Origin of the sequence: Arenibacter sp. F20364, from assembly GCF_023015905.1 — a bacterium.
Taxonomy (GTDB): Bacteria; Bacteroidota; Bacteroidia; order Flavobacteriales; family Flavobacteriaceae; genus Arenibacter.
Genome location: NZ_JALKBD010000009.1, coordinates 1 through 57,671 on the forward strand (window position 1 = coordinate 1; position 57,671 = coordinate 57,671).

The 57,671-nt window shown below is 39.3% G+C and carries 59 protein-coding genes and 1 riboswitch (1 of these 60 running past the window's edge); of the genes, 24 read left to right on the forward strand and 35 right to left on the reverse strand.

Going from position 1 to position 57,671, the window contains the following annotated elements; all coding sequences use genetic code 11:
- Window positions 1-150: 150 nt before the first annotated feature.
- Window positions 151-837, reverse strand: a complete 687-nt coding sequence (locus tag MWU84_RS08930; protein ID WP_246900773.1) for a DUF4294 domain-containing protein — start codon at window positions 835-837, stop codon at window positions 151-153.
- Window positions 838-941: 104 nt separating this feature from the next.
- On the opposite strand from MWU84_RS08930, the gene MWU84_RS08935 reads away from it, so the two are divergent.
- Both MWU84_RS08935 and MWU84_RS08940 read left to right on the forward strand, forming a co-directional pair.
- A complete protein-coding gene (locus MWU84_RS08935; RefSeq protein WP_246900776.1) occupies window positions 942-2,030 on the forward strand; it encodes a M42 family metallopeptidase in 1,089 nt (362 codons plus the stop codon).
- 198 nt (window positions 2,031-2,228) lie between these two features.
- The gene (locus tag MWU84_RS08940) at window positions 2,229-2,777 is read left to right on the forward strand and encodes an NUDIX domain-containing protein (protein WP_246900778.1); all 549 of its coding nucleotides are present in this window, start codon (window positions 2,229-2,231) and stop codon (window positions 2,775-2,777) included.
- Here MWU84_RS08940 and hisS read toward each other — a convergent pair.
- The 6 genes from hisS to rpsF all read right to left on the reverse strand — a co-directional run bounded on the left by hisS (window position 2,772) and on the right by rpsF (window position 9,194).
- Entirely contained in the window at window positions 2,772-4,148 is a 1,377-nt protein-coding gene (hisS, locus tag MWU84_RS08945) for a histidine--tRNA ligase (protein WP_246900780.1), read from the reverse strand. The two genes, MWU84_RS08940 and hisS, sit on opposite strands and share 6 nt — an antisense overlap.
- 64 nt (window positions 4,149-4,212) lie before the next feature.
- Complete coding sequence (locus MWU84_RS08950) at window positions 4,213-4,683, reverse strand: DUF6495 family protein (protein WP_246900783.1); 471 nt, start codon at window positions 4,681-4,683, stop codon at window positions 4,213-4,215.
- Window positions 4,684-4,814: 131 nt separating this feature from the next.
- Window positions 4,815-7,982 carry a carboxypeptidase regulatory-like domain-containing protein gene (locus tag MWU84_RS08955; protein ID WP_246900785.1) on the reverse strand — a complete coding sequence of 1,056 codons (3,168 nt, stop codon included), beginning with the start codon at window positions 7,980-7,982 and terminating at the stop codon, window positions 4,815-4,817.
- 102 nt (window positions 7,983-8,084) lie between these two features.
- Window positions 8,085-8,540 (reverse strand): 50S ribosomal protein L9, encoded by a 456-nt coding sequence (gene rplI, locus MWU84_RS08960; RefSeq protein WP_093980228.1) that lies wholly within the window; start codon window positions 8,538-8,540, stop codon window positions 8,085-8,087.
- 13 nt (window positions 8,541-8,553) lie between these two features.
- The gene (gene rpsR / locus MWU84_RS08965; protein ID WP_176225701.1) at window positions 8,554-8,853 is read right to left on the reverse strand and encodes a 30S ribosomal protein S18; all 300 of its coding nucleotides are present in this window, start codon (window positions 8,851-8,853) and stop codon (window positions 8,554-8,556) included.
- Between the two features lie 2 nt (window positions 8,854-8,855).
- A complete protein-coding gene (gene rpsF, locus MWU84_RS08970; RefSeq protein ID WP_246900787.1) occupies window positions 8,856-9,194 on the reverse strand; it encodes a 30S ribosomal protein S6 in 339 nt (112 codons plus the stop codon).
- A gap of 234 nt (window positions 9,195-9,428) precedes the next feature.
- On the opposite strand from rpsF, the gene MWU84_RS08975 reads away from it, so the two are divergent.
- The gene (locus MWU84_RS08975) at window positions 9,429-10,121 is read left to right on the forward strand and encodes a LytTR family DNA-binding domain-containing protein (protein WP_246900789.1); all 693 of its coding nucleotides are present in this window, start codon (window positions 9,429-9,431) and stop codon (window positions 10,119-10,121) included.
- Here the strand turns inward: MWU84_RS08975 and priA are convergent, their stop codons facing one another.
- Genes priA through nadC form a run of 4 tightly spaced genes read right to left on the reverse strand, consistent with a single transcriptional unit; the run spans window position 10,122 to window position 14,860 of the window.
- Complete coding sequence (gene priA / locus MWU84_RS08980) at window positions 10,122-12,578, reverse strand: primosomal protein N' (RefSeq protein ID WP_246900791.1); 2,457 nt, start codon at window positions 12,576-12,578, stop codon at window positions 10,122-10,124.
- 13 nt (window positions 12,579-12,591) lie between these two features.
- Complete coding sequence (locus MWU84_RS08985; protein WP_348647859.1) at window positions 12,592-13,041, reverse strand: DUF2147 domain-containing protein; 450 nt, start codon at window positions 13,039-13,041, stop codon at window positions 12,592-12,594.
- Complete coding sequence (locus tag MWU84_RS08990; RefSeq protein WP_246900793.1) at window positions 13,016-14,002, reverse strand: YihY/virulence factor BrkB family protein; 987 nt, start codon at window positions 14,000-14,002, stop codon at window positions 13,016-13,018. The genes MWU84_RS08985 and MWU84_RS08990 overlap by 26 nt, the downstream gene beginning before the upstream one ends.
- Window positions 14,003-14,860, reverse strand: a complete 858-nt coding sequence (gene nadC / locus MWU84_RS08995; RefSeq protein ID WP_246900795.1) for a carboxylating nicotinate-nucleotide diphosphorylase — start codon at window positions 14,858-14,860, stop codon at window positions 14,003-14,005.
- A gap of 211 nt (window positions 14,861-15,071) precedes the next feature.
- On the opposite strand from nadC, the gene rlmH reads away from it, so the two are divergent.
- Complete coding sequence (rlmH, locus tag MWU84_RS09000; RefSeq protein WP_246900797.1) at window positions 15,072-15,545, forward strand: 23S rRNA (pseudouridine(1915)-N(3))-methyltransferase RlmH; 474 nt, start codon at window positions 15,072-15,074, stop codon at window positions 15,543-15,545.
- 121 nt (window positions 15,546-15,666) lie between these two features.
- Here rlmH and serA read toward each other — a convergent pair whose 3' ends face one another.
- The 4 genes from serA to MWU84_RS09020 form a co-directional block, all read right to left on the reverse strand.
- Window positions 15,667-17,559 carry a phosphoglycerate dehydrogenase gene (gene serA / locus MWU84_RS09005; RefSeq protein WP_246900800.1) on the reverse strand — a complete coding sequence of 631 codons (1,893 nt, stop codon included), beginning with the start codon at window positions 17,557-17,559 and terminating at the stop codon, window positions 15,667-15,669.
- 264 nt (window positions 17,560-17,823) lie between these two features.
- Window positions 17,824-18,525, reverse strand: a complete 702-nt coding sequence (locus MWU84_RS09010; RefSeq protein WP_246900803.1) for a DUF3307 domain-containing protein — start codon at window positions 18,523-18,525, stop codon at window positions 17,824-17,826.
- Window positions 18,522-19,133 (reverse strand): SatD family protein, encoded by a 612-nt coding sequence (locus MWU84_RS09015; RefSeq protein WP_246900805.1) that lies wholly within the window; start codon window positions 19,131-19,133, stop codon window positions 18,522-18,524. Before MWU84_RS09015 ends, MWU84_RS09010 begins: the two co-directional genes overlap by 4 nt.
- A gap of 86 nt (window positions 19,134-19,219) precedes the next feature.
- Window positions 19,220-19,672 carry an isoprenylcysteine carboxylmethyltransferase family protein gene (locus MWU84_RS09020; RefSeq protein WP_246900807.1) on the reverse strand — a complete coding sequence of 151 codons (453 nt, stop codon included), beginning with the start codon at window positions 19,670-19,672 and terminating at the stop codon, window positions 19,220-19,222.
- A gap of 108 nt (window positions 19,673-19,780) precedes the next feature.
- On the opposite strand from MWU84_RS09020, the gene MWU84_RS09025 reads away from it, so the two are divergent.
- From MWU84_RS09025 to MWU84_RS09050, 6 genes are all read left to right on the forward strand, one after another.
- Window positions 19,781-20,371, forward strand: a complete 591-nt coding sequence (locus MWU84_RS09025; RefSeq protein WP_246900809.1) for a non-canonical purine NTP diphosphatase — start codon at window positions 19,781-19,783, stop codon at window positions 20,369-20,371.
- Window positions 20,358-21,008 (forward strand): DUF4337 domain-containing protein, encoded by a 651-nt coding sequence (locus MWU84_RS09030; protein ID WP_246900811.1) that lies wholly within the window; start codon window positions 20,358-20,360, stop codon window positions 21,006-21,008. Before MWU84_RS09025 ends, MWU84_RS09030 begins: the two co-directional genes overlap by 14 nt.
- Window positions 21,009-21,169: 161 nt before the next feature.
- Window positions 21,170-22,963, forward strand: coding sequence for a DEAD/DEAH box helicase (locus tag MWU84_RS09035; protein WP_246900814.1), 1,794 nt, complete (start codon window positions 21,170-21,172; stop codon window positions 22,961-22,963).
- A gap of 77 nt (window positions 22,964-23,040) precedes the next feature.
- On the forward strand, window positions 23,041-23,820 hold the full coding sequence (locus MWU84_RS09040) for a carboxypeptidase-like regulatory domain-containing protein (RefSeq protein WP_246900816.1): 780 nt from the start codon (window positions 23,041-23,043) through the stop codon (window positions 23,818-23,820).
- Between the two features lie 140 nt (window positions 23,821-23,960).
- Window positions 23,961-25,655, forward strand: coding sequence for an alpha-amylase family glycosyl hydrolase (locus MWU84_RS09045; RefSeq protein WP_246900819.1), 1,695 nt, complete (start codon window positions 23,961-23,963; stop codon window positions 25,653-25,655).
- Window positions 25,656-25,794: 139 nt separating this feature from the next.
- Window positions 25,795-26,610 carry a metallophosphoesterase gene (locus tag MWU84_RS09050; protein WP_246900822.1) on the forward strand — a complete coding sequence of 272 codons (816 nt, stop codon included), beginning with the start codon at window positions 25,795-25,797 and terminating at the stop codon, window positions 26,608-26,610.
- A 3-nt stretch (window positions 26,611-26,613) separates the two neighbouring features.
- On the opposite strand, the gene MWU84_RS09055 is transcribed toward MWU84_RS09050, so the two are convergent.
- From MWU84_RS09055 to MWU84_RS09065, 3 genes are read right to left on the reverse strand one after another with little or no spacing between them, the layout of a single operon-like run.
- Window positions 26,614-26,991 (reverse strand): VOC family protein, encoded by a 378-nt coding sequence (locus MWU84_RS09055; protein ID WP_246900824.1) that lies wholly within the window; start codon window positions 26,989-26,991, stop codon window positions 26,614-26,616.
- A 7-nt stretch (window positions 26,992-26,998) separates the two neighbouring features.
- Window positions 26,999-27,526, reverse strand: coding sequence for an SRPBCC family protein (locus tag MWU84_RS09060; protein ID WP_246900827.1), 528 nt, complete (start codon window positions 27,524-27,526; stop codon window positions 26,999-27,001).
- A gap of 46 nt (window positions 27,527-27,572) precedes the next feature.
- Window positions 27,573-28,229 (reverse strand): RNA methyltransferase, encoded by a 657-nt coding sequence (locus MWU84_RS09065; RefSeq protein ID WP_246900830.1) that lies wholly within the window; start codon window positions 28,227-28,229, stop codon window positions 27,573-27,575.
- 61 nt (window positions 28,230-28,290) lie between these two features.
- On the opposite strand from MWU84_RS09065, the gene MWU84_RS09070 reads away from it, so the two are divergent.
- The 3 genes from MWU84_RS09070 to purB all read left to right on the forward strand — a co-directional run bounded on the left by MWU84_RS09070 (window position 28,291) and on the right by purB (window position 31,147).
- The gene (locus MWU84_RS09070) at window positions 28,291-28,983 is read left to right on the forward strand and encodes an NAD-dependent deacylase (protein ID WP_246900833.1); all 693 of its coding nucleotides are present in this window, start codon (window positions 28,291-28,293) and stop codon (window positions 28,981-28,983) included.
- 220 nt (window positions 28,984-29,203) lie between these two features.
- Entirely contained in the window at window positions 29,204-29,698 is a 495-nt protein-coding gene (locus tag MWU84_RS09075; protein ID WP_281502535.1) for an adenylosuccinate lyase, read from the forward strand.
- A gap of 105 nt (window positions 29,699-29,803) precedes the next feature.
- Entirely contained in the window at window positions 29,804-31,147 is a 1,344-nt protein-coding gene (gene purB, locus MWU84_RS09080; RefSeq protein ID WP_246900838.1) for an adenylosuccinate lyase, read from the forward strand.
- 107 nt (window positions 31,148-31,254) lie between these two features.
- Here purB and MWU84_RS09085 read toward each other — a convergent pair whose 3' ends face one another.
- From MWU84_RS09085 to MWU84_RS09105, 5 genes are all read right to left on the reverse strand, one after another.
- Window positions 31,255-32,070 (reverse strand): mechanosensitive ion channel domain-containing protein, encoded by an 816-nt coding sequence (locus MWU84_RS09085; RefSeq protein ID WP_246900841.1) that lies wholly within the window; start codon window positions 32,068-32,070, stop codon window positions 31,255-31,257.
- A 216-nt stretch (window positions 32,071-32,286) separates the two neighbouring features.
- A complete protein-coding gene (locus tag MWU84_RS09090; protein ID WP_246900843.1) occupies window positions 32,287-32,832 on the reverse strand; it encodes a DUF4252 domain-containing protein in 546 nt (181 codons plus the stop codon).
- 70 nt (window positions 32,833-32,902) lie between these two features.
- Window positions 32,903-33,448: a DUF4252 domain-containing protein gene (locus MWU84_RS09095; RefSeq protein ID WP_246900845.1), complete on the reverse strand. Its 546-nt coding sequence runs from the start codon at window positions 33,446-33,448 to the stop codon at window positions 32,903-32,905.
- Window positions 33,449-33,458: 10 nt separating this feature from the next.
- On the reverse strand, window positions 33,459-33,881 hold the full coding sequence (locus MWU84_RS09100; RefSeq protein ID WP_246900848.1) for a hypothetical protein: 423 nt from the start codon (window positions 33,879-33,881) through the stop codon (window positions 33,459-33,461).
- Window positions 33,868-34,377, reverse strand: coding sequence for an RNA polymerase sigma factor (locus tag MWU84_RS09105; protein ID WP_246900850.1), 510 nt, complete (start codon window positions 34,375-34,377; stop codon window positions 33,868-33,870). The genes MWU84_RS09100 and MWU84_RS09105 overlap by 14 nt, the downstream gene beginning before the upstream one ends.
- A 241-nt stretch (window positions 34,378-34,618) precedes the next feature.
- Here MWU84_RS09105 and MWU84_RS09110 point away from each other — a divergent pair, with 241 nt between their 5' ends.
- Together MWU84_RS09110 and MWU84_RS09115 are read left to right on the forward strand one after the other, a co-directional pair.
- Window positions 34,619-36,106, forward strand: a complete 1,488-nt coding sequence (locus tag MWU84_RS09110; protein ID WP_246900852.1) for a S41 family peptidase — start codon at window positions 34,619-34,621, stop codon at window positions 36,104-36,106.
- Window positions 36,107-36,199: 93 nt separating this feature from the next.
- The gene (locus MWU84_RS09115) at window positions 36,200-37,672 is read left to right on the forward strand and encodes a S41 family peptidase (RefSeq protein WP_246900853.1); all 1,473 of its coding nucleotides are present in this window, start codon (window positions 36,200-36,202) and stop codon (window positions 37,670-37,672) included.
- Between the two features lie 244 nt (window positions 37,673-37,916).
- Here the strand turns inward: MWU84_RS09115 and MWU84_RS09120 are convergent, their stop codons facing one another.
- Entirely contained in the window at window positions 37,917-38,975 is a 1,059-nt protein-coding gene (locus MWU84_RS09120) for a DUF5074 domain-containing protein (protein ID WP_246900854.1), read from the reverse strand.
- A 14-nt stretch (window positions 38,976-38,989) separates the two neighbouring features.
- On the reverse strand, window positions 38,990-40,834 hold the full coding sequence (locus MWU84_RS09125) for a TonB-dependent receptor (protein ID WP_246900855.1): 1,845 nt from the start codon (window positions 40,832-40,834) through the stop codon (window positions 38,990-38,992).
- Between the two features lie 32 nt (window positions 40,835-40,866).
- Window positions 40,867-41,109, reverse strand: a riboswitch (cobalamin riboswitch).
- A gap of 280 nt (window positions 41,110-41,389) precedes the next feature.
- Between MWU84_RS09125 and MWU84_RS09130 the strand changes: the two genes are divergently transcribed.
- From MWU84_RS09130 to MWU84_RS09155, 6 genes are all read left to right on the forward strand, one after another.
- Entirely contained in the window at window positions 41,390-42,535 is a 1,146-nt protein-coding gene (locus tag MWU84_RS09130) for an ABC transporter substrate-binding protein (RefSeq protein WP_348647860.1), read from the forward strand.
- Window positions 42,536-43,567 carry an iron ABC transporter permease gene (locus MWU84_RS09135; protein WP_246900857.1) on the forward strand — a complete coding sequence of 344 codons (1,032 nt, stop codon included), beginning with the start codon at window positions 42,536-42,538 and terminating at the stop codon, window positions 43,565-43,567.
- Between the two features lie 214 nt (window positions 43,568-43,781).
- Entirely contained in the window at window positions 43,782-44,483 is a 702-nt protein-coding gene (locus MWU84_RS09140; RefSeq protein WP_348647862.1) for an ABC transporter ATP-binding protein, read from the forward strand.
- 64 nt (window positions 44,484-44,547) lie between these two features.
- Window positions 44,548-45,897, forward strand: a complete 1,350-nt coding sequence (gene rmuC / locus MWU84_RS09145; protein ID WP_246900860.1) for a DNA recombination protein RmuC — start codon at window positions 44,548-44,550, stop codon at window positions 45,895-45,897.
- Between the two features lie 17 nt (window positions 45,898-45,914).
- Window positions 45,915-46,271: a 6-phosphogluconate dehydrogenase gene (locus MWU84_RS09150; protein ID WP_246900862.1), complete on the forward strand. Its 357-nt coding sequence runs from the start codon at window positions 45,915-45,917 to the stop codon at window positions 46,269-46,271.
- A gap of 5 nt (window positions 46,272-46,276) precedes the next feature.
- Entirely contained in the window at window positions 46,277-46,828 is a 552-nt protein-coding gene (locus MWU84_RS09155) for an acyl-CoA thioesterase (protein WP_246900864.1), read from the forward strand.
- Here the strand turns inward: MWU84_RS09155 and pgl are convergent.
- Together pgl and zwf are read right to left on the reverse strand one after the other, a co-directional pair.
- On the reverse strand, window positions 46,825-47,535 hold the full coding sequence (pgl, locus tag MWU84_RS09160; protein WP_246900866.1) for a 6-phosphogluconolactonase: 711 nt from the start codon (window positions 47,533-47,535) through the stop codon (window positions 46,825-46,827). The two genes, MWU84_RS09155 and pgl, sit on opposite strands and share 4 nt — an antisense overlap.
- Window positions 47,536-47,560: 25 nt before the next feature.
- Window positions 47,561-49,093 carry a glucose-6-phosphate dehydrogenase gene (gene zwf / locus MWU84_RS09165; RefSeq protein ID WP_246900869.1) on the reverse strand — a complete coding sequence of 511 codons (1,533 nt, stop codon included), beginning with the start codon at window positions 49,091-49,093 and terminating at the stop codon, window positions 47,561-47,563.
- 196 nt (window positions 49,094-49,289) lie between these two features.
- Between zwf and gndA the strand changes: the two genes are divergently transcribed.
- Complete coding sequence (gndA, locus tag MWU84_RS09170) at window positions 49,290-50,696, forward strand: NADP-dependent phosphogluconate dehydrogenase (protein ID WP_246900871.1); 1,407 nt, start codon at window positions 49,290-49,292, stop codon at window positions 50,694-50,696.
- A gap of 85 nt (window positions 50,697-50,781) precedes the next feature.
- Window positions 50,782-51,063, forward strand: coding sequence for a hypothetical protein (locus MWU84_RS09175; protein ID WP_246900873.1), 282 nt, complete (start codon window positions 50,782-50,784; stop codon window positions 51,061-51,063).
- Between the two features lie 119 nt (window positions 51,064-51,182).
- Here MWU84_RS09175 and MWU84_RS09180 read toward each other — a convergent pair whose 3' ends face one another.
- The 3 genes from MWU84_RS09180 to MWU84_RS09190 form a co-directional block, all read right to left on the reverse strand.
- Complete coding sequence (locus MWU84_RS09180; RefSeq protein ID WP_246900875.1) at window positions 51,183-52,460, reverse strand: CDC27 family protein; 1,278 nt, start codon at window positions 52,458-52,460, stop codon at window positions 51,183-51,185.
- Between the two features lie 223 nt (window positions 52,461-52,683).
- Window positions 52,684-53,451: a DUF4331 family protein gene (locus MWU84_RS09185; RefSeq protein WP_246900877.1), complete on the reverse strand. Its 768-nt coding sequence runs from the start codon at window positions 53,449-53,451 to the stop codon at window positions 52,684-52,686.
- Between the two features lie 25 nt (window positions 53,452-53,476).
- Window positions 53,477-54,157: a DUF4331 family protein gene (locus MWU84_RS09190; protein ID WP_246900879.1), complete on the reverse strand. Its 681-nt coding sequence runs from the start codon at window positions 54,155-54,157 to the stop codon at window positions 53,477-53,479.
- A 178-nt stretch (window positions 54,158-54,335) separates the two neighbouring features.
- Between MWU84_RS09190 and MWU84_RS09195 the strand changes: the two genes are divergently transcribed.
- Window positions 54,336-55,523, forward strand: a complete 1,188-nt coding sequence (locus MWU84_RS09195) for an LETM1-related biofilm-associated protein (protein ID WP_246900881.1) — start codon at window positions 54,336-54,338, stop codon at window positions 55,521-55,523.
- 92 nt (window positions 55,524-55,615) lie between these two features.
- Here MWU84_RS09195 and MWU84_RS09200 read toward each other — a convergent pair whose 3' ends face one another.
- From MWU84_RS09200 to MWU84_RS09220, 5 genes are all read right to left on the reverse strand, one after another.
- Window positions 55,616-56,371 (reverse strand): LytTR family DNA-binding domain-containing protein, encoded by a 756-nt coding sequence (locus tag MWU84_RS09200; RefSeq protein WP_246900883.1) that lies wholly within the window; start codon window positions 56,369-56,371, stop codon window positions 55,616-55,618.
- Between the two features lie 48 nt (window positions 56,372-56,419).
- Complete coding sequence (locus MWU84_RS09205; protein ID WP_246900884.1) at window positions 56,420-56,743, reverse strand: 2TM domain-containing protein; 324 nt, start codon at window positions 56,741-56,743, stop codon at window positions 56,420-56,422.
- Window positions 56,743-57,081: a 2TM domain-containing protein gene (locus MWU84_RS09210; protein ID WP_246900886.1), complete on the reverse strand. Its 339-nt coding sequence runs from the start codon at window positions 57,079-57,081 to the stop codon at window positions 56,743-56,745. The genes MWU84_RS09205 and MWU84_RS09210 overlap by 1 nt, the downstream gene beginning before the upstream one ends.
- On the reverse strand, window positions 57,072-57,374 hold the full coding sequence (locus MWU84_RS09215) for a 2TM domain-containing protein (protein ID WP_246900888.1): 303 nt from the start codon (window positions 57,372-57,374) through the stop codon (window positions 57,072-57,074). The genes MWU84_RS09210 and MWU84_RS09215 overlap by 10 nt, the downstream gene beginning before the upstream one ends.
- Window positions 57,375-57,463: 89 nt before the next feature.
- Window positions 57,464-57,671 carry the final stretch of a 2TM domain-containing protein gene (locus tag MWU84_RS09220; RefSeq protein ID WP_246900890.1) on the reverse strand. Its footprint extends 1,130 nt past the window's final position, so the window shows 208 of its 1,338 coding nt (coding positions 1,131-1,338); the start codon falls outside the window, past its right edge — the gene reads right to left on this strand; the stop codon is at window positions 57,464-57,466.

Consider the following 57,671-nt stretch of genomic DNA (forward strand, 5'->3'; position numbering starts at 1 on the left):
CCCCCCCTACCGGTAGGCAGGGGCCGAAGCCGCACCACCGAAGCAGGACAAGGGATACGGCAGAGCACACGGCCCGACCTAGGAGAGGGAAGGCCCACAATGGACTCCCTACCCTACATTGTGTATACTCTAAATAAAGGATTTACAATCTTATTCCCTGGACCTGTTCTGGTCCTTCCAGATATTGGTGAGCGTGGCGTAATCGTATTCCAACACGGAAGCCTGTCTTTCCAAACTAAAATCCGCAAAAGCCCGCTGTAGAATATCCTCTATCAGGTAATCCTCGTGCACCATATCGGGATGGTATTCTTCCTTAATACTTATACTGAACATTTTGGCCGTAGTATTGTACCAGAATGCACGCCAGCCACTTCGCAACTCTTTTACAAGATCGAAAGCAGTAATTCCTGTTTGCCTGTAAATCAATTTTACCAAAATCTGCCCTTCCGTACGCGTTAATTTTTTTAATTCCTCGGAAAATTCGTCCTCAATAAATTTTTGAACCTTGCGCGTAAACCTTCTTTTGTGGGAATTCTTTTTTATATGTTCCAAACTGTCGTTCAGTTCCACCAACCTTTCGGCCGCCAATTTGGCATAAGGATAGACCTTCATAGTTTTTCTCCTTAAAATATAATACCTTAATTTATCATTATAAGAGGAGAATTTAAGCCTGCCAAATACATATACTTCATTTAAGGCTATAGAACTCTGAAGAACAGAGTCGCCCTCCATTATTATATATTGTTGGGCCAAGGAATCCAAGGTCTCTTCCGCAACCTGCCCTATCCCAACAAAACCCATCACACCAAAAAGTATTACCAAAAATCTTTTTCCCATCGAACCATAAAATACAAAAGCCTTGCCAAAATTAACGATAAACAAAGAATGATATTATTAATTAAAAGTGAATATTGTTAAGTTTGTATTCAAAATATACGTAAATGAGCGCAAAAAAGATCCTTACCAAAAAATCTGTAGATTTTTTAGAGAAATATTTAAACAATGCCTCCCCCACAGGTTACGAATGGGAAGGACAAAAATTATGGATGGAGTATCTAAAACCTTATGTAGATACTTTTATTACCGACACTTACGGAACTGCTGTAGGGGTCATAAACCCGGATGCCGAATATAAAGTTGTCATAGAAGGGCATTCCGATGAAATATCCTGGTACGTAAACTATATTACCGATAACGGTTTGATCTATGTGATCCGAAACGGAGGGAGTGATCACCAAATTGCCCCTTCAAAATGGGTGGACATCCACACTAAAAATGGAATTGTAAAAGGAATATTTGGATGGCCGGCCATTCACACGAGGGACAGCTCCAAAGAAGAATCCCCCAAATTGGATAACATTTTTATAGACATAGGCGCCAAGGACAAGGCAGAGGTTGAAAAAATTGGAGTGCACGTAGGATGTGTTATTACCTATCCTGATACCTTCCAAATTCTGAACAAAGATAAATTTGTTTGTCGCGCTATCGACAACCGAGTGGGCGGGTTTATGATCGCTGAAGTAGCCAGACTACTGAAGGAGAATAAAAAGACGCTTCCGTTTGGACTTTATATTACCAATTCCGTACAGGAAGAAATTGGACTAAAGGGAGCCGAAATGATCACCCAACGAATAAAGCCGAATGTTGCGATTATCACCGATGTTTGTCATGACACCACCACTCCTATGATCGAGAAAAAGAAACAAGGTCATACCGAAATCGGCGAAGGTCCAGTAATCTCTTATGCCCCTGCAGTACAAAACAAACTTAGGGAGCGAATTATTGAAACTGCGGAAGCTAGCAAGATTCCTTTTCAACGTATGGCCGCTTCAAGATATACCGGTACGGACACCGATGCCTTTGCCTATAGCAATGGCGGCGTAGCTTCTGCCCTAATTTCCCTCCCACTTAGATATATGCATACCACCGTGGAAACGGTTCATAAGGACGATGTTGAAAACGTAATTAGACTTATCTACGAAACCCTTCTTAATATTAAGGAAGGAGAAACTTTTAATTATTTTGATTAGTACCTACTAAATCCTCCCTTTGGGGAGGATTTTTTTATCTATGGTAAACTACCTCGGGGCAAGCCCGCCCGAACGGGTAGGGGCCGACAAAGGCAGGGCCGCAATGCATTGAAAGCAACCTTATTTTAGATTTCGAAACGAGCATCAGGGCATTAAAATCTCGATTATTGAGTAAATTAGTCAGCTAAACAATGTTATATGGATGAATTAATAGACGTACTGGATGCCGACGGGAATTACACAGGTAAATCCATCATGAAGTCGGAGGCGCACAGAAAGGGAATTTTTCACCCTAGCATACATGTTTGGTTATATACCAAAAACGGAGAAATACTTATTCAGCAACGCACCAAAAACAAAGATACCCATCCAGGACTCTGGGATGTTTCCGTAGCCGGACATATAGGTGCCGGTGAGGATGTAATTAATTCCGCCATTAGGGAAGTACAAGAAGAAATTGGACTTGCAATCACAAGCAGTGAATTGCACAAAATTGGCGTATTTAAATACAGCTGCCAACACCATAAAGATCTATTGGACTGCGAATTCCACCACACATTTTTATGCGAACTAAAAACACCCTTGGCCAAACTTAAAATGCAAGAAACCGAAGTGGCCGATCTTAACCTGATTTCAATTCCTGCCTTCAAAAAAAAACTGAATAGGAATACACACTCCAAAAAGTATGTGCCCTATGATATGGAATACTATGACACCGTATTGAATGCCATACGAAAAAGACTATAAGCCTTTAAAAAACTCCTCCGGTTCATCCAGACTATAGGTATCCTGCCCCCCTTTAAGCATATCCTTGACCACGAAAGAATTGTTGGCCAACTCCTGCTCCCCTATCAACACCACATAAGGAACATTCCTATTATTGGCATATTTCATTTGTTTCTGCATCTTGGCACTGGACGGATAAAGATCACATTTTATCCCTGCCCCCCTTAATTGATTAACAAGCTTCAAAGAAGTTAATGCCTCCTTGTCCCCGAAATTAACACAGAGCACTTGTAAGGATTGGTCAATAGCTTCAGGGAATAATCCAAGTTCTTCCAACACCAGATAGATCCGGTCCAAGCCAAAAGATATCCCTACACCACTTACATCCTTAAGACCAAAAATACCGGTAAGGTCATCGTAGCGACCCCCACCACCAATAGATCCCATACTTACCCCTTCCGGAGCAGCTACCTCAAATATGGCTCCTGTATAGTAATTAAGTCCCCTGGCCAAAGTAACATCTATCTTCAGGTTTGCAGATTGCAACCCCAGTTCCCCCAAGGTTTCAATAATAAACCTGAGCTCCCCTACTCCTTTGCTTCCCTCCTCGGAATCATTCAGTAGCCCACTTAATATAGAAAGTTGTTCCAGATTACTTCCTCTAAGTTCAAATAGAGGGGCCGCTTTTTCAATAGCAGCCTCGGAGATACCTTTTTCCCGCATTTCTTTGGAAACTCCATCAATCCCTATTTTGTCCAGCTTATCCAAAGCTACCGTGAAATCGATCAATTTATCCCGTTCCCCGATTACCTCGGCAATCCCGGCCAATATCTTTCTGTTATTCAGTTTAATGGTTACTCCCTCCAACTTCAAATCCGTAAACACAGCATCGTACAACTGCACTAACTCCACTTCCTGCAATAACGAGTCTGAGCCTACCACATCGGCATCGCACTGAAAAAATTCGCGGAAACGCCCTTTTTGGGGTCTATCGGCACGCCATACCGGTTGGATCTGATATCTTTTAAAAGGGAAGTCAATTTCATTTTGATGCATTACCACATAACGGGCAAAGGGAACTGTTAGGTCATAACGCAGAGCCTTCTCAGAAATCTTTGAAGTTATAGCACTTGAATCCTTGGTGCTATATAAATCATCATTCACCTTATTTAAATAATCCCCAGAATTAAGGATTTTAAAGATCAGTCGATCTCCTTCATCGCCATATTTCCCCATTAAGGTTTCCGAATTCTCAAAAGAAGGGGTTTCAATAGGTTGAAAACCATAGGTTTGAAAATGCTTTTTTACCACATCGAATATATAATTCCGCTTATTGACTTCTGAAGGGGAAAAGTCCCTGGTCCCCTTAGGTATGGATGGTTTTTGTGCCATTGTATATAAATCTGGTGTAAATATAGTGGATTGTGGAATTTTGCCCGTGCCGGAACAACTAAAATTAACCTATTAAATCATCGAACCATTTATATAGCTCCCCTTTTGTAATTACAGCTCCTTGTTTTATTAAATCGAATTTGTCCAAATTTTTATCCTCCGAATAGGCTTTGGAGGCCGTTAGGTATTCCACAAAATCTGATTGGTAATTTTTCCTGAACCAGGAAAACCCTTCTTTGGTACTTAGGTCTATATCGGGATTCATCACCTTTACGGAGATCAATTTCATTTCCTTTTCCAGTAAATGAAAAAAATGCATGTGCTGGGCAGATATATTTTCCAGAAACTGCACCTTGGACAATACACCTTCCCAAATTAAGTCGCTAAAAACATCCAGTTCCTCCTCTGCTACTTCCGGTTTCTCCTTTTTCAACTTCTCCCATTCATCCCCCGTGATGGATTGAGTAGCCAAGAAATTTATGAATTCTTGGTGCAACTCCTCCAACTGCTGCCTTGTTAATCTTGTGTATTTCATTTTTTTATAAATCATTAGCTCTTTTAACAATCACAGTTTTGACCATGACCCTTGATTTCGCTTTAAGGAAGTGCAAAAATAAAAAGGCTGTGGGAATTGCACAGCCTTTTAAAAATTAAATTAAGATTAATTTAAAATATATAGCGCAGGCCAAATTGCGCTTGCCATCTGGACAACAAACCAGTATCATAACCATAAGTTTTTGTAACATTGGGATCAAAAGTATAGGTAGGTATATTTGTATTGGGATCAACACTTACCCCAATTGGACTAATATTATTAGGTTGCTGGATTAAACCCCAATCCGAGCTTATCATGTTCCCAATATTAAGAACATCTATACTAAACTGAATGGTGTTGGTTTTATCACCTGCCACCTTAAAATTATAATCCTGAAGTAATTTCATATCCCACCTACCTCTCCATGGTGCCTTTGCACCATAACGCTCCATATATTCCCCCCTATGTTCCTTCAAATAATTGTCTTGCTGAATGTAGGCCTCAAAGGCTTCCGACTGCCCAGCTCCGGAAAACTGCATTTGCGCCAATTCAGCGTTGGTAGGGATATACAAGAGATCATTGTTTTGAAAGGAGCTATCATTGTTAATATTACCGGCATAGGTATAATTGTACCTTCCGCCCTGGGCGTATTCAAAAAAAGTGGAAATGGTGGTAGCCCAGGTATCACCTCCATACTTAAATTGCTTGGACAGCACCCCTATAAACCGATGCGTATCACCATATTTGGAATAGGCAAGAACGTCGTTGTTGGCATTTCCTAAATTTGGATTAAAATCGAAAGCATCACCAGTAATCTCCGCCTCAATGGAGTTTACATCCTTGGCATTTAAATAACTATATGCCAAACTGGTATAGATTCCGTTGGAAAAAGTTTTCTGTCCCTTGAAGGCAATGTTCCAAATTCTCCCTTTGTCCGAATTTGTGAACACATAGGCATTGTTGCCCTTATCCACTGCGGTATAAACAGGTCTATTGTCCCCCGGGGCATTCAAAGTTGCTGACGGATTCCGCATTCCCCAATTTTGCACATGTGCCGCATTAATATCTTTGGTATAGGAAACATCCACAGTTCCAATAATCCCATTTTCAAACCTTTTGTCCAGCCCTAAATTGGTTCTCCATACCTGTGGAAATTTAAAATCGGGGTCAACCAACTGAAAAAATCCATCATCTGCTCCGCTGACCTGATTACCAATCCATACAAACGGCAATCTCCCGGTAAACACACCTGTACCTCCACGTACTTGAGTAGCACTTTCCCCATCTAGCTCCCAGTTAAATCCCAATCGAGGGGAAATAAGCCAATCATTGGTCGGCATTTTCGTAGAATTAAGAAACACCTCTTCTCCCTTATTGGGGTTAAAATAGGATATGGAATTGTCCCTGGTAGCACCATTTTCGGTATCGATAAACTTCTGAATCAATTCACCGGTATTAAAGTACAAGGGCTTATCGAATCTTATTCCATAGGTCAATTTAAAATTATTGGTAGTATTCCATTCATCCTGTAGGTAAAATGCCAATTGGCCTACATTGAGTTCGGATAATTTCCAGCCCCCATCATTCCCAGTCCCTGCAGCATTACTTGAATTAAAAGCATTCTGAGTGGCACTTAAGTACTGATCAACCACCCCACCAGGTTGTGCATTATCCAAAAATTCCTGTACATTAGGGTAAGGGCCAAACAAACCGTAGTAAGGAAATATCCCAAAATTAAAAGACTCGTAATTGGTTAGGTTGAAGGAGTTCTTGAACATAAATTTTTCAAACGAAAATCCAACGGTATAGGTGTGATTACCCTTAAAAAAACTGAGGTTGTTGGTCAATTGGAATACTTTCTGATCCAACCTGTTGTTTATTGAAAAAGGCTCGTGTCCAGCTATAATATAATTGGATCCATTGCCATCCTGAATGGTTATAACCGGCGCAGGTGAAGAAAATGGATTTCTAAAATCATCAAAGTATGAGTAGCCCAATTGCAATTTATTAATGGCTTCCTCAGATAATGTGGAGTTTAACTCCAATTGAAAAGACTGCAAGCGATTATTTATTTCATAACCGGAATTTTCAAACTGCAGGGTCGCAAAATTAGGGCCTCTGGAGGTTATTGCCGTGGGGTGTGCCGGTTTTTCTTTGGAGGCATCCAGGAAATTATAGATTAAAGCCAGACGATTATTATCATTAACGTTCCAATCCAACTTAAAGATACCTTTGGTAGATTTGGCTCCAAAAGTGAAGCCTTCATAACTTCCCGTATCATATCCCAAGGCAGACAAGGCAGATTGAACGGCCATTAGGTCGCTTTCCAAAACCCGTGATTCGTTAATGGCTCCTGAGCCGGAATTGGGAATCCATCCATTGGTACCCAAATCATCCCTTTCATCTTGTTCAAAATTAACAAAAAAGAACAGTTTGTTTTTTACAATTGGCCCTCCTAAACTAAATCCATATTGATTCTGCTTTAAGGCCGGTTTCACAACATCCTCTCCTTTGACCTTGCTACCAGTAAGATCCTCATTCCTATAAAAGCCATATGCCGTTCCATGAAATTCATTGGTACCGCTTTTGGTTACAGCATTAACGGATGCACCCGTAAAGCCAGATTGGGTAACATCATAAGGCGCAGTAGAAACCTGAATTTGATCTATGGCATCCAAAGAAATGGGCTGTGCATCCGTTTGTCCACCTGGAGTAGGTGCATCTAGGCCAAAAGGGTTATTGAATATTGCCCCATCCAACGAAAAATTATTGTATTGATCATTACGGCCACCGAATGAATTTCCACTGGCCGTTGGCTCCAAACGGGTAAAATCCGCGGCAGATCTGGAAATCGTGGGAAGTCTTGTCAGCTCCCTCTTACCAACGCTAGTCTCGGCCCCCGTCCTATCACTCCCAAAGGTACCGGTACCGCGATCGGAAACCACAATTACCTCATCCAGAGCTTGATTGTCGGACACCAATCTAGCCTCTATATTCTGGGTTTTTCCCAAGGTTAAAAAAATGTCGTTATCCGTTTGACTTTTAAAGCCGATGTAGGATATAGTAACCTCATAAGGCCCTCCTACCCTTAAATTAAGGAGGTTAAACCTTCCGTCCTCATTGGTTATGGCTCCATACTTGGTACCTGTAGGTGTATGTATGGCCACAACGTTGGCCCCTAACAAAGGAATATCTTGATCATCTATGACAATCCCCCTGATATTGGAGGTAGTTACCTGTGCTGTAAGCATGAGCCCATAGCAAAAAATCGCCAAAGCCAGAAATAATTTAGTTTTCATGTTATTTGAGTTTTTGGGTTAATGTTTATAGTAGTCCTTATAAAAATAACACAAAAAAAGGCCACATTTCTGTGGCCTTTCAAATAACTTATTCAAAAAATATTAACCCTTAGCTTCTGCAACTACTTCAAATGGGAAATCGACTACCACATCTCTGTGCAATCTTATTTGAGCATTGTAAGGACCTGTCCTTTTAACAGCTCCACCCTGAATGGAGATATATCTTCTATCCAAAGAGTGCCCAGCTTTTTCCAAAGCATCCGCCAAATCTATATTGGTAATAGATCCGAACAATTTGTCACCAGCACCCGCTTTGGCAGCTATCTTGATTTCCAATTGCTTAATAGCTTCAGCTGTTTTATTGGCAGCGTCAACAATTTTCTTCTCTTTATGAGCTCTTTGTCTTAAATTTTCAGCCAATACTTTTTTGGCCGAAGGTGTAGCTAAAGAGGCCAATCCCCTTGGGATTAGGTAATTTCTACCAAAACCATTCTTTACGTTCACCAAATCATCTTTAAAACCTAAGTTTTGTACGTCTTCCTTTAATATAAGTTCCATCGTCCGTTTCTTTTTATTTTAATAAATCGCCAACATAAGGCATTAAAGCTAAATGACGTGCTCTTTTTACGGCAACAGCCACTTTTCGTTGATATTTCAACGAAGTACCGGTAAGTCTTCTCGGTAGCAATTTACCTTGCTCATTTACCAATTTAATTAAGAAATCAGGATCCTTATAATCTACATATTTAATACCTGATTTTTTGAAACGACAATACTTCTTTTGAGTGTTGGTTTCTATATTAAGAGGAGTAAGATATCTGATCTCTCCGTCTTTTTTTCCTTTAGCTTGTTGTTCTATTGATGCCATAATCCTTACGCTTTAGCTTTTAACTTTGTTCTTCTTCTTTCTGCCCATGATACGGCATGCTTGTCTAATTTTACGGTTAGAAAACGCATAATTCGTTCGTCCCTTCTGAATTCCAATTCATAAGGGGCAATGACGTCGCCTTCAGCTGTAAACTCGAACAAATGGTAAAAACCACTTTTCTTGTGTTGGATCGGATAGGCCAATTTCTTTAGCCCCCAGTTTTCTTTGGCTACCATTTTGGCACCTTTGTTAATTAAGAAATCCTCGAATTTCTTAACTGTTTCCTCTATCTGAGTGTCAGATAGAACGGGATTTAAAATGAAAACAGTTTCGTAATTGTTCATATGTTTAAAATTTTTTAAGTCTGCAAAAGTAATTATTTTTTGTTCATATCACAAGAAAATGAAAAAATCTTCGTTATACCTAGACAAACATAATATTGAACTTAACCAAAAACAATTAAAACTATGGTCATTGCCATTTACACAACAATTACTGCAATGTTTACAACTTTTGTTGTACATCAGCATGAATTTTAAGTACTTTGTCGATGATTTAACCCCACAAATCAACCATTTATGAAATTAAGAAGCATTATCGTGGACGACTCGTCCATGCAGCGGATGGCGGTTGCCAAACTGGTGAACAACCATCCGAATCTGGCTTTGGTAGCTGAGTACAGTAATGCCATTGAAGCTAAAAACGGCATCAAAAACAATGAAATCGATTTAATTTTCCTAGATGTAGAGATGCCAATTATCACTGGGTTCGACCTATTGGAGTCCCTGGATAACAGCCCTCAGGTAATTTTGATTACTGGTAAACCTGATTATGCCCTTAAGGCATTTGATTACGATGTAACAGATTACCTTCACAAACCAATTACCTTATCACGTTTTGACGCCTCTGTTAAACGGGCCGTTGCAAAATTTGAGCAAATCAATAAGGTAACGGAAGACGAAGAACATATTTTTGTAAAGAGCAACCTTAAGAAAAGAAAGGTTATTTTGAACGAGATAAAATGGATAGAAGCCCTGGGTGACTACATTAAATTAGTTACCGACGAAGCTAATATCGTAATTTTATCAACAATGAAATCTTTCGAAAAACAGTTGCCGGAAGATAAGTTTTTAAGGATCCACAAATCCTATATTGTCAACTTGGAGAAAGTTGAGAAGTTTAACAGTAAAAACGTAGAAGTTAGCGGAAAACAAATACCTTTAAGTAGAAATAAGAAAACAGAACTGGCAGAGGCCTTGAATAATTTTTAATTATATGTGATCTACATTGTAGATTACGCGCACACCTCTGTAATACGAAATAGCATTAAAGGATTTTTCAATTCTTTTAATGCTATTTTTTGTTTTAACCAAAGAGAATTTACTTCCTATCTTTACGATAACATTTTTTATATACTGATTCCGAATCCTAGCTACGGGAGGATACTCAGGTCCCAATACGTTTTCGCCAAAACTATTCCTCAAGGATTTGGCAAACCATTCCGAAGCATCGTTGAGTTTATTGTAATCCTTATGTTTAAATGTAATTTTGATAATTCTGTTTATTGGAGGATACTTATACTGCTCCCTTTCATAGATCTGCTCTTGGAACATTCCACTATAATCACTTGTAGTTACTTGCTGTAATATCCTATGATTGGGGTTATAACTCTGAATAATTACCTTGCCTCTTTTTTTGGTTCTACCTGCCCTACCGGCCACCTGGGTCAGCAATTGAAAACTTCTTTCGTGGGCCCTAAAATCTGGAAAATTCAACAGCGAATCCGCGTTCATGATACCTACCAGGTTCACATTCCTAAAATCCAACCCTTTTGTCAGCATTTGGGTCCCCACAAGGATATCGATCTCCTGTTGTTCAAAGGAGGTGATTATCTTTTCATATCCGTGTTTCCCCCTGGTGGTATCCAGATCCATCCTTCCAACATTCGCCTTGGGGAACAAGCTATGCAGTTCCTGCTCCACTTGCTCGGTCCCGAAACCTTTGGTATCCAAGGTGGCATTCCCACAGGCCTGACAGGTTTCCTGAAGGGCTATATGATAACTACAGTAGTGACACCGCAATTGCTTTCTGTGCTGGTGGTAGGTGAGACTAACATCGCAATTAGGACATTGGGGGGCATGGCCACAGGTAGTGCATTCCATGATCGGGGCAAATCCCCTACGGTTTTGAAAGAGAATAACCTGCTCCCCATTTTCCAAGGTTTCAGTAATTTCTTCCAAAAGTCGATCCGAAAAATGCCCTTTCATCCTTTTTTTTCGGGATTGTTCCTTTATATCTACCAGTTCCATGTCCGGCATAAGCACATTCCCATATCTTCTCTCTATGCGTGCATAGCCGTATTTGGAAATCTTTACATTATAAAAACTCTCTACACTTGGCGTGGCAGAACCTAGGAGAATATCGCTTCCGTGCAAATTGCCCAGAACAATTGCGGCGTCCCTTGCATGATATCTGGGCGCCGGGTCATATTGTTTAAAAGAACTTTCATGCTCCTCATCCACTATAACCACTCCCAAATCCCTAAATGGCAAGAACAAAGCAGACCTGGCCCCAATGACAATCTGTGCCACCGGCCTATTTTCCAAAACATTATTCCATACCTCTACCCTTTCCTGAACATTATATTTGGAATGATATACAGCTACTTTTTCACCAAAATAGGCCTGCAGTCTAGAAATCAGCTGGGTGGTGAGGGCAATTTCCGGAAGGAGGTACAGTGCCTGTTTCCCTTGGCTTAAATACTCCTCTATCAGCTTAACATATACCTCTGTCTTTCCTGATGAGGTAACCCCGTGCAAAAGTACCGTCTTGTTATCTTTAAAGGACACTTTTATATCCCTTAAGGCAGCCAACTGATAATCGTTCAAAGATTTTAAGGTTTCGGTTGGATCTTCCCCTTCGTAGACCACCCTATCTGTTTGCACAAAATGTTCTTCCAATATACCCTTATCTATCAGCGCTTTTATAATGGCACTGGAGCTATTGCTTGCCTTCTCCAAATCGCTCACTTTTACAGGCTTTTTTGTTACCGCCTGTAATTGAAATAGTGATAGTACCACTTGGCTCTGTTTAGGGGCCCTGGTCAAGCTATTCAATAACACCTCTAAAGCCTCTTCCGACCTATGATTTTTTCCCAGTTGAACGTACCGGACCAATTTTGGTTTGTATTGCTCGAACATCTCCTCCTTGAGAAAAATAATGTTCTTTTTAAGCAATCTATTTAAAATGGGGATGATATTCTTTCTATCCAAAATATCACTTATCTCCTGAACTCTAAGTATTGATTGATGCTGTAAGGCCTCAAACACCATGAATTCATCATCAAGCAATTCGTTTTCCTCTACAATGGCCCTATCGTTCCTTAATATCAAAGTTTCACTTTCCAATAGCAGCGCACTGGGCACGGCCGAGCGAAAAACTTCACCTATAGAACACATGTAGTACTGGGCCAACCATTGCCAAAACTTGAGCTGTATATTGGTCACCAAAGGATAATCGTCCAAAATCTGGTCTATTTCCTTAGCATCATAAACTGTGGGAGCAGTGCTGTGAATTTCGAAAACCAGGGCCGTGTATATTTTAGACTTTCCAAAAGGAACAGCCACCCTCATACCCGGTTTTAATACACTTTTCTCTTCTTCCGTAACCTTATAGGTGAAGAGTTTTTCAATAGGAATAGGTAAAATTACATTTACAAAATACTGCATAGTCCCCAGACTTCTATCCTTCTACCCTTATCCAAGTTTGGGTGCGGTAAATAAATGCCAAATACCCCCTAACCTTAAGTTCATCCGGGTTATCCGGATTTAGCCACAACTTACATCTAAAGGTCATTGCCTGTTCAGGATCAAAGAGGGTCTTACCTTTCCATTCGCCATTTCCAACGTGTTCCACATCCTCAATTATTTTCATACCCACTATTGGCTGGTCCTTTTTATCTCCGTCACATTTTCCACAAACGGCATTTTCCCTACCCTCTTCCAAGATTTCCACTACATGACCGTACATAAGCCCATCTTCCTCATAAATACTAATAATGGCTTTGGCATTACCAGTTCTATCATCAATGGTTTTCCATTTCCCAAAAATACTTTGTGCCGAAATCGACATTGAAAAAAGCATAAAAACACCCCCAATTATCCACCTATTCCTTTTTGTCATGTTTTTCATAGTTTTTTCTTAACGAATTCAATGAGGCATTCAGTTCAAACCCCAACAGCAATATATTGGAATTTAACCAAATAAAAACCAATAAGATCAACAAACCTCCTAAAGCGCCATATAATTCGTTATATCTGGCAAATTTTTCAACATATACCCCAAATAAGTAAGAAGTTAGAATAAAAAGTAGGGTGGTCATGAGGGCCCCGGCAGAAAAAAATTTGGCCTGCTTTCCCTCTTTGGTTCCAAAATAGTATAAAATGGCGGTTATGAAGTAAGCCAACATACCTAAAAATAAAAACTTACCCCATTGCACCAAAATGAATTCACTTTCATCCACCTCCAATTCCACTCCCCTATGTGTTATATCGTATAATCCTATAAGTACATATGCCTCAAAATAAACAAAGATAACCGCCCCCAATAAAAGGAGGATAGACAGCATCAACCCTACCATCAAGGCATAGACGTACTGCTTAAACATACTGCGATTGAGATTTACATGGTAAGAGTTTTCAAAGCCCACAAAAATTGCGTTCACTCCATTGGCCATCAAAAAAATCGAGGTAATAAATGCGATCGCCGAGGACAGGACATCCCCCCTTTCCTGCGCACTGATCTGCAAGTAAATTTCACTAAAATAATCCCCTGTTGCACTAGGTAAAAATGATTCCAAAAAAATTAGGAATTCCGTATCAAAATTTGAATTTCCCACAGAAACATAGGGAATTATGAACGGGATTAGGGTTACCAAAAAAATCAACAATGGAAATAAGGCCAAGAACAAACTAAAGGATATGGAACTTGCCCTTGTAGACAAAGCGCCTTTTACTATCCCCAAAACATACATCTCCATAAGGTCATAAAAAGACAGCCCCTTAAAAGCAGGCAACTTAACCTTTTTCATTAAACCCACAATCGAATTTATAATGGGAATTTTCTCTAGTTTTCTTTCAATTTCCAGAGACATTTACACTGCTTTAAGACTGAGGTCCATATTGTATATCGAATGTGTCAAGGCTCCCGAGGAGATGAAATTGACACCGCATTCCGCATATTTTCTAATGGTTTCCTCATTAATTCCTCCCGATGATTCCGTTAAACATTTATCCCCGATCATTTTTACCGCTTTCCGTGTATCCTCAAAACTAAAGTTATCCAGCAAAATTCTATATATGCCGTCAGATTCCAAGATAATCTCCACTTCCTTTAGGTTCCTAGCCTCTACTATTATCCTTAAATCCAATTTTTTGTCATCGAGATACTTCTGTGTCTTTTCTATTGCCTTGGTAATACCGCCTGCAAAATCAATATGGTTGTCCTTTAACATAACCATATCATAGAGGGCAAATCTATGATTTTCACCTCCACCAATCTTTACCGCCCATTTTTCCAGTGCCCTTATTCCCGGGGTAGTCTTGCGGGTATCCAAAATTTTGGTCTCGGTACCCTGCAAAAGTTTAACAAAATAATTGGTCTTGGAGGCAATGGCACTCATTCTTTGCATACCATTAAGTACCAACCTCTCTGCCTTTAAAATACTTTGGGAACTTCCGGAAACATAAAACACGATATCCCCAAATTTTACATCGCTGCCGTCATTGATAAGTACTTCTACCTCCAAGTCCTTATCAACGTATTTAAAGACCTGTTTTGCGAAATCAACCCCGGCAATGATGCCTTTATCCTTGACCAATAGTTTAGCCTTGCCCGTAGCTGAATCCGGAATACATGCGAGTGAACTATGGTCCCCATCGCCCACATCTTCGCGTATCGCATTCTTTATTATTAAATCGAGCTCTGTCTTAAATTGTTCTTCTGATATCATGCAATAATTTTTCCTTGCTAATTTACTAAATTGTTTGTGCAATTCCTCCTCAGTTAATTCATTCCATGCCTAAAAGCTTAAAATACAGTAGGCCTGTTCGTGAACTTGAAACAAACTGCCACAAAATAAAACTCGAGATATTGATAAAATTAACGCTTTACCCATATCTGCTTCTTTTTGGAGTTTAAAATTTGCACATTACATTTGCCCTATGACTATAAAACTATTAGTACTGGGAAAAACAGATAGCACTCAATTGAGCCAATTAATTGAGGAATATCAGAATAGGCTAAAACACTATATTAAATTTGAGCTGGAAATAATTCCCGATATCAAGAATACCAAAAACCTTTCCGAAAAACAACAAAAGGAAAAAGAGGGGGGGGCTATTTTAAACAAACTGAACAGTACAGATTTACTTGTCCTGTTGGATGAAAACGGAAAACAGAAAACTTCCGTGGAATTCTCGGAATACCTCCAAAAAAACATGAACTCCGGCCTAAAGCAACTCGTATTTGTCATTGGCGGCCCTTACGGATTTAGTGATGCGGTATACCAAGAAAGCCAAGGCAAGATCAGTTTATCTAAAATGACCTTTTCGCACCAAATGGTCCGATTGTTTATGGTAGAGCAGCTCTACAGAGCATTTACCATTCTAAGGAACGAACCATACCATCATCAATAAAAAAAGTGTAAAAATAAAAGCCCTAGAAATTCCCTTATATTGAAGCCTTGCCTATAGGCCATAAAAAAACTGCCTAAAAATAAATTTCAGGCAGTCTTAAATTTACGTTTACCTTTTCATTCTAATATAGAACCCTAAATTTAATAGTATTATCTATTTTTTTAAGGTCTTTTAATACGTCCTTGTTATATTCCTTATCCAAGTCGGAAATAACATATCCTACCTCATTATCCGTAGAGAGATACTGACCGGAAATATTCATATCATAACGGGCCAAAACTTCATTGATCTTTGCCATAACTCCAGGAACATTCTTGTGTATGTGCAAAAAACGATGTGCATTATTCTGTTTGGGCAGTCTAATGTTTGGAAAGTTTACCGCATCTACCGTATTCCCGGAATTGATATAGTCCATTATTTTGTTGGGGACAAAATCCGCTATATCGCGTTGTGCTTCCTCGGTACTTCCTCCTATATGTGGCGTTAGAATAACATTCTCCAAGCCTTTAAGTTCCGTAAAGAATTCGCCATTACTTCTAGGCTCCTCTGGAAAAACATCTATGGCCGCACCGGCAATTTTTCCACTTTTCAGGGCCTTGGCCAAAGCTTCTATATCCACCACAAAACCTCTGGAAAGATTTACGAACAGGGCACCATCTTTCATTTGGTTAATCTCCCTTTCCCCTATAAAATTCTTATTGGCCTTATTATCGTCTATATGCAGGGTTACTACATCGGAAACATTTAACAAATCCTCCAAAGTACTGCATTTGGTTGCATTGCCCAAAGCCAATTGATCTCCCACGTCGTAATAGTAAACGCGCATACCTAATGCTTCGGCCAATACCGACAATTGTTTTCCAATATTGCCATATCCAACAATTCCGATATTTTTGCCACGCACCTCTTTGGAGTTGGCAGCCGTTTTGTTCCATTGACCAGCATGGATTTCAGTACTACGTGGAAAGATACTTCTCATCAACATGATGATCTCACCAATGGCCAGTTCTACAACTGACCTTGTATTGCTATATGGGGCATTAAAAACAACTACCCCTTTTTTCTTGCAGGCACCCAAGTCTATTTGGGTAGTGCCTATACAAAAAGCACCGACCACCATAAGTTTGTCCGCCGCCGCCAATACATTTTTGGTGACCTGGGTTTTGGATCGAATACCTAAAACATGTACTCCTTTTATTTTCTCGATAAGCTCTTCTTCCGTTAAACTATGTTTTAGCAACTCTACGGAAAACCCTTCCTCGGAAAGGGTATCGAAGGCATTTTGATGGACATTTTCCAACAATAAAATCTTAATTCTATTCTTTGGGTAGGATATCTTTCTTGGCAACTTGTTCACAAATAAAAATTCATCTAAATTAGGTGTAATATAGTCTGCGTTTCTCGCAGCCTTTTCTCTATGCACATTCTCGGTATAGGCAAAAAATTTATCCGCAATACCAGCTTCGCGCATTACATAGTCACTGTAACCGTCTCCTATTACCTGTACCTCCCCTTGAAGGTCCAAGTTTTTTAAACAGGCAATTTTTCCGTTGTGCGAGGCCAATACGTTATCCTCGTCAAACCCAATAATTTTTCCGTTTTCGTCAAATCGAAATGTATTTGCATACACCCTATCTGCAGGAATGTTGTATTCGGCAACTATGGGATCTATAAACTCTTTAAAACCACAGGAAATTACATAAATATCATCGGAATAATTCTGGAAAAATTCCTTATTGGATTCTATCGATTTGGAGATCTTTTGGCGAAGTAATTCCACCAAATTCTGCAAATCATCCTTGTGGGCATTTAATAAATTAATTCTTTTTTCCAGGGATTGGGTAAAGGAAATATCCCCATCAATGCCCAAATTGGTAATTTTCTGAATTTCCCGAATAATATCCTCCTTATCTGACCTACCATCTAGCGTAATTTCCGCTAAAACATCCAGTGCCTCTACCCTAGTCAGGGTACTATCAAAATCAAACACATATTTTCTGCCTGCCGCAACCATTGAATCTGAATTTTAAGGGGCAAAAGTAAGAATTAATTTTATCCAACTCCCTATTATTGCTAAGAAAAGTAATCGATACCTGATTTTCGTCAATATATGTAAGAAAATGACTTTTTTAAACCATTAAAATTGAGAAATTGACAAAATTGGCCCGTACACAATCCTAGGGGCCAATTTTGAAATCCAACCATTAGCATTAATGAAGTTTATCGGATTTGGGACGGATTAGACCTAGCAATGTCGTTTATTTGGACAAATCTGACCTCAGCGAACCCCGAGATAAACCAATCCGGTTATGATAGCCAATCCAAAACTCAATAGGGTGCCGATCAATATATATTCTGTGAGCTTTCTTGAATTGCTTTCCTTAAGGTCATTGAACCTAAAAACAGATTTGGCGGTAATTAACAAACCAATTGCCTCCCACCTACCTACAATTATAAAGACAAGTACAAACAAACGCTCTATAATTCCTATATATTTTCCAGCATTGGGAAGGGATTTATGATCTAATTCTATCTTGTCCGACATACCTTCCAATATTTTAGCCATAATAATGGAAGACGGATAACTCACAAAGACAATTGCGGTTATCAACGGCCAATTCATCTCCTTTAAAATACCCAAGGTATGCCCAATCAAATCAGAATTAAATGCACAGCAATAGAGAACAACAATATGTAATACCTGGTCTATAAAAAAAGGAATGGATTTATTCTTAAAATAGGGGTTGGCATATATTTTTGAAAGGTCTATGAAATAATGTGATATGGCAATTACCGCCACCCAGCCCCATAATTTTAAATCCCACACTAGCAACATGGTGATTATTGCATGAACCAAGATATGAAGATATAGGTATTTGGACGCAATTTTATTTGCCTCTTTATGCACCACCCATTTAGTGGGTTGAAACAAAAAATCGCCCAATAGGTGGGCCAACAAGAGTTTAGTAAACAATATCATGCTTTAATATGCTTTAGATTTTCATCATAATACGCTAATAAATCCAATACCAAATCCATCCTAGCCCGCTTTAATCTCTGACTTACTGCTGACTGTCTAATCTTTAATTGATCAGCAACCTCCTGTTGGGAAGCATTTGGTTTTGTCAGGGCTAAACTCACCATTTGCGCTGAAACGGTAGACCAATCGTCCATAAAATGCAAAGCAAGTTTCAACATGAGGTTAAAAGTGTTATCCTTATCATCATCGCCAGTGACAATGGCCAAATTGAGCTTTTGCTCCTTTAAGGTTTCAAAAATCCTTCCGGAACGCTGGTAGGCCTTTCCATTGGACTGACTTACACTACTGCCAACAAACGTTTCGGACCCCAGTCCTATCCCCATTCTTACATCCAAATTTTTAATGGATTTAATGAGGGCCTTAATTTGGATTGCCATCGACAAGGCTCTTTCCGGGGTTGTTCTTATTTGAAATTCATCACCCCTATAAATCTCCCAATCATTGGGTGTTTCCCCCTGTTGACCAAGATATGGCTTTAGAACATCCATCCATTCCGAGGCTGCATATTGGTCGGAATTAATTATATCTCCAGTTATTATAGCTACCATATATAAGTTAAAATGCTAATATATAAAAATATAAGCTAAAATACTAATAATTTAGCTTATAAGTTAAATAACTTATAAAACCATCACTAAAACCAACGACGAACCATCACACAATACTTTTGATACTCCTTTCCGAATTTATTCGTCAATGTCTCCTCCTCGGGTATGATCTGAAAGGTATTCATATAATAGACAAATCCAGCTGCCAATAATGTATTAAAGGCGTTCCCCAGATACAGTCCCCAGCTCAAAAGAAGCAACAACAATGCTAAATACATAGGATTCCTTGAATATTGATATAGCCCCCCAGTAACCAATTTGGATACTTTTGAGGGGCTACGGGGATCAATACTGGTTTTGGAACCAAAAAATTGAACCAATGCAACAACCCCAATTAAAAATGCAAGAAAAAAAAGTGCATACATTAGGTAATTTCTTCCAAAAAAATCAAAATAACCTACTGGCAAATAGGTGGCTAAAAGATACATAAATAGCCCAAAAACAAAGGCGATAACAAGAGGTGGGATTTTTAACTTCATAGAAAATAAAATGATAAGGAAATAAAATTACTACTTTTAGACATTTAAAATCAATTTGCCCCGTAAGATTATCTAACCCGAATATAAAGAACTCTAAATTTACCTATAATGCAATTGGTATTTGCCACACACAATCCCAACAAACTAAAAGAAGTACAAATCCTATTTCCCAAGGAAATAGAACTACTGTCTTTGAAGGACATTGGCTGCATGGATGAAATTCCAGAAACCGCAAACGATTTGGAGGGCAACGCAACCATTAAAGCCAATTTTGTTACAGAAAATTACGGTTACCCCTGTTTTGCCGACGATACAGGGCTTTTAGTGGATGGTTTGGATGGGGCGCCAGGGGTATATTCTGCACGATATGCGGGCGAACAAAAAAACGCCGATGACAATATGGACAAATTATTGCTCCAATTAAAAAATAAAACTAACAGATCGGCGCATTTCAAAACTGTTATCGCCTTAAATCTTAACCATGAACAATTCCTTTTCAAAGGAATTGTTCATGGAGAAATAACCCCTCAAAAAAAAGGTGGAAAAGGTTTTGGATACGACCCTATTTTTAAGCCCAACGGCTATGATAAAACTTTTGCCGAATTGCCTATTTCCGAAAAAAACAAAATAAGCCACAGGGCCAAAGCAATACAACAATTACTTGCATTTTTCAAAAACCAACCCCATGCCAACAAATAAGTCCGAAGAAATACCTCTAACCGGAACAGCCCCAAAAATGATTCAGCGCACGGAAACTATCGGAGGAATATTAATAGCTGCATTTGCCGCCTTACTGGCCATTGCAGAACTTGTAAACAACAATCTGGAAGAACAGATGATGATTGCCCACAGCCAATTTGTAAACTACTCCAATTGGTACCAATCCAAAAGTATAAAACAAAGCCTAAAAGAAAGTGAACTTGATTATTTGAATGCCTTATTGGAAACGGGAATTATACCGGACGATAAAAATAAGAACATTACTACCAAAATAGCCCAGACCAAAAGCATGGTCCTGAAATACGAAGCGGAAAAAACTGAAATTCTGGTTGGTTCATCCAATGTTCCAAGACAACATTGGGCACAAGACCTTGATGGGGAAATGGGAAAAATTGTGGGAATAAACCAGTGGGAAGAACTTACTCAAAATTACGAAACTGCGACCCATAAATTCGACTTGGGAAAGTTATTGTTTCAAATATGTATCGTCCTAGGTGCAGTTTGCATTATAATTAGGGATAATAAAAAATTACAGAAAAATTTTATTGTACTTATGTTGGTTTTTGGCACCATAGGAATTCTAATTTCCGTATACGGTTTTATCTTGGCTCCCTAAAAACCGCCTTCAAAATAAAATATTTTAATTAAAAAATTAGCAGTACCTTTGCCGCTTCAATTAACGCCGCTGGTATAGCATGTGTTGCGCTGAGTCTAAATAGGTTATAAAGAATAATCGCTCTATGCAACATACATATTTGCGATTATTTATAACATATTATGACAAAATTTGAAGCATTGGGGCTAAAGCAGTCCCTATTAAATGCTATTTCTGATTTGGGGTTTGAATCACCTTCAGAAGTACAGGAAAAAGCCATTCCAATCTTATTGGAAAGTGAAACCGATTTAGTGGCCTTGGCCCAAACGGGAACAGGTAAAACCGCAGCATTTGGATTCCCATTAATTCAAAAAATACATAGCGATAGTAGAACCACACAGGGGTTGATCCTATCCCCTACCCGCGAGCTTTGCTTGCAGATCACCAATGAACTTCAGCTATACTCCAAGTATGAAAAAGGGGTTAATGTTGTAGCTATTTATGGAGGTGCAAGTATTACCGATCAGGCCAGACAAATAAAAAGGGGGGCACAAATAGTGGTAGCTACCCCCGGTAGAATGAAAGACATGATAGGCCGTGGTTTGGTAGATATTTCCAAAATTGATTACTGTATTTTGGACGAGGCAGACGAAATGCTGAATATGGGCTTTTTTGAGGATATTAAGGATATTCTTTCGAACACTCCACAGGATAAATCTACCTGGCTCTTCTCAGCCACCATGCCAAAGGAGGTATCTGTGATTGCCAAGAAATTTATGCACAGTCCCAAAGAGATAACGGTAGGGACAAAGAATTCTGGAGCAACTACGGTACAACACGAATACTATGTGGTGGGTGGCCGTGATCGTTACCCCGCCCTTAAAAGACTTGCCGATACCAATCCAGACATATTCTCGGTGATTTTCTGCAGAACTAAAAGGGACACTCAAAAGGTAGCCGAAAAATTGATCGAAGACGGTTATAATGCAGGTGCATTGCACGGGGATTTAAGTCAGAACCAGAGGGATTTGGTAATGAACTCGTTCCGAAAAAAACAAATACAAATGTTGGTTGCTACGGATGTAGCTGCACGAGGTATTGATGTTGATGATATTACTCATGTTATCAATTACCAACTACCGGATGAAATAGAGACCTATACCCACCGTAGCGGACGAACAGGAAGAGCTGGTAAATCAGGAATCTCCATGGTGATCGTTACGAGAAGTGAGCTTAGGAAAATCAAGGCCATCGAAAATAAAATTCAACAAGATTTTATTTCCAAAAAAATTCCGACAGGAATGGAAATATGTGAAATACAGCTCTACCATTTGGCCAACAAAATAAAGGACACCAAGATTAACAAGGAAGTGGACAACTACTTGCCTGCTATAAATGATGTGCTTCAAGGTATTGACCGCGAAGAACTTATCAAAAAAATAGTGTCGGTAGAATTTACGCGTTTCTTTAATTACTACAACAAAACAAAAGATCTAAACACCTCCGATTCGGGTGATCGTTCAGAAAGAGGAAGGTCCAGGGATGGTGATAGCCGTATCCCAGCTGACGGAAACGTAAGATATTTTATCAATGTAGGAGAAAAGGATGGTTATGACTGGATGTCTTTAAAGGATTTCCTAAGGGACACCGTTAATTTAGGCAAGGACGATATTTTTAAGGTTGATGTAAAGGACAGTTTTTCTTTCTTTAATACAGACGCAGCCGCAACTGAAGCAATATTAAAAACCTTCACTGAATTCAAGGTAGACGGCAGATTTGTCAATGTTGAAGTATCTAAAAACCCCGGAGGGGGCGGTGGCCGAGGAAGACGGGACAGAAGTAGAAGTGGCGGAGGCCGGGATTCCAGGGACAGCGACAGAAATAAAGGGCGTAGAAGAGATAGAAGCTCGTCCAAAGGAAACTCCACAAGTAGCTCAGGAAAAAGAAGATCTAAAAGAAAAAGTGATTTCTTTTAGTTAATTGTATATTAAAAAAATACGCTTCGGCGTATTTTTTTAGTTAGTTTACCAATTATAATCATCGAATTTATTTAATGAAAAATTATTTCCTACCCCTATTCCTTTTAATTGTCTCTTTTGGATACTCCCAGGAAGACAATAATGAAGAAGAGGTGAAACAATTGAAAGCTGTTGTCCAAAATGCCCAAACAGACCAACCGATGGAAAGTGTTCATGTGGTGAACTTAAACCAAGTAGTGGGTACTATTACCAATGAAAAAGGAGAGTTCAATATTCCAGCAAAGGTCAACGATACCCTGTACATTACATTTTTAGGGTTTAAATCGCAAAAAGTGAGGGTTACCAACGATATGTTCAAATTTAAGGGGACAAAAATTTCCCTTACGGAATTGGCATATGCGTTGGAAGAAGTAATCGTTAGGCCCTACTCCCTAACGGGCTATTTGGAAATAGATGTGAAGAACCTGCCCCTGAACAATGCATTCCAATATAGTATTTCTGGATTGTCCGTTGGTTATGAAGCTGGGAATAAGAATCCCAGCGCAGTTACCAAGGTATTGGGTGCCATACTTAATCCAGCGGATTTGTTGCGGAATTTATTCGGCAAAAAACCCAACCAAATGCGCAAACTAAGACAAATGAAGGAAGACGATCAAATTAGGGATCTTTTGGCCTCGAAATTTGATAGGGAAACTTTAACCGAGTTACTGCAATTGGAAAAGGTAGATATTGAGGATATTCTTAATAATTGCAATTACTCCAAATCCTTTATTACCACGGCCAATGATCTTCAAATATTGGATGCCATTAGTAGCTGCTACGAAGAATATAAGGTCTTAAACAGGAAAAAGTAACCCTGACTATATTCACTATTGGCAATGCTCCCTGTGCCTATTAAATCAATATTTTCATTCAAGGCTTCATTGGGGTTTTGGGTTAAAATAAATTTTCTTTTACCATCATCATTTTATAGCTTTAAGGAAAATTGAAGCTAATGAAAAAGCGACTTCTTCTTGCCGTGCTTTTGATATTTTTTTTATCCTGCAAAGAGAATAAAAATGAAGTAGTAAAGGAAGCCGTTACCACTTTGGAACTGTCCCACAAAAGCGAATTGAAAGCGCCTTTTTTCTGGGATGCCGCCAATATTTACTTTCTGCTCACCGATCGTTTTTTCAACGGTGACACCTTAAACGACCTTACCCTAAATAGAACCAAGGAAACAGCTGTGCTAAGGGGTTTTATAGGAGGCGATATCCAAGGAATAACCCAAAAAATAAATGAAGGCTATTTCACGGATTTGGGTGTCAATGCCATTTGGTTTAGCCCTATAGTTGAGCAAATCCATGATAATGTAGATGAAGGAACGGGAAGTACTTATGGATATCATGGTTATTGGACCAAGGATTGGACAGCACTGGACCCCAATTTTGGTTCAAAAAAAGATTTGGAAATACTTGTTAAAACTGCACATGAAAATGGCATCAGAATATTGATGGATATAGTGCTGAACCACACTGGCCCCGTAACCGACATAGACCCAGTTTGGCCAGAAGAATGGGTGCATACAGGTCCAATTTGTGAATTCACCAATTATGAGAATACAACCAATTGCACATTGGTGAAAAACTTACCAGATATTGTTACAGCATCAGATGTTGCTGTAGAACTTCCAGATGCCCTGTTGGCAAAATGGAAGGAAGAAGGGCGATTAAGCAGCGAACTGGACGAACTGCAAGTTTTTTTTGATCGCACCGAATACCCTAGGGCACCCCGATTCTATATTATTAAGTGGCTCACCGACTATGTAAACGATTTGGGAATAGACGGTTTTAGGGTTGATACAGCAAAACATGTGGATGAAAAAACCTGGAAGGAATTATACAGCGAAGCTTCCCATGCTTTTAGCACCTGGAAAAGGAAGCATCCTACAGAGGTCTTGGACGACAATCCCTTTTATATGGTAGGAGAGGTATATGGATATGGAATTTCCAGTGGTCGTGAATATGATTTTGGGGATAAAAAAGTGGATTATTTCGATAACGGGTTTCACAGTCTTATCAATTTTGAATTAAAGGATGATGCCAACATGGATTACGAAGCTATATTCAGTAAGTACAGCAACCTGCTGTATACCGAATTGGAAGGAAGAAGTGTACTCAACTACCTTACTTCACACGATGATAGCAAGCCTTATGACAAGGAAAGAAAAAACCCATATCGCTCAGCAAATGTATTATTGCTAACTCCGGGAGCCTCGCAAATTTACTATGGGGACGAGTCTTTACGGAATTTGACCATTGAGGGCGCCCAAGGTGATGCAACCCTGAGATCTTTTATGAACTGGGGAGAATTGGATAGTATTCCAATGAATAGGCAGGTATTGGGTTATTGGCAAAAACTGGGGAAGTTTAGAAGCAATCATCCCGCAATAGGGGCTGGTAGACACAAAAGGCTCTCCAAAAATCCGTATGTTTTTAGCAGATCCTATTCAAATGGGGAATTTAAGGACAAGGTCGTTGTTGGCTTAGAACTTCCCAAGGGCAAAAAATTCCTTTGGGTAAAAGGCTTTTTCGGAGATGGAACTAAATTACACGAGGCTTTTTCAGACACCGTGGTTACCGTAGAAAACGGCCAAGTTTTCCTAAAAAATGACTTTGATATTGCATTGCTGGAATTGGCCAAGAACTAACCCGTAGGTGCAATTGAACCTATTACATTGGGTCTTTAAATAAGTCAATTTAACTTTTTTACAAGATAATTTCTAAATATGTTTCCTAATTTCGTGCACTTCCCTTGTAGTGTTAAAAAATGATTCCAACAGACGTTAAATGAAGTTCAACAGAAGACAATTTATCCTAAAACTTATTTTGGGCTCCATTAGTTTTGTAGTACTTGATTCTTTCTGGTTGGAGACCTATTTTGTAGAGTGGACAGAACATGATATTTCTGAAAAGGAATCCAATAAAATTAAGGCCATTCACCTAACCGATCTGCATTTGCACAGTATAAAATCGGTTCACAGATCTATTGCGGACCGAATTAACGAGGAGCTGCCCGATGTCATTTTTTTCACAGGGGATTCTATAGAGCGAAACAAACACTTACCGGTTTTACATGATTTTCTAGGCTTAATTAATGTCAATATTCCCAAAATTGCCATTTTGGGCAATAAAGAATCTTCTGGCAGAGTTGAGTTGCAAAAACTAAAGGACATTTACGGGCATCATAATGGCATTCTACTTATCAACGAAGCCTATCTATTCAAAACCAAAAACCGTGAAATTAACATTATCGGCTTGGACGACTTGGTGCATGGACATCCTGATTTTAAAAAGTCCACAGAAGATATAGACAAATCGTTACCAACAGTCGTTCTTAATCATTGTCCTGCTTATAGAGAGCAAATAGACCTTGTAAGCGTAGAACAAGAAATTAAACCTAAACTTATTCTTTCCGGGCATACCCATGGAGGTCAAGTAACATTTTTTGGAAGGCCTTTTTTTACACCGTATGGAAGTGGAAGTTATGTTAAAGGTTGGTACAACAATGAAATTTCACAAATGTACGTTTCCAAAGGAATAGGGACTACCATTTACCCAATACGCTTCGGAGCTAGGGCAGAAGCAAGTATTTTCTATCTCTAATTTCTACTTTTGGGAATGCAACGCTATTCTGTTGCCTTCGGTATCTTTTATCAAAGCCATAAACCCATGGCCTTCGCCTATTTCCTTCTTTGGTTGCAAAATAGCTCCCCCAGCACCTTCTACCCTGTCCAACTCGCTGCTCAAATCTTTACATGAAAAATACAGTACTGGCCCCTTGGTGTCACTTGGAATGTACATACTGTGCTGCACCAGCGACCCCATAGCACCAGATTTACCAGGTGCAGACGGAAACCAACCCATTATTAACCCATCCAATTCATGAATGGATATAGCAACATTAAAGACCTCTTCATAGAATTTTTTAGCCCGCTCCATATCATTTACCGGAATTTCGAACCAGCCCACCATATTGCTTTCCATATTCCTATTACTTCTCTAAAATAGATTTTAAGCTTTGCAGCCCTTCTTCAAAATCCTTGCCAACTGCTTTATCCATGTTCATAAATAACATCATGATGGACATTGGAAACTTGTTCTCACCCTTAAAACCCCAGGTTACCTTAGTTTTTCCATTACTCAATTCCACTAGATCCAAATAACAATCGGAAGTAGACCTAAAAGGTTTCATGAAACGAAGTTCACCCTCAACCCTTTTACCTTCAATTATTTTTGTTATTTCCTGTTCACCCTCTCCCACATCCTTGTTGCCGTTCCAATAACTTATGGCTCCCACTTCGCCATCGACACCAGTGAATTTTTTTTCCATATTGGGGTCTTTCTTGGCCCATGGAGACCACTCCTGCTGCTTCTTTAGATATTTTATGTTTTCAAAGACTTCAGCCTTTGGTTTGGAAATTTCAGTGGATCGTGAAACATCATAACTCTTGGGAGCTAATAGGGCCAGTACGGCAATCAATATTATAATCCCAATAACTATATAAAGTACTATTGTCATGACTTTTTATTTAGTGGTTAGCAGAGTACTAAATATACTAAAAATATCATTTTGTTCCGTGAAATCTGGCCAAAACATCATTCAAACTACGTACGGATTTCTTGGTCCAGTCCAATCTTTTTTCCAGTTTCTCTTCCTCGGTCAACCTCCAATTTATATTCTCTTTTCGCAACCGACTTGTTAGGGTATGCAAAATTATTGCTGCTGAAACAGAAATGTTCAAACTTTCGGTAAATCCAACCATAGATATTTTCAGAAAAGAATCTGCCTTTTCCAATACTTCCTTGCTCAACCCGTCCCGCTCTGTTCCAAAAAACAATGCCGTCTTACCATCAAACTCAAAATCATTTAAGGAACTCTTGTTTTCATGTGGAGTTGTGGCAACAATTTTATACCCTTGTCCCCTTAAGGTGCTTAAACAGTCCGTAGTGCTGTTATATCTTTTTAGATCGACCCATTGCTGCGCGCCCATAGCAATATCCTTGTCCAATCGCTTACCGAACTTGCTCTCAATGAGATGGGCTTGCTGCACCCCAAATACATCGCAGCTTCTTACCACTGCACTGGTATTATGCATTTGATAAACATCTTCTATAGCCACGGTGATGTAATTTGTCCGTTCTTCCAAAACATCCAAAAAACGGGCTTTGCGCTCCGGGGTTATAAAACCTTCCAAATAATGAAGCAACTCGTGATCTACCATAATCCTAAGGTATTAAAAAAGAAATCGTTTAATTTTACAAATATTACCATATTCTACCACAATGAAAAAAATAGTAGTTCTAACAGGTGCAGGCGTAAGTGCGGAAAGTGGAATTAACACTTTTCGGGATGCGGATGGTTTATGGGAAGGTCATGATGTCACGGAAGTTGCTACTCCTCAAGGTTTTCAGAAGAATCCCAATTTGGTGCTCAATTTTTACAACGAGAGAAGAAGACAATTGTTCAAGGTCTCCCCCAATTTGGCCCATAAAGCTTTGGTGCGCTTGGAGGACCATTTTGATGTCAGCATAATTACCCAAAATGTGGATGACCTGCACGAACGGGCAGGCAGCTCCCAGGTGATTCATTTGCACGGGGAGTTATTAAAGGCTAGGTGCAGTCATAATCCCAACAAAATAATTGACTGGAAAACCGACATTAAAATAGGCGACCTTTCTGAAGATGGAAAACAATTGCGCCCCCATATTGTGTGGTTTGGAGAGGAAGTACCCTTATTGGAAAAAGCGGCCAATATTACACAAACAGCCCATATTTTAATTATAATTGGCACCTCAATGCAAGTTTATCCAGCGGCCAGTCTAATACACTATGTGCCAAGGGATACGCCGATTTATTTTTTAGACCCCAGGCCTAATATAAGTAAAACCGATTTTAACGGACTCACCATAATACAAGCTAGTGCCGTAAGCGGGGTACCCCAATTGGTTTCGGATTTAATTGGAAGGGAATCTTAAATTTGGCCGTCCAGAGGTATACAAGCCTAAAATACTTTGCCCTATTAGCCGAATGTTTTAAGTTCTTTTTATATTTATTTCATAAAATACCATCAGCTGCATAAAACAATACTAAGATTACAATCCGATAAAAAATTAATTTTCAGGTGTATTTGTGACCTACCCAGAACTCTATATCGCCCTTAACTACGTTGATCATTCCAGGACCAAAAGAAGGGAAATGTCCAACCTTATCTTAAACGCTCCTTCCCATATTATACCCCTAATGGAAATTGCTTTTCAAGTAGATGACCCCGTTTCCTGCAAAGCATGTTGGGTTTTGGAATTTACTGCCAAAGAAAATCTGGGCTACCTGTTTCCGAATATTGACAATTTTGTCCGTAATATTGGTTCGGTGCATTTGGATCCTGCGGTAAGACCTATTGCTAAAATATGTGAGATCTTAATGAAGTCCTACTTCCAATTGAAAGACCAGGAAACCCTTGACGCACTGAATGATGAACACTTGGAAAGTATAACCTCTGCTTGTTTCGATTGGCTAATAGGTAACCATAAAGTGGCGGCCCAGGCATATTCTATGACCAGCCTACTCTTATTGGGCAGGAAGTTCGACTGGATTCATCCGGAATTGCGAATGATATTGGAACAGAACTATCAAAATGGTAGTGCGGCTTATAAGGCCAGGGCGCGAATGACCTTGGCCAAATTAAAGTAATCTACGGCCTATGCATAAATAATAGAACATTCTTCCGCTTAACTTTTAAACTCTTTAACTTATAGCTATCTTTGCGCTTTTCCAAAAACAATCAAACAGCACAGGATGTCATTAAACAAATTAAACGCCATATCCCCAATAGATGGTAGATACAGAAATAAAGTAGATTCCCTTGCTTCCTATTTCTCAGAAGAGGCGCTTATAAAATATAGGGTGCGCGTAGAAATTGAATATTTTATAGCACTTTGCGAAATTCCATTACCTCAGCTTTCAAATTTTGACACTTCAAAATTCAATGATTTGAGGAAAGTTTATCTTGACTTTGACTCGGAGGACGCTTTGGCTATTAAGGAAATTGAAAAGGTAACGAACCATGATGTCAAGGCTGTTGAATATTTTATAAAAAAGGAATTCGACAAATTAGGTTTGGAGGCCCATAAGGAATTTATCCATTTTGGACTTACCTCTCAAGACATAAACAACACCGCCATTCCCCTTTCCATAAAAGATGCCATGAACGAGGTTTACGTACCCCAGTATTTGGAGGTATTGAACAGGCTAACCACTTTGGTAAAGGAATGGGAAGCTGTGCCTATGTTGGCAAGAACACACGGCCAACCCGCATCTCCAACCCGTTTAGGAAAAGAGATAGAGGTATTTACCGTACGTTTGGAAGAGCAGTTCAATTTGCTTAACGACATTCCAAGTGCAGCCAAATTTGGTGGAGCAACAGGGAACTATAATGCCCACAAGGTGGCCTACCCTCAAATTGATTGGAGGGAATTTGGCCAAAAATTTGTTCAGGAGAAGCTTGGGCTTCACCATTCCTTCCCTACCACGCAGATAGAGCATTACGACCATATGGCCGCATTGTTCGATTGCTTAAAAAGGATCAATACTATTATTATAGATTTGGATAGGGATTTTTGGACCTATGTTTCCATGGACTATTTTAAGCAAAAAATAAAAGCTGGGGAAGTGGGGTCTTCTGCCATGCCCCATAAGGTAAACCCAATCGATTTTGAAAATTCTGAAGGGAATTTGGGGATAGCCAATGCTATTTTCGAACACTTGTCCGCCAAACTACCTATTTCTAGGTTACAAAGGGATTTAACAGATAGCACTGTACTCAGAAACGTTGGCGTGCCTTTTGGCCATACACTTATTGCCTTTCAATCCACTTTAAAAGGATTAAATAAACTACTCTTGAACAGGGAGAAATTTGATCAAGACCTGGAAAATAATTGGGCTGTAGTGGCTGAAGCCATCCAAACCATTTTAAGGCGCGAGGCCTATCCCAATCCGTATGAAGCACTGAAGGGATTAACACGGACCAATGAGAAGATTACACAACAGTCTATTTCCAGTTTTATCGATACCTTGGAAACAACTGAAGAAATAAAATCCGAATTGAAACAAATTACCCCAAGTAATTACACAGGAATTTAAATAAGCTGTTTAAGAAGTTAAAACCTAAACATTTTATGCTTCACAAGCAATCTAGAGTCCGATAATCATACTCTAGATTGCTTTTTCATTGATATTAACTTTAAGGGTTATCCTTTCTTTTGAATTTCTACCTGATGTGGATATGGTATCTCGATTCCTGCCTTATCCAGTGCCAGTTTGCAATTTTCCAATGTCTCAAAATATACGGACCAATAATCTTCCGGTAAACAATACGGACGTACTGCAAAATTTACCGAGCTATCCGCCAACTCCGATACATTAACCGATGGTGCAGGATCCTTTAATACCTTTGGGTTAGTTTCCAAGACAGCTAAAAGCACTTCCTTGGCTTTCTTAATATCCTCCCCATAGCCTATACCAATAGTGGTATCCACCCTCATTCTGCCCTCAGCGGTATAATTAATAATATTGCCATTGGCCATAGCTCCATTGGGTACAATGGCCAGCTTATTTTGAGGTGTAATAAGTTTCGTAGTGAAAATTTCAATTTCCTTTACCGCTCCCAACACCCCCTGTGCCTCTATTAAATCCCCAATTTTGTAAGGCTTAAAAATCATAATCAAAACCCCGCCTGCGAAGTTGGACAATGAGCCCTGAAGTGCTAGGCCAACTGCCAAACCAGCGGCTGCGATAACAGCGGCAAAGGTGGTTATATTTATCCCTAGCTGCCCAATGACCACCAGGATCAAAAATATTTTTAAGATCCATGATACCATACTGAGTAAAAAACGCTGAAGAGATTCATCGTATTTACTGTTGGACATCACCTTTCTTGCACCTCCTATGATCCTTTTTATAACCCATAACCCAATAAAAAAAATGAGTAATGCCGTTAGCACCTTTGGACCAAATTCCATTGCCAATCCTATTCCGTAATTAATCCATTCTTCTGCTTTTTCCATGATGTAATATAGTTAGTGTTTTTGGAAGTACTAATATAGAAATTGAATCCGTAATAGCCTGATAATCTTAGTGATAAATATTTACGAAATGCCATTAACCCTATTTTAAGGTTGCCCACCCAAATATAACAGCCCACAAAAAAAGCCCTGAATTGCCGGTTGACAAAACAGAGCTTATTAACTTTATTCTCATTCTGTTATTACATCGTCTTTTATTTACCCCTTCAAAAAATTACCGATTTCACCTAAGCCTTCTCCCTTATAATCGGATTTTTCAACCGCCTTCATAAACTGGACCAATTTGGCAGGGCTCATATTTTTGCCCAAAACTCGGACCAGCATAAAACCCTTATCATCACTATCACCATAAATGACTACTTCATCAATGGCTTCATCATCCCCCAAATATCGCACAGAAGCTTTGCCGAAACTGGTGTTCATTTTCATCAGTTCTGTGAATTTACCATTTTTAAGAATGGAATTTATGAGCGCCTTTTCTTTTTGAAACTCGGATAAATTATCCTTAGTTATTTTAAAGGCCAGTATATTCAGCTTTTTTAAAGACCCAAGCGCTTCCCTTTGGTCTTCTGTTAAATCGGCCTTCTCCATATTCAACAAGCTTACAGGGAGATCAACCGATAAAAAATTAGGGTTATTGGCATTGTCCACATAATATTCCTGTAGACTTTGTGTTGATGAACATGCAGACGTTGCAATGATCAACAACAATGCACAGACCAATTTTTCAACTCTCGTTTTCATTTCCATTGTTATTAAGTTTGGAACAACTTGGGTAATGGTACTTGTATTGTGCCACTACCCAAGTCTACTATTACTTGTTCTTACCCGCCTTATTTAACTCGGATGGCAGATTCATCTTTTGGGTAAGAGATCCAATCTTATTTAGATCAATATCTCCGGTCAGCGATAGCAATACCGTTTCAAATTTCCTATCATTGATTTCCACGTTCCCATTTTTAATACCAGTAACAAACATGAGCAATTCGCTTACATGGTCTTCGTCCTTCCCGCTCTTGATGTAGAACTTTACGTTGGCATCCTTATCCTTGACCCGCATAAGTTCCTGTAATGATGAAGATTTCAAATACTTCTCCATGGTAATCTGCATGTCCGCGGAAATCTTTTTATCCTCGGTAATAAAAACCTTTAAATTTTTCAGGTTTTGGGCGATATCCATAAAATCCTGCGCCTCTTGGTCATCGACCTCAACATTTATCTTGCTCAATAATTTAAACATGCTTTCGTTGACCACTACGGCACTTACATTGTCCAAATCTTCAAATTTATCGAACATAGATTGTGAAAATCCCATTAAAGGCAACACGGCTACTAATACTATTATGATATTCTTCTTCATCCTATTTGATTTAATTTCTGTTGTAAATTTTTTGTTTTGTTTCTTCAAATTCTTTTAAATAAGCTACTTTCTCGGTTCCCTTACCAAGATTGGTCGCCAGTAGACTTAATGCCTTTTTGGTTTCCTGATAGGCGTATTCCGCTTCTTTTTGTTCTTGATAGCTTCTTCCAAAATATATACCAAATACCAAAATGCTTACTGCTGCAACGGAAATCCACTTTACATAACTTCTTTTTCTAGGTTTTAGTGGAACCTGTCTGGTAAACCTTTCTTCTTTGGCTACGGAAAAATACTGAAACATTGGGGCATATCCTTTTAAGTGTAAAGGAACATCTTCCTTTGTAAAATATTCCCTCAACATTTCTTCTTCGGCAACTGTAGCAGTTGCTTCAAAATACCTTTCCAATAATTTTTCTATATTACTTAATTCCATAATTGTGCTTTTGAACTAATTTTTCCCTCACTGTTTTTCTTGCTCTGGATAAAGCTACCCTAACCGCTGTAGCACTCATATCCAATAGTTCTGCTATTTCTTCAAATTCATATTGTTCCACATCCCTTAATTGTAAGACCATTTTTTGCTGTTCAGGTAATTCCTCCATGATTCTTTCTATCCAACTTAGACTGTCTTTAACCTCTAGCTGATTCTGTAAGGAAACATTTTCATCCTTATAATTGCTATGAACCAATTTCAGGTTTCCAGCTTGTTTGGACTTAAGTCGGTCCAAGCAAAAATTCTTAGTCATCATCATGGCATAAGCCTCTACATTATTATACCCATCCATCATTTTATTCTTGGACCATAGCTTCATCAAGATTTCTTGTGTGGCATCTTCAGCTTCTTCTTTAGAGACCAATAAACGTTTTGCCAGTCTGTAAAGTTTATCCTTAAACGGTAAAACCACATTTAAAAACTCAGTTTGTTGCATTTTGGTTTAGTTGTTTTATAATCCGCAATAATGGGCTTACAATGGGAAGACGACATACATCGAATTTTGTTACAATTAGTTTCCAATTCTTTACAATGTAAGTAAATTAGCCCAACGGAAACCAAATAGACCATATTACCGTATATAAATAAAGTCGTTCCCCAAAACTGATTCATATTTTTTATTGGAATGATATTTGTACGCCACTACTGCTTATGTTTTGGCAATTATTATAGAAATTATGAAGAAGTATTTATTAGTTTTTTTAGGATTGAGTTTGTTTCTTTCCAATTGTAGCAAGAATGATGACACCCCTGTAACAGAGGCACTGGAAGAAGTAATACCTGAACCTGAAATAGATGTAACGGTGCAGAATTTTATGTGGCAGACCATGAATACCTATTATTTTTGGCAAACTGATGTTACAGATCTTGGAGATTCCCGCTTTGCGTCTGAAGAAGAATATATTTCCTTTTTGGAATCCGAGCAGGATCCAGGAAAATTTTTTGATGACAAATTGCTTTATTCTGAAGATCGGTTCAGTTTCTATTCGGATGACTATAAGGAGCTTACACAATCTTTTGCAGGAATTTCAAAGAGCAATGGTCTTGAATTTGGCCTGAGTCTATTTGCCGACAGTGATGATGTCTATGGATACGTGCGTTATGTAATCCCAAATTCCAATGCCTCTACAAAGGAGATTCAAAGAGGGGATATTTTTACCGGTGTTAACGGCACTACCCTTAATTTGAATAATTACATAGACCTGTTATTTGGCGAAAGCGATACCTACACCTTGAATATGGCGGAAATCTCCATTAACACCATAACTAACACAGACCGTGAAGTTACTTTGACAAAAGAAGCCAACTTAACGGAGAACCCTATATTTATTAGCGATGTACTGGAAACGGGCGGAAAAAAGATAGGTTATTTAATGTACAATGGCTTTACCAATGAATTTGACGAACAGTTGAACGATGCATTCGGCGAATTCAAGTCGGCCGGCGTTACAGATCTGGTACTGGATCTAAGGTACAATCCGGGTGGATCGGTTAATTCGGCCCGATTATTATCGAGTATGGTTTATGGTACTTTTACCAATAGCGTCTTTCTAAAAGCACGGTATAACCAAAAGCTACAAACGGAATTTAAGGACGGTGACCTTATTGAGTATTTTGCCGATACAACAGACAACAATACACCTATAAATACGTTAGGCCTAAGCAAGGTTTATATCATAGCTACAAGGAGTAGTGCGTCAGCAAGCGAATTAGTTATGAATGGCCTGGAACCTTACATAGAAGTAATCCATATCGGGACAACAACGACCGGAAAGAACGAATTTTCGGTTACCTTTGTAGACGATTTTGAAAATGGAAATGTCTACTATCCTGAAAGGGAAGACAAAATTAATCCGGATAATCAATGGGCCATACAACCCTTGATAGGGAGAAATGAAAATGCCAATGGCTTTTCCGATTATACGGATGGATTGACACCCGACATTCCTTTGGCGGAGGATATTTCCAATTTAGGGATCCTTGGCAACATGAACGAACCCCTGCTGGCCAAGGCCATTGCAGAAATTACAGGGACTACTGCAAAAATGGATTTTACAGTGGATATACCAGTTAATTTGGTAAGTAGTTCCAAAATGTTCACGAAGATTAGGGATAATATGTTTATGGATATTAGAAAACCCCTAACATTGAAAAAAGAACAATAGCCGTTCCTTTCAATAAAAGGTGTCGGCAAAGCCTAAAATTTATATTGGGCTAATCAAAATAATGTACGACGCTTAAAAAATTGAGATAAAATCATGAAAAAAATCCTAGGCCTTCTTTTGGTTACCATAATTTTTTCCTGTTCGGACAATGACGATGATGCTTTCACCTACCCAAAGGAGACCGCGGTGCAGAATTTTATGTGGCAAGGTCTTAACCAATGGTATTTTTGGCAGTCGGATGCCCCTAATTTAGGGGACGACAGATTTATCGCCAATGAGGATTATGTAGCCTATCTTGAACAATTTACGGATCCCGAGGAGTTCTTCTATCAAACCTGTTACAAGCACTCCCAAATAGTTGGTACTAGTTCTGCAATTGATAGATTCAGTTTCGTGGAGGACGATTACGAAACCCTTGTAAATGCCTTGGCGGGTGTAACTAAAAGCAACGGTCTGGAATTTGGCTTGGCACGAAATGAGGGCAGTACCGATCTATTTGGATATGTTCGGTATATAATTCCAAACTCGGATGCCGCTACCAAAGATATTGCCAGAGGGGATATTTTTACTCGCGTAAACGGTGTACAACTTACCGATGCCAATTATATTAGCCTACTCTATGGAAATTTTGATACCTATACCCTTGGTATGGCCGATATTTCCGGCACAGTGGTTACCGACAACACTAATGAAGTAACATTGACCAAGGCTGCGGGATTACAGGAAAACCCAATATTGGTTGCAAAGACCCTAGACGTCAACGGAACCAAAATTGCCTACCTAATGTACAACGGGTTTACAAGCGGCTACAACGAACAACTAAATACTGCCTTCGGGCAGTTTAAAACCGCCGGTGCAACGGAATTGGTACTTGATCTGCGATATAACCCTGGAGGTTCGGTCAACAGTTCCAGATTATTGGCCAGCATGGTCTACGGCGGCAATACCAGTGAATTATTTATTAGACAACGATGGAACGATAAAATACAATCCCTCTTAAAAAAAGAACAGTTGGAGGATTATTTTGCCAACAAAACAGATGAAGGAACAGCCTTGAACAGCCTTAACCTTAGTAAAGTATATGTTCTTGCCACAGGAAGCTCCGCATCGGCCAGTGAATTGGTCATGAACGGACTTGCACCCTATGTCAATGTTTTTCACATAGGGGAAACTACTAGGGGAAAGAACGAATTTTCAGTGACCATGGTAGATGACATAGATAATGACTATATCTATAGGGCCGATAGGGAAAATAAGATAAATCCGAGCAATAGGTGGGCCATGCAGCCGCTTATGGGCAGAAACGAAAATTCCGACGGTTTTTCGGATTACACCTCAGGATTGGCCCCCGATGTTGTTTTAGCGGAAGACCTTGCGGATCTGGGAGTTTTAGGGGATATCAACGAGCCTCTTCTAGCAAGGGCTATCCAAGAAATTACGGGAGTAAGCGCTAAAAGGGACTTTAGCGTAAAAATGCCGGTGCAGGAAGTATCCAATTCAAAAATGTTCACAGTTTTAAAGGATAATATGTATTTGGACAAACCCATAGATATTTCTTTTCAATAAGTCAGGCATATCCACTAACAATACCACCTAAAAACAAGAACCCCTCTTCTACTTGGTCTTTGCCCTGTAAAAGAAGGGTTTTTGTTTTTAAAAGTCTCAATCTTTAGTAAACTACTTCGGGACAGGCCTGGCTCAACGGAACGGTCGGGCAAGCGTCGGAGCATCTGCCTGCGGTAAGCAGATTTAAATCTCGATAATCGAGTAAATACATTGGATTGATTATCCCCTATAGAAATCCATTTACCTAATTAAAGTAAATTCCGCCAGGAATAATACCCACGGTGAAAGTTTCTAAAGCCAACTCAGTACTTAAATCATAAACCGCAATAGTACCGTTACTGGCATAATCTCCTGCATCGGTTCCATACAACCTTCCATTGTTCACGACCATTGTATAAAAACTGACATCATCCAAAGCGCTTTCCCTGTCCAAACTAGTTCCTGACAAATTATGTTTATATACGCTACCTCCCAAATAATAGTACAAGGTGCTACCATCTAGATTTAATTTTCCTGGATGCTCTGTGATTTCAAAGTCGAAATTCGTATCCACCTCATTGGTGCTAGTATTGATCTTTGACAAAACCCCAGCAGTTTCATCCTCCGTGTACGCCGGTTTACCTGAAGCCAGCACCCACAAATTCCCAGAGGCATCCAATTGCATGGAATTGGGCACATCCCCTACTGTAAGCGTTTTTACCACCTCATTGGAAGTAGTATTAATTACAGAAACTTTATTATTTTGTCCCCAAGCGCCTTGATGGGCCACATAAACCATATCGCCCTTGGATAAAATGGCCTCAGGCCCCAAAACTACAGATATGATACCTTCCACTGTATAATTTTGAAGATTGATAATAGCAACATAATCATCGGTATCATCTGCAGTATCACCCCAGTTGGTAACATACCCCTTACCGTTAGCTTCAATAAAATACCTAGGATTGTTCAACCCTTCGGTAATGCTCGCTATTTTTTCAAAAGTATATCTATTTACTACATTTATATTGTTGGAGACATTGGCTACTATAAAAGCCTCCTCCCCAGAAAATCCTATCGATTGTACAACATTTCCAAGATCTTCATCATTCGTCGATTTAAAAATACCGTTATTCACAACCGATAGATCTTCTGAAATGAATGAGACCGTTCCTGTGCCATTACTAAAGGGCCCTTCATTGGAAACCAATATTCCATTTGCGTAATCGCCCATTGGTTCATGAACCTCCCCATTATCATCATTGGAACACGACCAGGAAAGGCCTATAATGAACAGGGATAAAAATACATTTCTAATCTTCATTTGTTTAAGCTGATTTAAAATTTAGTAATTAATTGTAGTTGAAAATTTCTATTGGGCATTGGCCTATAGGCCACGTTCTGATAATTTTTATTAAACAAATTGTTCACCTTTATCCCTAAGATAAATTTGATTCCAGAAATGTTAGGCCAATGGTAATCCAGTCCCATGTTCCCAATAATATAGCCAGGCAAACTATCACTGTTATCTGTAGTGGTATAAACCTGTCCATTGTATAGAAACTGATAATAGGCCGCCAACTTCTTGTATTGATAAGCCAAATTTGACCTGAACACATGCTCCGGAACATATAGCAATTGATTATTGGTTGTATTATCGATGGATTTTGTAAAGGCATATTCGCTTTCCAAAACCATTTCCTGATTGCCCCATTTCTTTTTCCAATCAAAACCCAATTCCATTCCGTACTGGGAAACATCCTGAACATTCATCGCCATCCAAACCCCTTGATCATTTGGTCGCCATTGGATTAGATTATCGGTTGTTATGCTATAGACATTTAATGAAAGAGCTGAGTTTTTAACTTCCAAGGTCTGCCCAAGTTCCAGCTGCCAAGAGGTTTCCGGCAAAACCTCCAAATTACCACTTGCCCCTGCTCCTTCCCAATAAAGATCATTAAAAGTTGGAACCCTGTAGTTTTTGGAAGCGTTCATATTTATAGCGTAGATATTGGCTGCCCTAAAACTGCTGTTCAATGAAAAAAGAAAAGGACTGTCGTAATCACTAACCACTTCCTTTCTTAGGTTTAGCCCGTAATTCAATTTATCGGAGAGGTCATGGGAAAATAGAAAAGTACCGGAAATAAGATTTCTATTGGCCTCTTCAATAGAAGTCCCCTTGGCCCAAACGGCAGAAAAATCGATTATACCATTTAAGGTAATTTTCTCCAATTGATACTTGTAATCATAGTTGGCAAGCACGGTATTGGCTTTCCCAAAGCTAAACTCATCTCTTTGTTTATTTTGGAAATAACGATAACGTTCGTACAAATGCCCCACTTTTAACCGGGCAATCTTAAACTCATTGAAGCTGCTAAGCTCCAAAAGCGACCGGTGGTTTAAATCTCTATATTTCTCATCGGCCGGAGCTGTCAGGGTCCCTGAAAAATCCCTGTCCCCACTAAAGGTATTATGGAACACTTTAATAATTTGCCGATCGGACAAAACATAACCAAAATTGGCATTCACATTAATGTGATCATATGCACCATTCTCATTTCGCCGATCTGTTCCCAGATATTTATAATCGTTTTCCGAAGCAATGTGATTGATTCCAATTTGAAAGGATGTTTTTTCTTTACCTATTGAAGTATTATAGGCTAGTTTACTGGTATTATAACTCCCATAACTTGTACGTAGGCTATTTTTCCAACCGTCATTAAATTCAAAGCTATCGTTCAATAAAATAGTCCCCCCAACCGCACCACTACCGTATTGCACGGACCCTCCTCCGCTTCTGACTACTACATCCCCATAATTCCCTGGAATCAGAGTATTGAAATCGGTTTGGCCGGTAAGCTGGGAATTTATATTGATCCCGTTCCAAACAACAGCAGTCTGTTGGGCGTTCGTGCCCCTAAACGAAGCGGAAGACACCATTCCATAACCATTTTCCTTGAAATATATATTGGAGTTATATCGCAATACATCGGTTAGGGAGGAACCGCTTTTTTGTTGTACGGAATCATTGATAGCCCTCACTTTTGTTCCTTTTGAAAAATGGCGCAGTTTGGCATCGCTCAAAATAACCTCGTCCAAGACAATAACACTATCGCTCTGCCCAAAAAATTGTGCAAAGGCCAATAATCCCAAAAAAAATAAAAATATTTGCTTTTTTTCCATATTCAAGAAGACCCTTTGCCCGCAGGTCCTTTCAATTTAGTGATGAATATGGCAGGTCTCCTGACTTGCGTACTATCATTCACCTTCCCACCCTTTAATTTTGGGCAGTGGTATTAGAAGTAATGATAGCCACCTACTACGCACCGATGGAAAAATATCGGTGCCGATTCGGCACAGCTTACAGTTGCGGGAACAGTTTCGGATTTTCACCGAATTCCCTTTTAATCCTATCCTCTAAACATTAGCGAATAGAAACCAAAATTCGTAGCGAAACTACTACTTTTTTTGGAAGTATCACCGTCTTTTTTTCTATTTAGTTTATAGGCCAACCAAATAAAACCAACAATAAAAGGTATTAAACCTCAGGGCAAGCCCTGAACCCAATAATAGGAATCGACCCAAGGGTCGAGGTATTGGACTCTCCTCTCATAAATTTTTATTTGTCCAAAAGTAAATACTCTAGATGCAAAAATTTATGACTATTGTTAGGCTTTTAGAAATTTTGATTCAAGAAATTAATACTACTTTTGAATTCTTAAACAAACCTTGAAACTCTTGTACAAAGCATTCCTTTTTTTAATCTTACTGTCCATTTTCTCTTGCAAACAGCCTAAAAAAGAGCCTATTACAAGTTCTATTTTAGCGCAGTCCACAGACATAGATTATGCCCAAGGTTTTACTATTGAGAAACTATCCTCCGGTGTAACCATTATTAAGGTATCATCGCCCTGGCCAGAATCCAAAGCCAGTTTTAATTATGCTTTGGTTCCTAAGGAAAAATTGTCGTCCATAACACTGAACAGGGATGAATACAATGCCGTAATTGGGGTGCCCGTCCAAAAAATAGTAGTTACCTCTACCACCCATATCCCTGCATTGGAAGCACTGGGAGAGACCGGTAGATTAATTGGATTTCCAGATACGGAGTACATATCTTCCCCAAAAACCAGAAAACGAATAAATGAGGGTTTGGTTCAGGAATTGGGCAACAATGAATCCCTAAATTCAGAAATGGTGATCGCCTTAAATCCCGAGATAGTTGTAGGATTTAGCATTGACAATCAAAACAAGGCTTACGAAACTATACAACGATCCAATATTCCTGTTGTTTACAATGGGGACTGGACAGAAGAAACACCTTTGGGCAAGGCTGAATGGATAAAATTTTTCGCCCCTTTTTTTCAAAAAGAAAAAATGGCAGATAGTATATTTCGTTCTATTGAGGAGAATTACAATAGTGCCAAGGCCCTTGCAAAAAAGGCAACTAACAGACCAAAGGTATTCAGTGGTGCCCTATATAAAGATATTTGGTACCTGCCCGGTGGCAAGAGTTGGGCCTCTAAATTTATAGAAGATGCCAATGCGGAATATTTATGGAACAATACATCCTCAACCGGAAGTCTTTCCTTAAGTTTGGAAAGTGTAATTGAGCGTGCCCAGGATGCCGACTTCTGGATTTCCCCATCACAATTTGGTAGTTATTTGGAATTAAAGGAAGCCAACAGACATTATGCCCGGTTTTCTGCTTTTCAAAACAACAAAGTTTATACCTATGCCTATTCCAAAGGGGAAACCGGGGGATTGCTCTATTATGAATTGGCGCCAAATAGACCGGATTTAGTCTTAAAAGACCTTCTCCATATTTTTCACCCTGAGCTGCTTCCCAACTATATTCCGACCTTTTTTAAACCCTTAAACTGAGTGCTGCAACAAAAAACACATAGAACCTATTTTATCCTTCTACTACTCCTAATGATGGTTTGTTTTATGGTGAACATCAGTTTAGGTTCTGTATCCATTCCCTTACAGGAAACATTGAAGGCGATCATCGGAAAAGCTACCAAAGTGGATTCTTGGAGCTATATTATTTGGAACTACCGAATTCCCAAAGCCTTTACCGCCATATTGGTAGGAAGTGGTTTGGCTTTGAGCGGTCTATTGATGCAGACCTTATTTAGAAATCCCTTAGCGGGTCCCTTTGTTCTCGGCATAAGTTCAGGAGCTAGTTTAGGCGCCGCCCTATTAATTTTGGGATCTTCCCTATTCTCCGGTATATTTGCTTTCGGCATGGTAAATGATATTTCCTTGGCTTTGGCATCCAGTATCGGGAGCTTTCTGGTACTTTTGGCCGTCATGGTTGTTGCCGCCAAGATAAAGGATACTATGGCCCTCCTTATTATTGGTCTTATGTTCGGTAGCATTACCACGGCAGTGGTAAGCGTGCTGTCCTATTTTTCCACGGCCGAAAAATTACAACAATATGTATACTGGTCTTTCGGAAGTATCGGGAATTTATCCTGGAACCAACTTTTACTGTTGTTAATGATTATAGCGATTGGAATTTTGATCAGTATTTTTTCCATAAAACCCCTGAACGCCCTATTATTGGGAGAAAGTTATGCCAAAAGTTTAGGTGTAAATATGAATAGATCCCGGTATTTGATTATTATTGCTACTGGATTACTGGCAGGCGGTGTAACTGCCTTGGCAGGTCCCATTGCCTTTATAGGCCTAGGGGTACCACATTTGACACGACAAATTTTCAACACCACCGATCATAAAATTTTGCTGCCGGCGGTATTGATTTATGGGGCCATTTTAATGTTGATCTGCGATACTATTGCCCAAATGCCCAATTCGGCCAATGTATTACCCATTAACGCCATAACATCTATCATAGGGGCGCCAGTGGTAATTTGGCTGCTACTAAGAAAAAGAAAAATGATTTTTTGATTTCCTATCATGATAAAGCCACGGTACCATAGTGGCAAAGTATATGTAATGATTTAGATGGACCAAAAGGACCAATAAAACCTCAAAAACGAATAACTTAGCAATAAACAATATACCTAAAATAGATACTAGTACGCCTCATATCGCCCTCAATACTGAAAACCTGAGCATAGGTTATTCTTCTAAAAAGCAACAATCCTGCATTGCCCGGGATATTAATTTCTCCTTAGTTAAAGGTGAACTTGCTGCAATTGTTGGCGTTAACGGTATTGGAAAGTCTACCTTGTTGCGCACCCTTGGCAATGTACAGCCTAAATTATCCGGTAGTATCACTCTGAACAAACTGCCCTTGGAACAACATTCCACAACTGGATTGGCAGCTGAAGTAAGTGTTGTTTTAACAGAGCCCATTGCCTCCAAAAATTTAACGGTGTTGGAGTTGATAAGTCTGGGCAGACAGCCATACACCAATTGGATAGGGACACTTACCGCAGAAGATAGGGAAAAGATCAACATAGCATTGGACCTAGTCCAAATTTCAGAATTGAAGTCTAAAAAATGTTATGAACTTAGTGATGGACAATTGCAGCGCGTAATGATCGCGAGGGCCATAGCCCAAGATACCCAGCTAATATTATTGGATGAACCCACCACGCATTTGGATCTATACCATAAGGTCCAAATATTGAAATTGCTCAAAGCCATTGCCCATACAACGAAAAAGACCATTCTCTTTACTACCCATGAAATTGAAATTGCGATTCAGTTGTGCGACAAAATGTTGATATTGGAAAGAAACCAGAGCACATTTGGATCACCTTGTGAATTAATTCAAAAGAAGAGTTTTGAAAATCTGTTCCCTGCAGACACCATTACTTTCGACGCTCAAACAGGTTCTTTTAGAGTTAATAAGTAATGAAAGCCAACACCGCTTTTTTTTAACACAATCCACTATCTTTACCGCAAAGAACCATAAATAAATGAATGAATTGCTTGTATATGCAGTCCTTGCACTAGTTGGCCTTGCCATAGGATATTTTCTAGGAAATTATATCCAAAATCTAAAAACAAAATCAAGTCAAAGCACCCTTATGGAGCGGGAACAACAGTTGAGAAACAACCTCAGCGTGTTGGAACAAAAACTATTGGATGCCGAAGAGCACAAAGCGCATTTACAATCCGAAAAAGAACAATTGGGCAATAAAATAGTCCGCTATCAGGCCGAATTGGAAAATTTGGACCTAAAAAACAGGGAACAAAAAGGTGAGGTAGAAAAATTACAGGAAAAATTCACCAAGGAGTTCGAAAATTTGGCCAATAAAATTTTGGATGAAAAAAGCACCAAATTCACTGAGCAAAATAGGGAGAACATTAAAAATATATTGACCCCCTTACAGGAGAAAATAGTTCTTTTTGAGAAAAAGGTCGAAGACAGTCAAAAAGAAAGTGTGGGTATGCATTCCGCCCTAAAGGAACAATTGGCCAATCTACAAACACAAAACTTAAAAATTACCCAAGAAGCCGAAAATCTTACCAAAGCCCTAAAAGGAGACAGTAAAATGCAGGGCAATTGGGGGGAATTGGTATTGGAACGTGTCCTTGAAAAGTCGGGCTTGGAAAAAGATCGGGAATATAGCGTACAACAAAGCTTCACCAGAGAAGACGGCAGTCGCGTGCTACCCGATGTTATCATAAATCTACCAGATGGCAAAAAGATGATCGTAGATTCAAAGGTATCCCTTACTGATTATGAACGATACGTGAATGCCGAGGATGAACTGAAGGAAAAGTTTCTCAAGGACCATATCAATTCCCTAAGAAGACATGTGGACCAACTTTCTGCTAAAAAATATGAGGACCTTTATGAAATGGAGAGTCCTGACTTTGTACTCATGTTCGTTCCCATAGAGCCTGCATTTGCTATTGCAATAAACAATGATAACTCCTTGTACAACAAGGCGTTTGAGCAGAACATTATCATAGTAACCCCTTCCACCCTATTGGCTACATTACGTACTATAGATACCATGTGGAACAACGAAAAACAACAACGTAACGCCATTGAAATTGCAAGACAGGCCGGTGCATTGTACGATAAATTTGAGGGTTTTGTTGGGGATTTGATGAAGGTGGGCAAAAAGATGGATGAGGCCAAAACCGAATACAAGGGGGCTATGAACAAATTGGTCGATGGCAGAGGAAATATAATTACCAGCATTGAGAAATTAAAGAAAATGGGTGCCAAAGCAAAAAAGTCCATCCCAGAAACCCTGCTTAAAAGAGCGCAGGAAGATGATGACGATAACGAGGAACCCCTAACCTTACTTTAAATAACCTATACTTGTATATGAAAAAAATACTCGGATTGACCTTGCTCGGCCTAGTACTAATTATGACGGCCTATTTTTCATTTGTATATTTTGTTCCCTATAGTGAAGGCATCCGTTCCGGGGAACTCATTAAAATAAGCCATAAGGGAGTGCTCATAAAAACCTGGGAAGGTGAGATCAGTCAAGGAATTTCGGGAGCCCAAATATTTTCCTTTTCGGTTTTAAAGGACGATGTAATCGCTAAATTGAAAGAATATCAGGGATCTTATGTAAAAGTAACCTATATTGAACGTTACCGTACCTTCTTTTGGCTAGGTGACACCAAATATTTTATCACATCTGTAGAAAAAGAAAACTCTCCCCACTTAAATTAGAAACGATGGACAAATTCAAAACAGCCAAACAATCCAGAGTATCCATAACCGAATTAATGCTTCCCTCCCATTCCAATTTTGGGGGTAAGGTACACGGCGGACATATATTAAACCTAATGGATCAAATAGCCTTTGCCTGCGCTTCAAAACACTCTAGAAAATATTGTGTTACTGCTTCGGTAAACAAGGTAGATTTTCTAAACCCTATCGAGGTTGGGGAATTGGTTACCTTAAAAGCATCTGTTAATTATACTGGACGAACCTCTATGGTCATTGGGGTTCGCGTGGAATCCGAAAATGTAACCACAGGAAAAAAGAAGCATTGCAATTCCTCCTATTTTACCATGGTGGCCAAAGATACTGACGGACGCAGCACAGCAGTTCCAGGTCTAATTGTTGAAGATGAGCAAGGGGTTCGTAGGTTTGCCCGTAGTATTCAGCGAAAAAAACAGGCAATGTCCAGAGGCAGTCAGTTTGAATCATCCCAATTTAAGATAACAGATCATTTGAAAGATTTGGACAACGAAAATGTAAAAATTAATCTGGCGCCCGCTTAATTGATCTGGGCAGCGGCCTCCTCGTCCAAAAACCAAATTAATTCCCCTGATGTCGGCACTACCAAGGAAGCTGGATAATTCTCATGTCCTTCCTCTTTGGTAATTATTGACCTGACCTTTTCAGCTTTGCTACTCCCAGTCACCAAAAATGCAACGGTCTTGGCATTATTGATCAGCTTACCGGTTATGGTAATTCTTCTTTGGCCCGAATCCGGATGTACGGCCACTTCACAGGTATTGTTGGAATTCCATAGTTCAATTTCGTGGGGGAATATAGATGCTGTGTGCCCGTCATCACCCATACCAAGTATTACCAAATCAAATTGAGGGATGTTGTTCACTATAGGCAGTTCCTCTTCCAGCACCTTTCCATATCTTCCAGCCTCCAATTCCGGCAGGTCTTCCCCAAGAACTCTATGAATATTATCCTTTGGAATATTAATCTTGGACAATAAGTGGTCTACCGTCATTTTGTAATTACTTTCCGAATCAGTGGGAGGAACACAACGTTCATCTCCCCAATACAAATGAACCGTAGACCAATCCACGTCCTTATAATGCGCTGCCATATAATCAAATACCACTTTAGGGGTACTGCCTCCGGACAAGGCGATATGGGTTGTTTTGTTCTCTTTTATCAGTTCTTCCAAATAATCGGAAAAGTTTTTAGCTACGTCCGTTTTTGTTGGGGATATATTAATATGCATCTATTATAAAATTTTAAATTAATGATTACCGAATAACACAGAAACCAGGATCATCGGCCAAATTTTCACCAGGATTCCTCCACTTTAAGTCCCCTTCCAATAAACGGTCCGAATTGGTTGGACCCCAAACTCCAGAAGAATAACCATAGATATTAACATCCGAACCATTCTTCCAATAGTCCAATATAGGATCGACAAACTCCCACGCCGCTTCCACCTCATCCGCTCTGGCATAAAGGGTAGCATCGCCCTGCATGGCATCCAACAACAATCTTTCGTAGGCGTCCATTACATTGTTGTCTACCAGGTTGGAATAGTAAAAGTCCAGATTGGCCCGTTCTACGGTAAAGCCCTGCCCTGGCACTTTTACCCCAAATTTAATAAGAATGCCTTCATCCGGTTGAATTCTAATAATCAACTGGTTATCCTTATTGTTCATATCAGAATTTTTAAACACTTGGTGATGAGGCGATTTGAAATGAATTACCACTTCGGTTACCTTGGTAGGCATTCTTTTGGCGGTACGCACATAGAATGGAACACCTTTCCACCTCCAATTGTCCACAAAAAATTTGATGGCGGCATAGGTCTCCGTCTTGGAGTTGGGATCCACACCATCCTCTTCCCTATACCCCTTAACTTTTTTTCCATCTATAACCGATGCCAGGTATTGCCCCCTTACTGTATTGTTATACAAGGTTTCCTCATCGCGCATAATCCGCAAGGATTTTAAGGCCTTAACTTTTTCGTTCCTTATTTCCTGGGCACTGGCATCGATTGGCGGTTCCATAACAATTAAGGAGACAATTTGCAATAAATGGTTCTGGAACATGTCCCGTAGTGCACCCGATTTGTCATAATAGCCACCCCTTTTTTCCACGCCAACACTTTCAGCATTGGTAATTTCTATGTGGTGTATGTAATTTCTGTTCCATAGCGGCTCAAAAATACTGTTGGAGAAACGCGTCACCAATAAATTCTGGACCGTTTCCTTTCCTAAATAATGATCAATCCGGTAGATCTGGGATTCTTTAAAGTAGGTTTGCAGACCGATATTTAGATTTTTGGCGGTCTCTAGGCTATATCCAAAAGGTTTTTCAACAATGATTCTCTTCCAGCCGTTATCTTCATTGTTCAACCCTTGGTTGGAGAGGTTTTTTGCAATTACCTCATAAAGACTAGGTGGAGTAGAAAGATAAAAAATATAGTTTTCACCAGTAGCGAATTTATCATTTAAGTCAGATATTCTGGTCGCCAATTTACTGTATTCCTTGTTATAGTCCTCGCCAAGGTCTTCATAAAAAAACTTGTCGGCCAGGGTGTTTATAAAATCAGAAGATGCATCCTTTGTCTTATCCTTTAAGTAGGCACTCTCCAATACCACCTTTTTCCTAAACTCACCGTCGGTCATATTACTCCTACTAACCCCCAACACGACGAAATTCTCCGGAAGTTGTTTTGCCTTATATAAATTAAATAAAGCCGGTACCAGCTTTCTAGCAGTTAAATCTCCTGATGCCCCAAAAATAACAAGCATTTGATTTGCTGTTTTGTTCATATTATAATTATTGGAAGTTTTGTTCAATTTGTTGGGAATTTAAAACTATGCTTCTAAAAACCGTTTAATTGACTATTTTTGATTTTTAATTTTTGAATTATCGTGCGAAGATAAAACTAATTTAGCTTATTCATTTATAAACAAGGACACTTAACAAAAGCAACTTTATTTTGTTAAATAACTTTAAGAAAAAAACATGGAAAACACATATGATTTTGGATTGATTGGTCTAGGTGTAATGGGACGTAACTTTATTTTGAACGTTGCGGACAACAACTTTTCGGCCATGGGATACGATCTTGATGATGAAAAAGTAAATGCTTTAATTGAAGAAGGACAAGACACCAAGAGGGTTAACGCCTCTACAGACATAGAACATTTCATAAGCTCCCTATCACAACCCAGGAAAATTATGCTTTTAGTGCCTGCTGGTAAAATAGTGGATTCTGTAATAGCGAGTCTATTGCCGTATTTGGACAAAAACGACCTTATTATAGATGGGGGGAATTCCTTTTTTACCGACACCGATCGCAGGGAGACTTATTTACAAAGTAAAGGAATACACTTTTTTGGTTCAGGAGTATCAGGAGGGGCAAAAGGAGCCAGGCGAGGCCCCAGTATAATGCCAGGAGGAAACAAGGAGGCCTACAAAGAGGTACAACCTATATTTGAAGCAGTTTCGGCCAAATTCAAAGGAGAGCCCTGCGTAGCCTATTTGGGACCCAAGTCTGCCGGAAACTATGTGAAAATGGTACATAACGGCATTGAATATGGTTTAATGCAACTTACCTCTGAAATATATGACCTTCTAAAAAAAGCTGGAAAGTATTCCAATGATGAACTTCATAGCATTTTCGATACCTGGAACAAAGGTAGATTACAGTCCTTTTTAATAGAGATATCTGCGGAGATTTTTAATCAGGATGATGATAAGGGGGAAGGGAGATTGGTAGACAAGATATTGGATAAGGCCAAGCAAAAAGGTACCGGAAAATGGACATCCCAGAATGCAATGGATCTAGGTATTCCCATACCTAGCATAGATATAGCTGTTAGTATGAGAGAAGTTTCAGCTTTAAAGGACGAAAGGGTTTTAGCCGATAAATTGTACAATAGGCCAGAACCTGCGATAATGGACAAAAAGGAAATGGCCAAATGGGCAGAGGAAGCACTGTACTTCTCCTTTATTACCACATATGCACAGGGACTGCATCAATTGGCAGATGCCTCCAAGGAATACGGTTACGACTTGGATCTATCCGTAATAGCCAAGATCTGGAGAGCGGGATGTATTATCCGTGCCGGTTTATTGGAAGATATTTCCTCTGCATTTACCAAGGACAAACAATTGCCCAACCTTTTATTGTCCCCACAGTTTGTTCCCAAGGTCCAGTCTACTGTAGGGGCCACCAGAAATCTTGTAGCCTATGGGGCCAAAAATGGTATTCCATTGCCGGGTCTTTCCAACTCCTTGACCTATTTTGATGCCTATACCTCTGGTAGATTGCCTTTAAACCTAATTCAGGCACAACGGGATCACTTTGGGTCGCACACCTATGAAAGGACAGATATGGAAGGTATCTTCCATACCGAATGGGAATAATAGCCTAGGGGTTAAACAAACCTTTGTATATAACTTTTTTTGGGCTATTTTTAATATTAATTAAAAGTAGCCCAAAATATTTAAGATGAGCGGAAGTATTCAGGACATGAATAATAGAGTGAACCAGAATCGCTCTTTAAAACCTTCCAATAGAGCTAGGTTTAAGGACAACAATAGGGATAACATATATTCGGATTCCTCACCCACTCTTACAAAACTGAACTTCAAGACCGTTTCCGAAATAGAATTAAAGAAAATAAAGGAAAGAATTAAAAATAGGGCCCTAAGAGATCGTACTAGGCAAACTTATATTTTCCTTTTTATCGTTGTTGTCCTTTTAGGCCTGTTAATTTTGCTCTTCAAATAAAAAGAACACCACAACAATGTATGCCGTGGTGTTCCCACCTAAAAAAACACCAAACACACATTACCAAATTTAACCCCGCCTTAGAAATAATGTGTCTGTACCACCCAATTATTACGTGATCACAGATTCAAAATTTTGCTTTCCATAGACGGGCCAAGTTCATAGATCGAGCCTAACAATTCCCGTTTTAATTCTGAAAGCTTGCAATAATTCCCAGTGGCCTTGTAAATTTCCGCTGAACGATAAAGTATTGCAGGCTCAAAGGTTTTGCCTTCAATATGTTTCCTAACAATCTCTAGGGCCCTATCCTTTTCACCCAATTTAAAATAACTGTAGGCCAATAGATTATAGGATTCCGGAGTAGGCCTATTATCCACTTCAATTTCCGCTACCTTCAACGCTTTATGGTATTGTTCTGTCAATTCCAAATACATATCTGCATTATAAGCATTGTACATAACACCGTAATTAGGGTTCTCCACCGCTATGGCATAGCTATCCAGATTATTGGTCATCTGCAGCATATTCCCCATATATTCCGCTATCTCGGCCTTCAGCAGATAATAGTCGGGTGACGTATTGTTCATTGTAACGGAATCCAAAATCCGCAATGCCTCCTTTGGGTTCTTTTCATATGAGAATACGATCCAGGCAATTCCTTTTTTAGCATATGCATTTTGGGGATCCATTCGCAAAGATTTTAAAAAGTGATCATAAGAATCCTGTATTCTTCCGGCATGACCGTAGTAATCCGCCAAATTCGTGTATGACCACAACATTAAAGAGGAATTCTTTGAGGATTCGGCCTTTTCCCTTGCCTTTTCCAAGAAACGGATGGCGGTTTCCAAATCCCCTTTATGATCGTTCCATTTTGCCGATCGAATCAGATAATCAAAATCTGACATATTCTTTATACTATCCAAGTATTGTTGTGCCTTTCCATAATTACCAAGTTCCATATGAACATCAAAAAGTAACTTCTGTGATTCTGCCACCCCACTACCCATCGCCCTGGAAGAATTGGCGAGTGCCAAGGCCTCCTGGAACCTGTGTTGTGAAATGTAGTTACGTGCCAATGCCCTATAGTATCCGGATTTTCCAATCGCTGCGATTTCCACAGCTTTTTTCAGGGCTTTTTCAGCCATTTTAAGATGTGTTATATCCCCGGTTTCCTGAAAATACCTACTGTACTCCCCTGCAACGATCCCAAAACTCATAAGCTGCATACTGTCCGGTTTGATCATGGAATTCCATTGCTCAAAATATTTTGATGTTTTCTTGGATTCCGCTGAACCGAGATAAACATTATAATCGCGGATGTCTGTAATTTGTTCTGAAGCCTCCTGGGAACAGGATACCAACATAAGCAATACTATAATTAGAAATGTATATTTCATTGTTGAAAGTTTAAATTACTAAGTGATTCTTTCTTAAATAAGGGAGGACTATTGACATCCTCCCCTATTCTTCTTTTCATCTACTTAAACTATATGGTATATTTTTCTGTTTGACCTGCCCTACTTCTTCACTCAGGCGGGTGTAATTCGCCATTAAACAATTATTCCCGGTAATTATACAGAGTTGTCAAAAATTGTCATGGCCCATTTCACAGATAAACACTTATTCGGGGTTTCCCACGTAAGGGAAACTTGCAGAAACTGTGGCCGTTAGCGCCACACCATCAGAAGTTAACCTTGGCGTATCCGGATTGCCATCCATATTTTTATCGGATCCGTCAAAACGATCTCCTTCTTCTCCGCCAAATAGGAGAATCAGGGAAACATCTATCACATCGTCGGTCAAAGCTCTACCGGTTAGCGCTACCTCGTCCCCATCAGGCACCAATATCCTTCCATCGTTGTCAAAATCGGTTCCCGGGTCAAAATAAGTAGTGGGCAAGCTTGGAGAAATCTCCAATACGTCCGCAGCCAAGTAAGTCGTTAGGGTAGCGGCATCCAGTCCCAAAATATTATTCTCATAATTAAGGGCGGCCGGGTCAACACCTAAGAGGCCCGCATAGACGTCATAATATTGCTCTAAGCGAGCTTCATACCCCACTTGGAAAGTAGCTGCCATTTCCGAAGGAATAGTCCTGTTATGAGCGTCTTTAACACTTGCTTCCCCTTCCATATCGTATCCAAAAACCGTGTTTATTCCAGGTCTCCCCATATGATCTACCTGAGTATAACTCCCAGAAAAATCCACCGCGGTCATACAAGGTTCACAAGGGCCTCCACAATCAATACCCGTTTCACTACCGTTCTTTATGCCATCATTACAAGTAGCCATAGCCACGGGCTCCATCATTTCATCATCGTTATTACAGGATGTCAATACAGTCAACCCCATGATCGGTATCAGTAAATATTTTATTTTATTAAGTTTCATAGTTGTAATTTTTAAAGTTAAATGATTATTGTTTTTTGTTTGTAGTCACCCAAGTCTTATAGACCGGCAATTGTAAGGCATTCTGGCCCGTAGGGGTCCCCAACAAGGCGTTTGGCACCTCTAGCACAATGGACATGGTGTTTTTTCCCTCAAAGGTATCCACAGCCTCCTCTGCGGTCTTAAATCCACCAGGGGCCATTCCTCCGATAACGGCGTTAAATTGGAAGAAATCGAAGAAAAAAGAATCTTGTCTAGGTCCGGCAAAAAGTGTTACACCATTCGCCGTTGTTTCCTTGATGGCGGTTGTTCCTGAAATTTCCACACTTCCCAATGGCGAGTCGGTCATAACCTCACTATCCATTCCAGTTTTCAAAGGTGCTACGGGTCCAAAAAAATACATTCTCCCCTCCCTTGGTATGGCCTGAATAACCAAATCCTCGACCAAGTCGCCATCGGTATCAATATTGATTTCCGTCAACACCATTTCATCAAAGCTTCCATAAGCCAAATCTGGCAGCACGTTGGATTGAAGATCCACCACAAAAACAGTGTTGTCCGAACCTTCCGAAGGCTCAAATCCGTAAAAATCTGCTATATCTGCAGAAGTTCCCATGGAGGACGGAGCGTCTATGTGATCCGCTGCCACCAAAATAGCCCCAGCTACCACTAGCAAGCCAAGTCCAAATAATAATTTTGTCTTTTTCATAATTAAGATATTTTTTAGATTAAAATCACCCTTACCTACGGAGGTTGAATTGTAGGGGTTTGGTTTTAAATGTTAATATTATGTTAACTTATAAATAAGCCTGTTTACCGAAAAAACGACCTTAATAGGAATGAAGTCCCGTATTTTAATTTAATTTTATCCTCTAAAATTTGGGTCTATGAATCCATCTGCTTCTGGTTGGATAGATAAGTTTGGGTATCTAGTAAAGGACAACAATGATTATTTTGGCTCCTTTGAGGATTTATACGCCCTTTTAAAAAGTACCGGTTTTGTTTATGGGATCAATTTGGACATACCCCCTTTCATCGTCAAAGAGGTTCCCCTATCGGAGGACGAGAAAGCAAAGATCAATTTAATAACCGCACTCTATTTTACATATAAGCTTAAGAATAAGGAACCTAATTTTGAAGCCTTTTTGGGATACATCTTTAAGTTCTATAAAGATTTGGGAATAAGCCGGATCTCCTTTTTAAATAAATTTTTAACGGGAAAGAAAACATCCTCCAAACTGGAAAACCTTTTAAATTCCAGAATATATTTGGACGATAACGTTATTAGTAAGACATTCAATAACATCATAACCAATTCGTTGCTTTTTATAGATGTCCTAAGTTTTAAAAAGTATCTCGAAGGCGAAACCGCGATAAAAGAATATGCCCAAAGACTGGAACATATCACCATAAATATTACATATCACACCTTAAATTCGAAAGAGAAAAATAAGAATGACGAAAAACTGGCGCAACTTTTTGCTTCCTCATTGACCTTTATTGCAAGTGAAAAACAGAATTTCGATGGGTCCTATAGGAACGAATTGGTCAACAAATATTCGACTACCGAAAATAGGTATTTTTTGGATGTTGCCTGCTTGACAGTGTGGGAAGATCAGTCACTTGATTACACGGAATCGGAGTTCATTTTTGGCATAGGAAGGGACCTTGGTTTTGACCCAAATGAAATCGCAAAATCACTGAAGGACGTTACTGGATTTTTTCAATTGAACGCCGACAAAATACCCCATCTAAAAGACCATAATTTAGCCGTCCAATTTTACGATAGCATGTCCAAAATTGTAAATAAGCTAATCCTTAGAAACAGTAAACGACTTCAAAAAGAACTTTCAGAAAGCAAGGAATTAGTCTACTTATTATCTAAATCCACCGTAAAAGATCTTAGCCCGGAAGAGAAGAAAAAAGTACAGAATCAACTGGTGGATATTTTTAAAAGTATCCCTTCGCTCGCAATTTTCATACTTCCCGGGGGGGCAGTTTTGTTACCAATATTCATTAAATTGATTCCTAAATTACTACCTTCCTCCTTTGACGACAATAGGGTTGAAGAATAACACCGAAATTGTCCGAAATCGACACTATAAGAAAAACCTATAGTAAGTATTTTTTACACTTAAAATAATCAAAATCAATTACTTAAATAACTTTACTCTAACCATAACTTAAAGTCTTTTACTCGTTCCCTACTCACAATAATTTCCTGCCCTTTAAAGCGATTTAATTTGATTTCCAGCCTGGAATTTGTGTAGGATACTATATCTTTTATATGACTGATATTGACGTAGAACTTTCTGCTAACCCTGAAAAAGGAATTGGGGTGAAGCTCCGATTCCAAGTTCTCCAAAGTATGGTCCAACAGATAATTTCGGCCATCGATGGTGGACGCATAGGTACCTTTGTTCTCACTGTAAAAACATTCTATTTCCTCCGCGTTGATAATTTTCAGATGCTGCCCTACGCTCACCGTAAACCTCTTCTTGTATTCCCGTTCCAAAGGATTGACCAGCAACTTTTTTATGTCCTCAAAATCGAGCGACATTTTTCGTTTTTCAGGTCTAAATGCGAGGTACTTTTTTACTGCAATTTCCAGCTCTTCATCATCTATGGGTTTTAATAAATAATCTATGCTGTTCAACTTAAATGCCTGCAATGCATATTCATCATATGCGGTCGTAAAAATGACCGAACTTTTAATCTCGACCGCTTCAAAAATTTCAAACGAAAGTCCGTCCGACAGTTGAATATCCAAAAAAATTAAATCCGGATGTTGATTTTCCCGAAACCAAAAAACGGCCTCTTCTACGGAGTAGAGCATGGTGGAAACCTCTACCTTCAAATTGGATAATAATCTACCCAATCTTCTGGCTGCAGGTTTTTCATCTTCAATTATGATTGCGTTCATTTTTATTGGTTAATTGGTTATTGATTGATCGCCCTGGCAATTCCCCACTTATTCTTCCATATATTTTCGCAATTGCCTTGCTTCCCACTTTTTTATAAATCCGGACTTAAACCTAAAGTGGTATATCCCTATGACCAACAAAACCACTCCCCAGATAATTGGAATAAAAACAAAATTCCAATCCATCCAAGTTAAAAACCCTTCATCCCTCACCCCTTTACCTACAAAGAAGTCAATAATCCTTCCTTTAAACAAAAAGAGCAGAAGGCTCATTATCACATATATCACTATGTGTGCGTAAAAATTCTTAAGATTGTCTACGCGTTTTTTTGCGCGAATGTACTTTTCAATATCGCCCTTGTCCTTATCCATTATCTATATTTTTCGGATTCCTGCTTTTCTTTATCCATATGTTTCCTTATCTGTCTTTCCTCCCATTCCTTGTTGAAAAAAGGACTATAGGAGAACACCTTTAAACCATGAAAAAAAAGTCCAATCCCCCAAAATAACCACACCGCAAAAGAGCCGAAGTCCCAAAATGCCTCCACAAAGGATTCCCCCTTACCCATATTTTCTATAATCTTAGTTGTCGTAATAAACAAATTAACCGCTATATAAACGGCCAAGTGAATATAAAAGCCCTTTAATTCAGCCACCTGTTTTTTGGCGCGTTCCAATTTTTTATCTTCATCGTAATCCATTATTTCCATCTGTTTTCTCTTTCATCATCTTGCATAAACTCCCTTATTTTTCGCTCCTCCCAATTCTTTCCAAAAAAAGGATTCAGACCAAAAACTTTCACGGCCTTAAACACCAACCCTATCCCCCAGCCAAAAGCCGCCCATAGAAACCACGGGTACCGCCATTGATCGGTCCAGTAATTAAGAGCTGCCAGGAAGCCTATAAAAACAAAATAGGACATAAGGCTTAAATAGAATTTTTTAATTGCCTCCACTCTCTCTTTGGCCCGGAAGTATTTACTTTCCTTATCTATGTTTTCCATGATTTAATTTTAATTCAAATTTCGCGAAACAACCCAACTTTCTCAAAAAGGAATTTATGAACTGTTGAATTTAAAGGATGGACTGTACCCTAAAAACTCTCATCGTCCATATATTTTTGAATTTTTCTTTCTTCCCAGTTTTTACCCAAGAGTGGGTTGTAACCAAAAACCTCCATGGCGTGCACTGCAACACCAAATCCCCATCCTATGGCCGGAAAAATTACCCATGGAAAGCTGGTGGTGTTATAATTTACAACTGCCAGGATGGGCAACACCACGCAGTAGGAAATAAGATTC

Excerpts from the sequence above, each read along its gene's own strand:
- MWU84_RS09190 (WP_246900879.1), bottom strand. The coding sequence starts at position 54,157 with ATGAAAAAGACAAAATTATTATTTGGACTTGGCTTGCTAGTGGTAGCT.
- MWU84_RS09155 (WP_246900864.1), top strand. The coding sequence starts at position 46,277 with ATGGACAAATTCAAAACAGCCAAACAATCCAGAGTATCCATAACCGAA.
- MWU84_RS09060 (WP_246900827.1), bottom strand. The coding sequence starts at position 27,526 with ATGACAATAGTACTTTATATAGTTATTGGGATTATAATATTGATTGCC.
- zwf (WP_246900869.1), bottom strand. The coding sequence starts at position 49,093 with ATGAACAAAACAGCAAATCAAATGCTTGTTATTTTTGGGGCATCAGGA.
- purB (WP_246900838.1), top strand. The coding sequence starts at position 29,804 with ATGTCATTAAACAAATTAAACGCCATATCCCCAATAGATGGTAGATAC.
- MWU84_RS09025 (WP_246900809.1), top strand. The coding sequence starts at position 19,781 with ATGCAATTGGTATTTGCCACACACAATCCCAACAAACTAAAAGAAGTA.
- MWU84_RS09075 (WP_281502535.1), top strand. The coding sequence starts at position 29,204 with ATGTCCAACCTTATCTTAAACGCTCCTTCCCATATTATACCCCTAATG.
- MWU84_RS09085 (WP_246900841.1), bottom strand. The coding sequence starts at position 32,070 with ATGGAAAAAGCAGAAGAATGGATTAATTACGGAATAGGATTGGCAATG.
- rmuC (WP_246900860.1), top strand. The coding sequence starts at position 44,548 with ATGAATGAATTGCTTGTATATGCAGTCCTTGCACTAGTTGGCCTTGCC.
- MWU84_RS08955 (WP_246900785.1), bottom strand. The coding sequence starts at position 7,982 with ATGAAAACTAAATTATTTCTGGCTTTGGCGATTTTTTGCTATGGGCTC.
- MWU84_RS08990 (WP_246900793.1), bottom strand. The coding sequence starts at position 14,002 with ATGTCTCTGGAAATTGAAAGAAAACTAGAGAAAATTCCCATTATAAAT.
- MWU84_RS09015 (WP_246900805.1), bottom strand. The coding sequence starts at position 19,133 with ATGGTAGCTATAATAACTGGAGATATAATTAATTCCGACCAATATGCA.
- MWU84_RS08930 (WP_246900773.1), bottom strand. The coding sequence starts at position 837 with ATGGGAAAAAGATTTTTGGTAATACTTTTTGGTGTGATGGGTTTTGTT.
- rplI (WP_093980228.1), bottom strand. The coding sequence starts at position 8,540 with ATGGAACTTATATTAAAGGAAGACGTACAAAACTTAGGTTTTAAAGAT.
- nadC (WP_246900795.1), bottom strand. The coding sequence starts at position 14,860 with ATGATATCAGAAGAACAATTTAAGACAGAGCTCGATTTAATAATAAAG.
- MWU84_RS09125 (WP_246900855.1), bottom strand. The coding sequence starts at position 40,834 with ATGGAAAAAAAGCAAATATTTTTATTTTTTTTGGGATTATTGGCCTTT.
- MWU84_RS08975 (WP_246900789.1), top strand. The coding sequence starts at position 9,429 with ATGAAATTAAGAAGCATTATCGTGGACGACTCGTCCATGCAGCGGATG.
- MWU84_RS08950 (WP_246900783.1), bottom strand. The coding sequence starts at position 4,683 with ATGAAATACACAAGATTAACAAGGCAGCAGTTGGAGGAGTTGCACCAA.
- MWU84_RS09040 (WP_246900816.1), top strand. The coding sequence starts at position 23,041 with ATGAAAAATTATTTCCTACCCCTATTCCTTTTAATTGTCTCTTTTGGA.
- MWU84_RS09045 (WP_246900819.1), top strand. The coding sequence starts at position 23,961 with ATGAAAAAGCGACTTCTTCTTGCCGTGCTTTTGATATTTTTTTTATCC.
- MWU84_RS09065 (WP_246900830.1), bottom strand. The coding sequence starts at position 28,229 with ATGGTAGATCACGAGTTGCTTCATTATTTGGAAGGTTTTATAACCCCG.
- MWU84_RS09175 (WP_246900873.1), top strand. The coding sequence starts at position 50,782 with ATGAGCGGAAGTATTCAGGACATGAATAATAGAGTGAACCAGAATCGC.
- rpsF (WP_246900787.1), bottom strand. The coding sequence starts at position 9,194 with ATGAACAATTACGAAACTGTTTTCATTTTAAATCCCGTTCTATCTGAC.
- hisS (WP_246900780.1), bottom strand. The coding sequence starts at position 4,148 with ATGGCACAAAAACCATCCATACCTAAGGGGACCAGGGACTTTTCCCCT.
- MWU84_RS09210 (WP_246900886.1), bottom strand. The coding sequence starts at position 57,081 with ATGGAAATAATGGATTACGATGAAGATAAAAAATTGGAACGCGCCAAA.
- MWU84_RS09195 (WP_246900881.1), top strand. The coding sequence starts at position 54,336 with ATGAATCCATCTGCTTCTGGTTGGATAGATAAGTTTGGGTATCTAGTA.
- MWU84_RS09150 (WP_246900862.1), top strand. The coding sequence starts at position 45,915 with ATGAAAAAAATACTCGGATTGACCTTGCTCGGCCTAGTACTAATTATG.
- MWU84_RS09020 (WP_246900807.1), bottom strand. The coding sequence starts at position 19,672 with ATGAAGTTAAAAATCCCACCTCTTGTTATCGCCTTTGTTTTTGGGCTA.
- MWU84_RS09070 (WP_246900833.1), top strand. The coding sequence starts at position 28,291 with ATGAAAAAAATAGTAGTTCTAACAGGTGCAGGCGTAAGTGCGGAAAGT.
- serA (WP_246900800.1), bottom strand. The coding sequence starts at position 17,559 with ATGGTTGCGGCAGGCAGAAAATATGTGTTTGATTTTGATAGTACCCTG.
- MWU84_RS09050 (WP_246900822.1), top strand. The coding sequence starts at position 25,795 with ATGAAGTTCAACAGAAGACAATTTATCCTAAAACTTATTTTGGGCTCC.
- MWU84_RS09185 (WP_246900877.1), bottom strand. The coding sequence starts at position 53,451 with ATGAAACTTAATAAAATAAAATATTTACTGATACCGATCATGGGGTTG.
- MWU84_RS08985 (WP_348647859.1), bottom strand. The coding sequence starts at position 13,041 with ATGAAAAACATGACAAAAAGGAATAGGTGGATAATTGGGGGTGTTTTT.
- MWU84_RS09010 (WP_246900803.1), bottom strand. The coding sequence starts at position 18,525 with ATGATATTGTTTACTAAACTCTTGTTGGCCCACCTATTGGGCGATTTT.
- MWU84_RS09105 (WP_246900850.1), bottom strand. The coding sequence starts at position 34,377 with ATGCAACAAACTGAGTTTTTAAATGTGGTTTTACCGTTTAAGGATAAA.
- pgl (WP_246900866.1), bottom strand. The coding sequence starts at position 47,535 with ATGCATATTAATATATCCCCAACAAAAACGGACGTAGCTAAAAACTTT.
- MWU84_RS09100 (WP_246900848.1), bottom strand. The coding sequence starts at position 33,881 with ATGGAATTAAGTAATATAGAAAAATTATTGGAAAGGTATTTTGAAGCA.
- gndA (WP_246900871.1), top strand. The coding sequence starts at position 49,290 with ATGGAAAACACATATGATTTTGGATTGATTGGTCTAGGTGTAATGGGA.
- MWU84_RS09205 (WP_246900884.1), bottom strand. The coding sequence starts at position 56,743 with ATGGATAAGGACAAGGGCGATATTGAAAAGTACATTCGCGCAAAAAAA.
- MWU84_RS08935 (WP_246900776.1), top strand. The coding sequence starts at position 942 with ATGAGCGCAAAAAAGATCCTTACCAAAAAATCTGTAGATTTTTTAGAG.
- MWU84_RS09090 (WP_246900843.1), bottom strand. The coding sequence starts at position 32,832 with ATGAAAACGAGAGTTGAAAAATTGGTCTGTGCATTGTTGTTGATCATT.
- MWU84_RS09115 (WP_246900853.1), top strand. The coding sequence starts at position 36,200 with ATGAAAAAAATCCTAGGCCTTCTTTTGGTTACCATAATTTTTTCCTGT.
- MWU84_RS08940 (WP_246900778.1), top strand. The coding sequence starts at position 2,229 with ATGGATGAATTAATAGACGTACTGGATGCCGACGGGAATTACACAGGT.
- MWU84_RS09035 (WP_246900814.1), top strand. The coding sequence starts at position 21,170 with ATGACAAAATTTGAAGCATTGGGGCTAAAGCAGTCCCTATTAAATGCT.
- rlmH (WP_246900797.1), top strand. The coding sequence starts at position 15,072 with ATGACTATAAAACTATTAGTACTGGGAAAAACAGATAGCACTCAATTG.
- MWU84_RS09215 (WP_246900888.1), bottom strand. The coding sequence starts at position 57,374 with ATGGAAAACATAGATAAGGAAAGTAAATACTTCCGGGCCAAAGAGAGA.
- MWU84_RS09200 (WP_246900883.1), bottom strand. The coding sequence starts at position 56,371 with ATGAACGCAATCATAATTGAAGATGAAAAACCTGCAGCCAGAAGATTG.
- MWU84_RS09095 (WP_246900845.1), bottom strand. The coding sequence starts at position 33,448 with ATGAAGAAGAATATCATAATAGTATTAGTAGCCGTGTTGCCTTTAATG.
- priA (WP_246900791.1), bottom strand. The coding sequence starts at position 12,578 with ATGCAGTATTTTGTAAATGTAATTTTACCTATTCCTATTGAAAAACTC.
- MWU84_RS09110 (WP_246900852.1), top strand. The coding sequence starts at position 34,619 with ATGAAGAAGTATTTATTAGTTTTTTTAGGATTGAGTTTGTTTCTTTCC.
- MWU84_RS09030 (WP_246900811.1), top strand. The coding sequence starts at position 20,358 with ATGCCAACAAATAAGTCCGAAGAAATACCTCTAACCGGAACAGCCCCA.
- MWU84_RS09055 (WP_246900824.1), bottom strand. The coding sequence starts at position 26,991 with ATGGAAAGCAATATGGTGGGCTGGTTCGAAATTCCGGTAAATGATATG.
- MWU84_RS09120 (WP_246900854.1), bottom strand. The coding sequence starts at position 38,975 with ATGAAGATTAGAAATGTATTTTTATCCCTGTTCATTATAGGCCTTTCC.
- MWU84_RS09180 (WP_246900875.1), bottom strand. The coding sequence starts at position 52,460 with ATGAAATATACATTTCTAATTATAGTATTGCTTATGTTGGTATCCTGT.